The 57,671-nt window shown below is 62.1% G+C and carries 50 protein-coding genes and 2 pseudogenes (1 of these 52 running past the window's edge); 35 read left to right on the top strand and 17 right to left on the bottom strand.

What is annotated here, in order from left to right:
• The 7 genes from KHO31_RS00265 to KHO31_RS00235 form a co-directional block, all read right to left on the bottom strand.
• Positions 1-433 carry the start of an AraC family transcriptional regulator gene (locus KHO31_RS00265; protein ID WP_211622452.1) on the bottom strand. It extends 440 nt beyond the left edge of the window, so the window shows 433 of its 873 coding nt (coding positions 1-433); the start codon lies at positions 431-433; the stop codon falls past the left edge of the window.
• The gene (locus KHO31_RS00260) at positions 430-660 is read right to left on the bottom strand and encodes a DUF2795 domain-containing protein (RefSeq protein WP_201081933.1); all 231 of its coding nucleotides are present in this window, start codon (positions 658-660) and stop codon (positions 430-432) included. The genes KHO31_RS00265 and KHO31_RS00260 overlap by 4 nt, the downstream gene beginning before the upstream one ends.
• Before the next feature lie 24 nt (positions 661-684).
• Complete coding sequence (locus tag KHO31_RS00255) at positions 685-939, bottom strand: hypothetical protein (RefSeq protein ID WP_201081931.1); 255 nt, start codon at positions 937-939, stop codon at positions 685-687.
• Positions 940-1,198: 259 nt separating this feature from the next.
• Positions 1,199-2,536: a C45 family autoproteolytic acyltransferase/hydolase gene (locus tag KHO31_RS00250; protein ID WP_201081929.1), complete on the bottom strand. Its 1,338-nt coding sequence runs from the start codon at positions 2,534-2,536 to the stop codon at positions 1,199-1,201.
• Between the two features lie 215 nt (positions 2,537-2,751).
• The gene (locus tag KHO31_RS00245; protein WP_201081927.1) at positions 2,752-4,485 is read right to left on the bottom strand and encodes a ClcB-like voltage-gated chloride channel protein; all 1,734 of its coding nucleotides are present in this window, start codon (positions 4,483-4,485) and stop codon (positions 2,752-2,754) included.
• Between the two features lie 112 nt (positions 4,486-4,597).
• Positions 4,598-5,335, bottom strand: coding sequence for a glutathione S-transferase (locus tag KHO31_RS00240; protein ID WP_211622450.1), 738 nt, complete (start codon positions 5,333-5,335; stop codon positions 4,598-4,600).
• Between the two features lie 147 nt (positions 5,336-5,482).
• Positions 5,483-6,583, bottom strand: a complete 1,101-nt coding sequence (locus tag KHO31_RS00235) for a YeiH family protein (protein WP_201081923.1) — start codon at positions 6,581-6,583, stop codon at positions 5,483-5,485.
• Between the two features lie 120 nt (positions 6,584-6,703).
• Between KHO31_RS00235 and KHO31_RS00230 the strand changes: the two genes are divergently transcribed.
• The 8 genes from KHO31_RS00230 to KHO31_RS00190 all read left to right on the top strand — a co-directional run bounded on the left by KHO31_RS00230 (position 6,704) and on the right by KHO31_RS00190 (position 14,685).
• Positions 6,704-7,696: a LysR family transcriptional regulator gene (locus KHO31_RS00230; RefSeq protein ID WP_201081921.1), complete on the top strand. Its 993-nt coding sequence runs from the start codon at positions 6,704-6,706 to the stop codon at positions 7,694-7,696.
• A gap of 148 nt (positions 7,697-7,844) precedes the next feature.
• Positions 7,845-8,618 (top strand): sugar phosphate isomerase/epimerase family protein, encoded by a 774-nt coding sequence (locus tag KHO31_RS00225; RefSeq protein WP_201081919.1) that lies wholly within the window; start codon positions 7,845-7,847, stop codon positions 8,616-8,618.
• Between the two features lie 68 nt (positions 8,619-8,686).
• The gene (locus KHO31_RS00220; protein ID WP_201081917.1) at positions 8,687-9,670 is read left to right on the top strand and encodes a sugar kinase; all 984 of its coding nucleotides are present in this window, start codon (positions 8,687-8,689) and stop codon (positions 9,668-9,670) included.
• A gap of 132 nt (positions 9,671-9,802) precedes the next feature.
• Positions 9,803-11,098 carry an MFS transporter gene (locus KHO31_RS00215; protein ID WP_201086544.1) on the top strand — a complete coding sequence of 432 codons (1,296 nt, stop codon included), beginning with the start codon at positions 9,803-9,805 and terminating at the stop codon, positions 11,096-11,098.
• 4 nt (positions 11,099-11,102) lie between these two features.
• Complete coding sequence (locus KHO31_RS00210; protein ID WP_211622448.1) at positions 11,103-12,068, top strand: 2-hydroxyacid dehydrogenase; 966 nt, start codon at positions 11,103-11,105, stop codon at positions 12,066-12,068.
• Positions 12,065-13,354, top strand: coding sequence for a LacI family DNA-binding transcriptional regulator (locus tag KHO31_RS39050; RefSeq protein WP_236071030.1), 1,290 nt, complete (start codon positions 12,065-12,067; stop codon positions 13,352-13,354). The genes KHO31_RS00210 and KHO31_RS39050 overlap by 4 nt, the downstream gene beginning before the upstream one ends.
• A gap of 60 nt (positions 13,355-13,414) precedes the next feature.
• Positions 13,415-14,224, top strand: a complete 810-nt coding sequence (locus KHO31_RS00195; RefSeq protein WP_201081911.1) for a YhfC family intramembrane metalloprotease — start codon at positions 13,415-13,417, stop codon at positions 14,222-14,224.
• An 89-nt stretch (positions 14,225-14,313) separates the two neighbouring features.
• Positions 14,314-14,685: a DUF3022 domain-containing protein gene (locus KHO31_RS00190; RefSeq protein ID WP_201081909.1), complete on the top strand. Its 372-nt coding sequence runs from the start codon at positions 14,314-14,316 to the stop codon at positions 14,683-14,685.
• Between the two features lies 1 nt (position 14,686).
• Here the strand turns inward: KHO31_RS00190 and KHO31_RS00185 are convergent, their stop codons facing one another.
• Positions 14,687-15,127: a PGDYG domain-containing protein gene (locus KHO31_RS00185; RefSeq protein WP_211622446.1), complete on the bottom strand. Its 441-nt coding sequence runs from the start codon at positions 15,125-15,127 to the stop codon at positions 14,687-14,689.
• A 294-nt stretch (positions 15,128-15,421) separates the two neighbouring features.
• The gene (locus KHO31_RS00180) at positions 15,422-15,937 is read right to left on the bottom strand and encodes a Spy/CpxP family protein refolding chaperone (RefSeq protein WP_201081905.1); all 516 of its coding nucleotides are present in this window, start codon (positions 15,935-15,937) and stop codon (positions 15,422-15,424) included.
• A 187-nt stretch (positions 15,938-16,124) separates the two neighbouring features.
• On the opposite strand from KHO31_RS00180, the gene KHO31_RS00175 reads away from it, so the two are divergent.
• The 3 genes from KHO31_RS00175 to KHO31_RS00165 all read left to right on the top strand — a co-directional run bounded on the left by KHO31_RS00175 (position 16,125) and on the right by KHO31_RS00165 (position 18,874).
• Entirely contained in the window at positions 16,125-17,009 is an 885-nt protein-coding gene (locus KHO31_RS00175; RefSeq protein ID WP_201123737.1) for a LysR family transcriptional regulator, read from the top strand.
• Between the two features lie 84 nt (positions 17,010-17,093).
• Entirely contained in the window at positions 17,094-17,552 is a 459-nt protein-coding gene (locus tag KHO31_RS00170; protein ID WP_054039581.1) for an Lrp/AsnC family transcriptional regulator, read from the top strand.
• 224 nt (positions 17,553-17,776) lie between these two features.
• Positions 17,777-18,874, top strand: coding sequence for a saccharopine dehydrogenase family protein (locus tag KHO31_RS00165; RefSeq protein WP_211622444.1), 1,098 nt, complete (start codon positions 17,777-17,779; stop codon positions 18,872-18,874).
• A 211-nt stretch (positions 18,875-19,085) separates the two neighbouring features.
• On the opposite strand, the gene KHO31_RS00160 is transcribed toward KHO31_RS00165, so the two are convergent.
• The gene (locus tag KHO31_RS00160) at positions 19,086-19,703 is read right to left on the bottom strand and encodes an AAA family ATPase (protein ID WP_201081896.1); all 618 of its coding nucleotides are present in this window, start codon (positions 19,701-19,703) and stop codon (positions 19,086-19,088) included.
• Entirely contained in the window at positions 19,700-19,849 is a 150-nt protein-coding gene (gene cydX / locus KHO31_RS00155; RefSeq protein ID WP_201081894.1) for a cytochrome bd-I oxidase subunit CydX, read from the bottom strand. The genes KHO31_RS00160 and cydX overlap by 4 nt, the downstream gene beginning before the upstream one ends.
• A gap of 272 nt (positions 19,850-20,121) precedes the next feature.
• Here cydX and KHO31_RS00150 point away from each other — a divergent pair, with 272 nt between their 5' ends.
• The 12 genes and pseudogenes from KHO31_RS00150 (at position 20,122) to KHO31_RS00095 (ending at position 37,011) form a co-directional block, all read left to right on the top strand.
• Positions 20,122-20,562 (top strand): hypothetical protein, encoded by a 441-nt coding sequence (locus tag KHO31_RS00150; RefSeq protein WP_201086538.1) that lies wholly within the window; start codon positions 20,122-20,124, stop codon positions 20,560-20,562.
• Between the two features lie 221 nt (positions 20,563-20,783).
• Positions 20,784-21,761, top strand: coding sequence for a magnesium/cobalt transporter CorA (corA, locus tag KHO31_RS00145; RefSeq protein ID WP_201081890.1), 978 nt, complete (start codon positions 20,784-20,786; stop codon positions 21,759-21,761).
• A gap of 348 nt (positions 21,762-22,109) precedes the next feature.
• Positions 22,110-23,072 carry a sugar ABC transporter substrate-binding protein gene (locus KHO31_RS00140; RefSeq protein ID WP_201081888.1) on the top strand — a complete coding sequence of 321 codons (963 nt, stop codon included), beginning with the start codon at positions 22,110-22,112 and terminating at the stop codon, positions 23,070-23,072.
• Positions 23,073-23,401: 329 nt separating this feature from the next.
• Positions 23,402-23,723, top strand: a pseudogene (locus KHO31_RS00135) (ABC transporter permease); the annotation flags it as partial.
• Between the two features lie 210 nt (positions 23,724-23,933).
• Complete coding sequence (locus KHO31_RS00130; protein WP_211622442.1) at positions 23,934-24,974, top strand: LacI family DNA-binding transcriptional regulator; 1,041 nt, start codon at positions 23,934-23,936, stop codon at positions 24,972-24,974.
• 436 nt (positions 24,975-25,410) lie between these two features.
• Positions 25,411-27,171, top strand: coding sequence for a methyl-accepting chemotaxis protein (locus KHO31_RS00125; protein WP_211622440.1), 1,761 nt, complete (start codon positions 25,411-25,413; stop codon positions 27,169-27,171).
• A gap of 439 nt (positions 27,172-27,610) precedes the next feature.
• On the top strand, positions 27,611-28,372 hold the full coding sequence (locus KHO31_RS00120; RefSeq protein ID WP_201086536.1) for a hydratase: 762 nt from the start codon (positions 27,611-27,613) through the stop codon (positions 28,370-28,372).
• Between the two features lie 861 nt (positions 28,373-29,233).
• Positions 29,234-31,156 carry a PrkA family serine protein kinase gene (locus KHO31_RS00115; RefSeq protein ID WP_201081880.1) on the top strand — a complete coding sequence of 641 codons (1,923 nt, stop codon included), beginning with the start codon at positions 29,234-29,236 and terminating at the stop codon, positions 31,154-31,156.
• Between the two features lie 154 nt (positions 31,157-31,310).
• Positions 31,311-32,582 carry a YeaH/YhbH family protein gene (locus tag KHO31_RS00110; RefSeq protein WP_201081878.1) on the top strand — a complete coding sequence of 424 codons (1,272 nt, stop codon included), beginning with the start codon at positions 31,311-31,313 and terminating at the stop codon, positions 32,580-32,582.
• A complete protein-coding gene (locus KHO31_RS00105) occupies positions 32,579-34,297 on the top strand; it encodes a SpoVR family protein (RefSeq protein ID WP_201081876.1) in 1,719 nt (572 codons plus the stop codon). The genes KHO31_RS00110 and KHO31_RS00105 overlap by 4 nt, the downstream gene beginning before the upstream one ends.
• Before the next feature lie 151 nt (positions 34,298-34,448).
• Entirely contained in the window at positions 34,449-35,549 is a 1,101-nt protein-coding gene (locus KHO31_RS00100) for a GSU2403 family nucleotidyltransferase fold protein (RefSeq protein WP_236061503.1), read from the top strand.
• A 148-nt stretch (positions 35,550-35,697) separates the two neighbouring features.
• Entirely contained in the window at positions 35,698-37,011 is a 1,314-nt protein-coding gene (locus tag KHO31_RS00095) for an MFS family transporter (RefSeq protein WP_201081874.1), read from the top strand.
• 122 nt (positions 37,012-37,133) lie between these two features.
• Here the strand turns inward: KHO31_RS00095 and KHO31_RS00090 are convergent, their stop codons facing one another.
• Complete coding sequence (locus KHO31_RS00090; protein ID WP_201081872.1) at positions 37,134-37,355, bottom strand: hypothetical protein; 222 nt, start codon at positions 37,353-37,355, stop codon at positions 37,134-37,136.
• Positions 37,356-37,646: 291 nt separating this feature from the next.
• Between KHO31_RS00090 and KHO31_RS00085 the strand changes: the two genes are divergently transcribed.
• The 3 genes from KHO31_RS00085 to KHO31_RS00075 all read left to right on the top strand — a co-directional run bounded on the left by KHO31_RS00085 (position 37,647) and on the right by KHO31_RS00075 (position 40,019).
• A complete protein-coding gene (locus KHO31_RS00085) occupies positions 37,647-38,468 on the top strand; it encodes an ABC transporter substrate-binding protein (RefSeq protein ID WP_201081870.1) in 822 nt (273 codons plus the stop codon).
• A 97-nt stretch (positions 38,469-38,565) separates the two neighbouring features.
• Positions 38,566-39,291 carry an amino acid ABC transporter permease gene (locus tag KHO31_RS00080; protein WP_211622438.1) on the top strand — a complete coding sequence of 242 codons (726 nt, stop codon included), beginning with the start codon at positions 38,566-38,568 and terminating at the stop codon, positions 39,289-39,291.
• A gap of 2 nt (positions 39,292-39,293) precedes the next feature.
• Positions 39,294-40,019, top strand: coding sequence for an amino acid ABC transporter permease (locus KHO31_RS00075; RefSeq protein WP_211622436.1), 726 nt, complete (start codon positions 39,294-39,296; stop codon positions 40,017-40,019).
• 116 nt (positions 40,020-40,135) lie between these two features.
• Here the strand turns inward: KHO31_RS00075 and KHO31_RS00070 are convergent, their stop codons facing one another.
• Positions 40,136-41,095, bottom strand: coding sequence for a glycosyltransferase family 2 protein (locus tag KHO31_RS00070; protein ID WP_201081864.1), 960 nt, complete (start codon positions 41,093-41,095; stop codon positions 40,136-40,138).
• Between the two features lie 379 nt (positions 41,096-41,474).
• Here KHO31_RS00070 and KHO31_RS00065 point away from each other — a divergent pair, with 379 nt between their 5' ends.
• Positions 41,475-41,726: a DUF1488 family protein gene (locus tag KHO31_RS00065; RefSeq protein ID WP_201081860.1), complete on the top strand. Its 252-nt coding sequence runs from the start codon at positions 41,475-41,477 to the stop codon at positions 41,724-41,726.
• Positions 41,727-41,833: 107 nt separating this feature from the next.
• Here the strand turns inward: KHO31_RS00065 and KHO31_RS00060 are convergent, their stop codons facing one another.
• The gene (locus tag KHO31_RS00060; protein WP_201081858.1) at positions 41,834-42,763 is read right to left on the bottom strand and encodes a LysR family transcriptional regulator; all 930 of its coding nucleotides are present in this window, start codon (positions 42,761-42,763) and stop codon (positions 41,834-41,836) included.
• 158 nt (positions 42,764-42,921) lie between these two features.
• The gene (locus tag KHO31_RS00055) at positions 42,922-44,322 is read right to left on the bottom strand and encodes a DHA2 family efflux MFS transporter permease subunit (protein ID WP_201123743.1); all 1,401 of its coding nucleotides are present in this window, start codon (positions 44,320-44,322) and stop codon (positions 42,922-42,924) included.
• 172 nt (positions 44,323-44,494) lie between these two features.
• On the opposite strand from KHO31_RS00055, the gene KHO31_RS00050 reads away from it, so the two are divergent.
• From KHO31_RS00050 to KHO31_RS00035, 4 genes are all read left to right on the top strand, one after another.
• Positions 44,495-45,355 carry a LysR family transcriptional regulator gene (locus KHO31_RS00050; RefSeq protein WP_211622434.1) on the top strand — a complete coding sequence of 287 codons (861 nt, stop codon included), beginning with the start codon at positions 44,495-44,497 and terminating at the stop codon, positions 45,353-45,355.
• Between the two features lie 244 nt (positions 45,356-45,599).
• On the top strand, positions 45,600-47,201 hold the full coding sequence (locus tag KHO31_RS00045; protein WP_201123747.1) for a methyl-accepting chemotaxis protein: 1,602 nt from the start codon (positions 45,600-45,602) through the stop codon (positions 47,199-47,201).
• Positions 47,202-47,268: 67 nt separating this feature from the next.
• Positions 47,269-48,318 carry an NAD(P)/FAD-dependent oxidoreductase gene (locus KHO31_RS00040; protein ID WP_211622432.1) on the top strand — a complete coding sequence of 350 codons (1,050 nt, stop codon included), beginning with the start codon at positions 47,269-47,271 and terminating at the stop codon, positions 48,316-48,318.
• A 100-nt stretch (positions 48,319-48,418) separates the two neighbouring features.
• A complete protein-coding gene (locus KHO31_RS00035) occupies positions 48,419-50,389 on the top strand; it encodes a PAS domain-containing hybrid sensor histidine kinase/response regulator (protein WP_211622430.1) in 1,971 nt (656 codons plus the stop codon).
• 18 nt (positions 50,390-50,407) lie between these two features.
• Here the strand turns inward: KHO31_RS00035 and KHO31_RS00030 are convergent, their stop codons facing one another.
• Positions 50,408-51,805, bottom strand: coding sequence for an MFS transporter (locus tag KHO31_RS00030; protein ID WP_201080118.1), 1,398 nt, complete (start codon positions 51,803-51,805; stop codon positions 50,408-50,410).
• Positions 51,806-52,040: 235 nt separating this feature from the next.
• Here KHO31_RS00030 and KHO31_RS00025 point away from each other — a divergent pair, with 235 nt between their 5' ends.
• Positions 52,041-52,193, top strand: coding sequence for a hypothetical protein (locus KHO31_RS00025; RefSeq protein ID WP_201080120.1), 153 nt, complete (start codon positions 52,041-52,043; stop codon positions 52,191-52,193).
• A gap of 119 nt (positions 52,194-52,312) precedes the next feature.
• On the opposite strand, the gene KHO31_RS00020 is transcribed toward KHO31_RS00025, so the two are convergent.
• Positions 52,313-52,855, bottom strand: coding sequence for a PaaI family thioesterase (locus KHO31_RS00020; protein WP_201080122.1), 543 nt, complete (start codon positions 52,853-52,855; stop codon positions 52,313-52,315).
• A 528-nt stretch (positions 52,856-53,383) separates the two neighbouring features.
• Between KHO31_RS00020 and mprF the strand changes: the two genes are divergently transcribed.
• The 3 genes and pseudogenes from mprF to KHO31_RS00005 form a co-directional block, all read left to right on the top strand.
• Positions 53,384-55,936: a bifunctional lysylphosphatidylglycerol flippase/synthetase MprF gene (gene mprF / locus KHO31_RS00015; RefSeq protein WP_236061515.1), complete on the top strand. Its 2,553-nt coding sequence runs from the start codon at positions 53,384-53,386 to the stop codon at positions 55,934-55,936.
• Positions 55,933-57,198 carry a virulence factor family protein gene (locus KHO31_RS00010; RefSeq protein ID WP_211622428.1) on the top strand — a complete coding sequence of 422 codons (1,266 nt, stop codon included), beginning with the start codon at positions 55,933-55,935 and terminating at the stop codon, positions 57,196-57,198. Before mprF ends, KHO31_RS00010 begins: the two co-directional genes overlap by 4 nt.
• A 306-nt stretch (positions 57,199-57,504) precedes the next feature.
• Positions 57,505-57,671 (top strand): annotated as a pseudogene (locus KHO31_RS00005) (threonine ammonia-lyase, biosynthetic); the annotation flags it as partial.

Genomic DNA, 57,671 nt, shown 5'->3' with positions numbered 1-57,671 from the left:
TTGCGCGCAAGAGGCTTTCGGTGGCCGCAAAGAGACGCGGATCGTTCGACAGGCCGCCTTCGAGGAATGGCAGCGGCTTGCCGCCGAGCGCCTGCTGGAACAGCGCCGGGTCGACGTAGATCATCCGGTAGTGAAAGCCGTCGTGGGTGCCGGCCTGGCCGTCATGCGGTTCATCGGGATGCAGCACCATCGTGCCGCCCGGCAAGCTGTTACGCATGCTGCCGCGATAGCGGAAGCTCTGCACGCCTGCCAGCGTGCGGCCGATCGCATAGGTGTCGTGCCGGTGCATGGCATAGCCGGCATGATGAAAGAAGGCTTCGATTCGCTCGATGCCGCTCGCGCCGCCCGATTGGGGCGAGCGATGGATCCAGTCGGCAGCGGGCTTCGGATCGGATGAAAGCGAACCCGGCACCAACACCGGCTTTCCGCTCATGCCCCCAGACCCGGCCCGTAATTGCCGCCGATCAGGCGCGTGACCGACGTCACGTCGGCGTAATCCTGCTCCGGCAAACCGTCGAGCATCGACAACACTTCGTTGCTCGCGCCGGCTTCGCGCGCGGCGTCGACTAGTGCGTCCTTGTAGGTCGGGAAACGGACTTCTTGCAGAACGTCGGCGATCTGCAGATCGATCGATTCGCCGGGAATTGCCGATGCGGTCATGCAAGCGCTCCTATTGGGCTGTTTTCAGGTTTGCAAGTGCTCGTTCTGGCCCGTGAAGCTTCGCTCCAGATGCCGCGACTTGGGCAGCGCGATGTGTTGCCATTGTTGCGGACGATTGTCATCCGTGACAGCGACATCCGGCGCCGCGGGGGCGACGGGTGCGGCGTTGGCGCGTTCGGCAAGGCTATTGGCGGCAATGTTCTCCGTCGCGGTATGAACTGGCGCGGCAAAACACGAGGCTGACAGCGTCACCATGGTCAACAGTGTCGAGGTTTTCATCGCCCGACCTCCTAAGCTCATGCGGCGCTAACAGTTGAGCGAGCGCTGCGCCGTCCCCGCGTCGAAAGGAGGGCGCAACCTACACGCGGCGTTGCCCAATGCGGGCGGCGTGCATCTACCATCTTAGATGGCAAACCGCTGCGGCGCGCGCGCAAAAGAGACAAAACCTCATTGTAGGTTTCACATGATGGCAGGAAAAAGGCAGAGCAGTCGCGAACGGTCGTACAGCATTTATGTTGCGACGCAATAAACGCTTCGGCTAGCGCAGCACGTCGAACCGCGTCCAGGGCCACGATGGCCGGTCGCGCATATAGCCGTTGAGCCAGTTCCATTGCGGATGGCGCTTCATGAACGCCTGGGCGTCGAATGGGCGCCCGCACGGATGTCCCCAGCGGGCGGTGAACGCCATATTGCGGGCCATTTCACTGTCGACCACTTTGCCGTCGTTGGCGCCCCATGGATTGAAGGGTCCTTGATCGGAACCGCCGAAGCGGGCGTCGTCCAGTTCCAGGTGCCCGCAGATGGTGCGTGAGCACGGGTTGTCGTTGCGGTCGAGATAAACGTCGTGGTGATCGGCGATCATCTCTTTCGCGAGTTCGATGTCGATCTTGCCGTGATGCGTTTCTTCGAGCTGCATGAAGCGCAACCGGCGCGCGCCGTTCTTGCGCACGTCCGTATAGTCTTCGCCTTCGCCGATGCATTCCTGGTTGCGGATCTTCAGATCGGTCGCGGTGTTGTAACCGCTATAGAAACCGTCTTTCGTACTCTCGAAACCGGAATAGTGCAGCCCCAGTTCGTAGCGCGCGATCTCGCCGGTCTTGGTGTCCCCGAGCAGCCAGCTATTCGCATAGCCGCCGTTATTGGCGACCGCGAACATCTCGCACCATTCGCCGATGTTGTTGGCGTATTGCGACGCGCGCCGCGAGCGATAGAACTCCGGTGCACCGGCCGCGTTGTAGCCGACAAAGTTGGAGATGGTGGTTTCGGTGACCATCAGGCCGGCCTCGGTGACCCAGAAATCGGTCAGGCTGGAGATGCAGCCCGGCAGGCCCTGCATCAGGATGCGGTTGCCGCGATCCGGCACGATGTCGAACACGACGTTGAACGCGTCGCCCGCGGCGTAGCGGTCCCACGAGTTGTGCGCCATGACGATGCGGCCGTCCCGTGTGGCATTGCCGGTGGCGATGAACGCGCTGCAGTGATGGCCGCGGCGTCCGCGCCACGGTTTCAGGCCGAGTTGCGGTTTCTGGGCCGCCGCGTGGCTTGGCCACCAGCTTTGCAGCAGATCCATGTAGCCGTTCCAGGCCAGCACTTCGGCGAACGGCAGCTTCGCGCCGTCGGCGATGCCCTGGATTTCGTCGGCGAATTCAGTATCGAGTTTGTTGGCGAACTGGGACACGGCGGCGTCGACGAAGGTATCGAAGTCTTCGCCGGTATCCCATTTCGCCAGGTAGCGGGCGGTACGGATCGCATTCTGGATTTCAGTGGCGAGCAACTGGCCGTGCTGCTCACCGCGATCGTACGGCTCGCCTTCGATATGCAGAAAAATCCAGCCCGCCTGATCACGGCGTACGGCATCGAGGGACGGTTCGCTCATCTTCGCTCCGATCGAAGGGCGGGCGTCTCGGTGCGCCCGTCTTGGCGTAACGCACGCTGCTCGCAATCGCTGCAGCGGTTTCCCCATTGTAGATAATCCTCTGCGCTTTGCACGGGCCGGGAAGGCGGTGTTGGTGAGGCGCCGCGCAATGCCGCGCGGGCCCGGCCAATGACTCAGCGATTGAGCGTCCGGTGCCCCAATGCGTGAACCCCGGTCTAGCGCGTCGGATTCATGCGGAAGTAGGCATCGAGCAGCGAGGTCTTGTACACCACCCCGGCCAGCTTCGGATCCGCTGCGCTTTCGACTACCGGCAGCCGCTCGCCCTGAAATGCCATGAAGTGCTGCAACGCAACGCCGAGCGGCATATCCGGGGTGAGTACATCGAAATGCGGCTGCAGATAATCCGCGGCGGTTTTCGCGGCGGTGTCGCGCTTGTCGAGCAGATCGGAGGTGATGTCCTTGAGCGCGACCACGCCGAGAAACGCGCCGGACTCGTTGGCCACGTAAAGATACTTCACCGGGTATTCGAGGAACACGCGTGTCATGTCATGCACGGTCGCGTTCGGCGGCACGACGGTTTCAGCGGGACGGATCAGCTCGCGCATCTGTGTCGCGCGCAGGCGGGTGCGCTCCTGCTCCTCCTGGTTGCGGTGCAGCGTGATGTCGTACATCGGCTTCTTGCCGATTGCGCGCGACACGAAATACGCGACCACGCACGACAGCATCAGCGGCAGCACCACCTGATAGCTGAGCGTCATTTCGAAGATCATCAGGATCGCCATCAGCGGCGCCTGCGTGGCGCCGGCGAGAAACGCGCCCATGCCGACCATCGCGTAGGCGAACGGCGCCGAGGTGCCGTGCGGCCATAACGCGTGCATGCCTTGGCCGAACACGCAACCGACCACCGCGCCGACGAAGAGCGTCGGCGTGAACACCCCGCCGATTGCGCCTGAACCTACGGTCGCCGACGTCGCGACGATCTTGAACACCAGCACGAGGACGAGCGCGCTCCACGTCCACGGCGAATGCAAAATGGAATTGACCACGCTGTAGCCGTTGCCCCACACCTCGGGCGTCCAGACCGACAGAATGCCGACTACCAGACCGCCCAACGCCAGCCGGATGGGCAGCGGCACGGGCAGCTTGCGAAAGTTTGCTTTCGAGAAGTCCATCAGCCGAAGAAATTGCGGCGCGGCCGCACCGCATAGCAGCCCAAGCGCGACGAACAAAAGGACTTCGGCACCCGCCACCGGCGGAAACACCGGCATTTCGTATGGAGGCTTGTAGCTGGTGAACTCGCGCATCGTGATGTTGGCGACCACCGCCGAAACCACCACAGGACCGAAACTTTCCATCACGATCGAGCCGAGCACGATCTCAGTGACGAAAAACGCGCCGGCAATCGGCGCACTGTACGCGGAGGTAATCCCTGCCGCCGCACCGCAGGCTACGAGCAGGCGCAGACGCGGCGGATCGAAATGGACCCAGCGGCCGATCAGCGACGCAGCCAGCGCCGCCAGTTGCACCATCGGACCTTCGCGGCCGATCGAGCCGCCGCTCGAAATCGTGAACAGCGACGACACGCTGCGCCAGAAGCTCAGCTTGACCGGCACCACGCCGTCGCCGATGGCGACGGCTTCCATGTAGTCGACATGATTGGACTTGTCGACGTGACGCTGCGCGATCAGCAGAAAGAAGCCGGCGATCAGGCCGCCCGCGGCGGGCAGCCACACGCGTACCGTCCACGGCAGGCCGCGCGCCATTTCGACGAAACTGCCGGACTTGCCGACCACCGCCAGTTGCAGTAACGCGATGCCTTCGCGAAAGGCAATCGTCGCGAACGCGCCCGCGACGCCGACCACCACCGACCAGACCAGCATCGTATGGGCGTCGGAAAGACGGAACAGGGTTTGGGCGCGGGTGCGCAGCTTCAGCAGGAATGAAAGCACGTCGGCAGGAGAGGGCGTGATGGGTGGATGGAATGCGCGTACGGTAACAGCATCGCGCCCGCTGATGGAAGCGGGCGCGATGAGGAAGGGTCGCGAAGTAGGGCGGCGCAGATCAAGTCGCGGCCTTGTCGAGTTCCGGATAGTGCCGGAAGATGCAGGCTTCGTTATGCTCGATGCGCCGGTCGGACTGGAGATAAGCGGCGATGTTCGGCCGCTCGATCACCGCATCGTGCAACGCCGCGAGGCGCGGATAGTGTTCGCCGAAACGCTTGAGCGCGCGCGGAAACGCATACAGCAGACCGTCGATCAGCTGGAACATCGACAAGTCGACGTAAGTGAGCGCGTCGCCCACCATGAACGTATCGCCGGCCGGGTTCTGTTTCAGCACGCGCTCGAAGTACGTCATGAACTTCGGAATCCGGTTGTCGATGAAGTCGTGCGCGCGCACTTTGGCGGCATCTTTCTGGTCTTCGTAATACAGCGCACTGGCGAGCGGATGATGCGTGTCGTGCGCTTCGGTCACCATATCGGCGATCGTCAGTTGCAGCCCGTTGGCGACGTAGCGCAGATTTTCAGCCGATGGCGCGAGCTTGAGCCTCGGGCCGAGGTAGAACAGGATGTTAGCGGTCTGTGCGATCACCAGATCGCCGTCTTTCAGAAACGGCGGCGCGAACGGCGGATAGGGCTCGTCGCGGCTCTTCATTATCGCCATCATCGCGTTCGTGCCCAGGCCATCCGAGGGCTCGCCGCGCGCCACTTCCACATAGTCCGCGCCGGCTTCTTCCAGCGCCAGCCGCACGAATTCGCCGCGGCCTTGCAGGCCGTCCCAATAGTAAAGCTCCAGGCTCATCGATCGGTCCTCATTCCGGTTGCATGACCGGGTTTGCGTGAACGTGTGACGTTAGCAACCAGTATGCCGCGAGAAGCGCGCCGGATGGGTTTCCTGAACGCACAAAACCCCGCGCGCGGCGGGGCTGGTCCTGAAGGCGCGGGCGATTTAGCCGAGCAGGTGCTGGACGGTCCATGTGATACCCAGTCCGCCGGCAATCAACCACACATACAGGATGAAGCCGGTGGTCAATGCGCGAGGTCCGGCCTGACGGATCTGCGAGATGCGGGTTTCGATACCGAGCGCGGTCATGGCCATGGTGAGCGCGAAGGTGTCGAGCATATTCAGCGTGCTGGTCGCGTTTTCGGGCAAGACGTGCAGCGAGTTGATCACGACAAAGGCCAGGAAGCCGAGCGCAAACCAGGGAATGGCCAGCTTGCGCGGTGCGTGTTGCTTGCCGTCTTCGGCCGTTGCGGTAGCGGCCGCGCTGCGCGCCGAGCGGTTCACCCACATGCCGACGACCAGCAGCACCGGCACCAGCAGCATCACGCGGGTCATCTTGACGATGGTTGCGATGTGAGTCGCTTCCGGACTCACGTTGCTCGCCGCGCCGACCACCTGCGCCACTTCATGAATCGTGCCGCCGAAGAACAAGCCTGCGCCAACCGTGTCGAGATGCAACCAGCCCGCCTTGAACAGCACCGGGTAGAGGAACATCGAGAGGGTGCCGAACAGCACCACGCTGCCTACTGCCATGGCGCTCTTGTGCGGCTTCGATTGCAGCGTCGACTCGAATGCGAGCACGGCAGCCGCGCCGCAGATCGCGCTGCCCGCAGCGGTCAGCAGTGCCGTGTCCCGATCGAGCTTCATGATCTTCATACCGGCCCACGTGCCGATCACCAGCGTGCTCACGACGATCAGCACCGATTCGGCGAGACCGGGCAAGCCGACCTGAGCGATTTCCTGCAGGCTCACGCGCAACCCGAAAAACGCCACAGCGATACGCAGGAGCTTGCGCGCCGAGAAGTTGACGCCGGCCGCCCAGCTTTCGGGCATGCCGTCGCGCAGCGCGTTGCCGTAAATGGCGCCCGCCACGATGCCGACGATCAGCGGGCTCAAACCCAGGCCGGCGATGGCCGGGATCGCCGCGATGCGCGTCACCGCAGCGGCAAACAGCGCTACGAACAGAATGCCGTTGAGCTGGCCGCGGGTCGATGATCCCGACGACCCGGCGGAAGTGGCAGAAGCGGTGAGATGAGCGGTGGGCATGGCGTAGCGCCTTCCTATGACTGTTCTGATCCGATAGGGTTAAGCCTAAATTAGATATATCGATATGAAAAATCGTGATTTAGAATGTAAGGTATCAGATTAGCGGATATTTCTAGCGCCATGACCCCGGATCAACTTATAACATTCGCTGCCGTCGCCGAGCATCACAACATCAGCCGGGCGGCAGTGGCGCTGCATTTATCGCAGCCGGCCGTGTCTGGACAATTGCGGCAACTGCAGGACGAATTCGGCGAACCGCTTTACCAGCGCGACGGCCGCGGCATACGCCTGACGCCCGCCGGCGAGCAACTCGCCAGCTATGCCACCCGGCTGCGCGATACGTGGCGGCAGGCGCATGCATACCGCGACGCGTTGCGCGGCCTCGAGCAGGGCACCTTGCGCATCGGCGCAAGCACTACGCCGGCGAGCTATTTGCTGCCGTACCTGATCGCCGACTTTCATCGCCGCTATCCCGACGTGACGCTGCACACCGCCGATGGCAACACCACGGAAATCGTCGGTGCACTGGGCTCGGTGGATATCGCGATGATCGAAGGGCCGGTCGGCGTGGATCTGCCGCCGGACACCGCGGTGCATGCGTGGCGCGAGGATGAGATTGTCGCGATCATGCCGCGCACGCATCCGCTCGCGGCGGCGCTGGCGCTGGCTCAGGCGGGTGGCGGGAGCAGGGCCACCGCGTCAGGCGGGGTGGGCGAACTGGCCGGAGGGGCCGGTGCGGCGAAACCGGGCGAAGTGGGCATCAACGGCGGGCGTGCGGAGTTGGCGGCGTTCGGCCCGCATCCGCTGGTCTTGCGCGAAGCCGGTTCGGGCGTGCGCCAACTTGTCGAGCGGGCCTTTGCGCGGGCGGGCGTGCCGATGCGCGTGGCGTTGGAGATTGCCGGGGTCGAAGGCGTCAAGGAGGCGGTGCGGGCAGGAATGGGCGTCGGGTTCGTCTCGGCGATGTCGATGCGGCACGAGGACGGCGCGCTGTGCCTGTTCTCATTGAGCCCGGAGCCGCTGACGCGGCGGCTGTCGATTCTGGTCCCTCATGCGAGTGCGCCGTCTCGTGTGGTCGAGCAATTTCTCGCGTTATGCCTCGCGGATGGACCCTGATCAGGTTTTCCTGGGGATTTCCACTATGGTGCATGACGGCGCGCCCGGCGCACTATTCGGGCATCGGAAGCGCCTCGGCGCTTTTTTTCGAAACGTGTTTGGAACCGGTTCCAAATGCCGATTATGAGACTGTTTAAGTAAATTCGACATGACTGACGCAGTGGATGTGGTGATCGTCGCAAGCGCATTCGGGATGGACGCGGTGCGCACGCACGGTCATTTGAAGTGGGCCGGCGCGAGCAAGGCAGCCGGCGCCACGGGCTTCGAAGTTCGCCGCGAACTGTTCGCGGACGAAGCCGACGCCGCGCCGCAAGCGTTGCGCGCGCTCGGCGAACAGATTGCGGAACTGGGGCTGTGGTCGGTCTACTCGACGCCCGCGTCGCTCTACACGACGGACGGCAAGCTCGACGCCGACGCACTGCGCGTCTCGATCGAAGAAGCGATTGCGCTGGGCGCGCGTTTCGTGAAGTTGCAACTCGGCGGGTTTGGCTCCGTGGCGAAGGCCGCGGTGATTGCCGATTACCTGCGTTGCGCGGAGGTGCGGCTCGTCGTCGAAAACGGTCAATTGGCGCAAGGCGGCTCGCTCACGCAATTCATCGGCCTGTTCGACGCCTTGAAGCGTGAAGGCCACGCCGACCTGCTCGGCATGACCTTCGACATCGGCAACTGGGCATGGCGCGATGTCGCGCCGCTCGATGCCGCCGGGCCGCTGGCTGCACACGTCGAGTACATCCATTGCAAGACGACGGTGGGCGAGGGCGCACGACGCTTTCCCGCCGCGCCGGCCGCTGACGACGTGCAGTTCGCCGCGGTGCTCGACAAGCTGCCGCGCCACGTGCCGCGCGGCATTGAATTTCCGTTCGACGCGAACCGGATCGATGCGGACGCGGCGCACTACGTCGCGTGGCTGGCCGCCGCGTGAGCGGTGTGTAGAAGGCGGGAGCGCCATAGCCAACAACAAGCAGCAAACAGAACACGCAGGAGCGAAGCATGAGCAACACAAACGCAGCACTCGACGTCATCACCTACGGCGAAGCGATGGCCATGTTCGTGGCCACCGAAACCGGCCCGCTCGCCGGCGTCGGGCAATTCACGAGGCGCGTCGCGGGCGCCGATCTGAACGTCGCAATCGGCCTGTCGCGATTGGGTTTCAAGGTGGGTTGGATGAGCCGCGTCGGCAGTGACTCGTTCGGCCAGTTCGTGCGCGACACGCTGACGAAAGAAGGTATCGACCAGCGCTGCGTCATCACCGACGAGTGCTACCCGACCGGTTTTCAGCTGAAATCGAAGAACGACGACGGCAGCGATCCAGCAATTGAATACTTCCGCAAAGGGTCGGCGGCGAGCCACCTGTCGTTGGCCGACTACGCGGCCGATTACGTGCTGCCCGCGCGTCACCTTCATTTGACGGGCGTGGCGCCGGCAATCTCGGCGAGCTCGCGCGAACTTGCATTTCATCTGGCACGTGAAATGCGTGGCGCCGGGAAGACTATTTCGTTCGATCCGAATCTGCGTCCGACGCTGTGGCCCTCGCGTGACGCGATGGTCGAAGGGTTGAATGCGCTTGCCGCACTGGCCGACTGGGTGCTGCCCGGCATCGGCGAAGGTGAGATTCTGACCGGCTACACGCAGCCGGACGACATCGCCAAGTTTTATCTCGACCAGGGCGCGCGTGGCGTGATCATCAAGCTCGGCGCAGAAGGCGCGTACTTCCGCACTGCCGACGAAGCGGCGGTGATCGCGGGCCAACCGGTCGCGAAAGTAGTGGACACGGTTGGTGCGGGCGATGGTTTCGCGGTCGGCGTGGTGAGCGCATTGCTCGAAGGCAAGACGCTGCCGCAAGCGGTCGCGCGCGGCAACCGGATCGGCGCGTTGGCGATCCAGGTGATCGGCGATTCCGAAGGCCTGCCGAGCCGCGCCGAACTCGATGCGCTTGAATTCGCCGATGTGTCGCACGTCGCGACCGCGGCTTGAGTACGTGTGAGCCACGCGCAATGCCGCATTCATCCATGCAGCATTGCTTAGCTCGATAACAGCAAGAGCGCTCGAGACGCGCCTCATGACCCCGCCCATCATTGTTTCGGGAAGCCGCAAAAGGAGACTCCCATGACTTCATCGCTCGCGATTCGCCGTTGGTGGACGATCATGCCGATCGTATTCATCACGTACAGCCTCGCTTATCTTGATCGCGCAAACTTCGGTTTCGCATCGGCCGCCGGCATCAATCAGGACCTCGGTATCAGCAAAGGGCTGTCGTCGTTGATCGGCGCGTTGTTCTTCCTCGGCTATTTCTTCTTTCAGATTCCCGGCGCGATTTACGCAGAACGCCGCAGCGTGAAAAAGCTCGTGTTCTGGAGCCTGATCCTGTGGGGCGGATGCGCGGCGCTGACCGGCATGGTCAGCAATATTCCCTCGCTGATGGTGATCCGCTTCCTGCTCGGCGTAGTCGAAGCCGCGGTGATGCCAGCGATGCTGATTTTCATCAGCAACTGGTTCACCAAGCGCGAGCGCTCGCGGGCCAATACCTTCCTGATTCTCGGCAATCCGGTGACGGTGTTGTGGATGTCGGTGGTATCCGGCTATCTGGTGCACTCATTCGGCTGGCGCCACATGTTCATTGCTGAAGGCGCGCCCGCGATCATCTGGGCGGTGTGCTGGTGGTTCATCGTGCAGGACAAGCCGCAGCAGGTGTCGTGGCTCACGCAGCAGCAAAAGGACGACCTCGCCGAAACCTTGCGCGCCGAACAGGCCGCGATCAAGCCGATGCGCAACTACAGCGAAGCATTCCGCACGCCCGCAGTCATCAAGCTATGTGCGCAGTATTTTTGCTGGAGCATCGGCGTGTACGGTTTCGTGCTGTGGCTGCCGTCGATCCTGAAGAACGGTTCGACGCTCGGCATGGTCGAAACCGGCTGGCTCTCGGCGCTACCCTATCTGGCCGCAACGATCGCCATGCTTGCGGCTTCGTGGGCATCGGATAAACTCAACCGCCGCAAAGTGTTCGTGTGGCCGTTCCTGCTGGTCGGCGCGGTTGCGTTCGCCGCGTCGTACGCGCTCGGCTCCATGCACTTCTGGATTTCGTATGCGCTGCTGGTGGTCGCCGGCGGTGCGATGTATGCGCCGTATGGGCCGTTCTTTGCGATCGTGCCGGAACTGCTGCCGAAGAACGTCGCGGGCGGCGCGATGGCGCTGATCAACAGCATGGGGGCGCTCGGTTCGTTCGTCGGCTCGTACGTGGTCGGCTACCTGAATGGCGCGACCGGCTCGCCTGCGGCATCCTATGCGTTCATGAGCGTGGCGCTGATCGCGGCCGTGATTCTGACGCTGATCGTCAAACCACAACCGCAAGCGCAGCCATTGAACCAGGCGTCCACGCTCGCTACACCGTTGCAAGGAAAATAAGTTGATGAAGAAGATCGTCGCCTGGAAATCGCTGCCCGAGGATGTGCTCGCGTATCTGCAACAGCATACGGAAGTCGTGCAGGTCGACCCCGCGCAGCACGACACGTTCGTCGCCGCATTGAAGGACGCGGACGGCGGCATCGGTTCGAGCGTGAAAATCACGCCGGCGATGCTCGAAGGTGCAAGCCGGCTGAAGGCTTTGTCGACCATCTCGGTAGGCTTCGACCAGTTTGACGTTGCCGATCTCACGCGCCGTGGCATCGTGCTCGCGCACACGCCGGACGTGCTGACCGAGTCCACGGCGGATACGGTGTTCTCGCTGATCCTCGCGTCGGCGCGGCGCGTCGTCGAACTCGCGGAATGGGTGAAGGCGGGGCAGTGGAAGCAAAGCATCGGACCGGCCCATTTCGGCGTCGACGTGCAGGGCAAGACGCTCGGCATCGTCGGGCTGGGACGAATCGGCGGCGCGGTTGCGCGGCGCGCGGCGCTCGGTTTCAACATGAAGGTGCTGTACACGAATCGCAGCGCGAATGCGCAGGCCGAGCAGGCTTACGGCGCGCGGCGCGTGGAGCTGGCAGAGTTGCTCGCCACGGCCGACTTCGTGTGTCTGCAGGTGCCTTTGACGCCCGAGACGAAGCACATGATCGGTGCGGCCGAATTCAAATCGATGAAGAAGAGCGCGATTCTGATCAATGCATCGCGCGGCGCCACGGTCGATGAACAGGCGCTGATCGAAGCGCTGCAAAACGGCACGATCCGCGGGGCGGGTCTCGACGTGTTCGAGACCGAACCGCTGCCGGCCGATTCGCCGCTGCTGAAAATGGCGAACGTGGTTGCGCTGCCGCATATCGGTTCGGCGACGCACGAGACCCGCCACGCGATGGCGCGCAATGCGGCCGAAAACCTCGTCGCCGCGCTCGACGGGACGCTCGCGACCAACATCGTCAACCGCGAAGTGTTGAAGAAATGAGCACGACGCCGCTTGCCGCCGCGCGCCGCGCGACGATCACCGACGTCGCGCGCGAAGCCGGCACGGGCAAGACCAGCATCTCGCGCTATCTGAATGGCGAGATGAGCGTGCTGTCGCCAGAATTGCGCGCGCGCATCGAGGCCGCCATCGAGCGTCTCGACTATCAGCCGAACCAGATGGCGCGCGGTCTCAAACGTGGCCGCAATCGCCTGATCGGCATGCTGCTCGCCGACTTGACCAATCCATACAGCGTTGAAGTATTGCAAGGCGTGGAAGCCGCTTGCCACGCGCTCGGGTTGATGCCGCTGATTTGCCATGCGGCCAACGAAGTCGAAATGGAGCGGCGCTATCTGCAACTGCTGACCACGTATCGCGTGGAAGGCGTGATCGTCAACGCGCTCGGTGTGCGCGAGGAAACACTGCGGCCGGTGGGCGGCGGGGGGATTCCGGCGGTACTGGTCGATCGTTCGGTGGACGGGCTCGTCGCCGACATGGTCGGGCTCGACAACCGGGCGGCCGCCGAGCTCGGCACGCGGCATCTGCTCGACAACGGTTTCGACGATATCTGGTTTGTCGTGCAGCCCTTCGAGCAAGTCAGTTCGCGGCAACTGCGCGAGGCGGCGTTTCGCGAGGTGATGAGCGGCGAGGGCCTCGAGGGCAGCAAGGCCCATGAGGGCAGGGCTGGCGGTAAAGGCGAAGGTGGCAAGGGCGGCGCGCGTGGGCATACGCTGGTGCTGAACCTTGCGGAGCCGGCAGCCGTCGAGTGTGCCCTTGCCGAACTGGACCGCGCAATCGATGCCGCCGCAGGCACTGACGACGCCGCAGTTCCCGCAGGGCACTCCACTGGCAACGCCAGAGATAGCGCAACAGGTGATGCCGGAGATAAGGCAGCAGGCACAACCATATCTAGCAACGCCGTAGATAGCACCGCCGGCAAAGCCACAGATCACACCGTAGATAGCGCCACCGGCAAAACGGTATCTAGCGCCACGCGCAAACCCAGCCGCATCGCTTTATTCGCGGCTAACGCGCCGGTCGCGCTGTGCCTCGCCCTCCATCTGAAAGCGCGCTACGGCGCGGATTGGCAGGCGCGCGTCGCGCTGCTGTCGATCGACGATCCCGAATGGGCCGAATTGACCGGCATCACCACGATCCGCCAGCCGACCTACGAGATCGGCTACCGCGCGGTCGAATTCCTCCATGAGCGCATCGAAGGGGTTCAAACCACCGCGCGCGATTGCCTCTTGCCTGGCGAATTGATCGTCCGCGCGTCAACTTCGCGCTGATCTGCGATCATTCGGGCTGCGGCGCGCAGCGGGTGCGCGCCGGTCATCGCAAGGAAACTCATGGTTGTTGCACCGCTTACCCTCTCGAGCCTCGCCGTCGCGACCCTGCTGGTCGCCGCTTTACCGTTCCTGATCTACCGCCGTCTGCGCCGGCCGCTTGCGCTGAACCCCCGCGACGCGATCACCGGCATCGCCGTGTTCGCGCTGTTCGCGATGGTGATCGAGCGCGCGCTGAACGACTACGTGCTGCATCGGAACGAAGCGACCGCCACCTTCCTGTCCAATCCGGTGGCCTTTGTGGTGTACGGCGCACTGGCCGCGGGTATCTGCGAAGAAGTGGGGCGTTTCATCGGGATGCGCCTGCTGCTCAAACGCGCGGCAGCGAAGTCCGCGTCCGCAACGGGCAAGGGTGACGGCACGGCGCTGACCTACGGCCTCGGCCACGGCGGCGCTGAAGCCTGGCTGGTCGGCGTGCTGGTGCAGATTCAATGGATCCTGTTCGCCGTCTTCGAAAACCGCGGCGAGCTGGACGGCTACCTGAGCAATCTGCCGACCGACTCGGTGATGCGCATTCACCTGATCCTCGCCAGCTTGACGCCGCAGACGGCCGGCATTTTTGCGCTCGAACGGGTGGCCGCGCTGGTGTTCCAGATCGGCTTGTCGGTGCTGATGTGGCGCGGCCTGCGGGCCGGCTGGCGCGGCATCCTGCCGCTCGCGATAGCGCTGCACGCGCTGGTCGACGTGCCGGCCGCATTGTTCCAGGCGCAACTCGTGCCGCTTGCCGCCGTGGACGGTCTGTATGCGGTGGGCGCGGTGATCGTCGCGGGCTTGTTGTTCCGAGTGTTCCGTCGGCCGGCGGTTGTCGCGTGAGCCGGTTGCTACACAAGCCATCCGTGACGCTCTAATTTTCGGCGTGCCCTTTCGGGGCACCGTTCAGATTCATCCTTTCGGCACACCCCATGGACGAAGTTTACCAATACGACTGCGCGAATCCTGAGTTCGAGGAATTGGCGCGCGTTATCAGCGATCTGTTTCCCGAGCAGACGCAGTTTATCCAGCGTGCGGGCGAAGACGGCACGCCGCCGAATCTGGCGATTCACTGGGTTGCAATGCGTTTCGGTGCGGCCGCGCGCAGGATCGTGATGACCGTGGTGATCGCGCCGACGGCGTTGGCGCGTTATCAAGCGTTGCCGGCGCGGCTGCGTGGCCGAAGTTTTGCGGTGCTGCGGGCGTATGTCGAAGCGAGCATCGGCTCGCTTGAAGAGCAGTATGCGAACGGCGAAGCCGTACCGCGCGACGTGACGGTGGATCTCGGTGACGAGTTTGCTTGAGTTAGTGCGCCGCGAGCCGATAGACCTTCGCGAAGCGTGCGGCCTGCACCACGCCGTAGTCGCCGGGGGCGTACTGCATGATCCAGTCACCGGCCGCGCCGTGCAGCACGTCGCCGCCACTCGCTGAACGGGCCAGCGAAAACGCTTCATTCATCTGTTTGGCCAGCACGACGGCCGGACGGTTGCGGTATGCGCCCGGTTCGCCGTGAGCGAGGGTAGGGTCTTCCGGCAGATACTTGGCGTCGAAGCGTTCGCGCGAGACGACCCAGCGGTCGCCGGTCGATCCGGTGATCAACGCGTCGTCGCGGGCATAGCGGTTCGGGCCTTCCAGGCTCATCAGTTCGCCTTCGACGGCGGCGAATTCAACGCTCACGGTTTCGTTTTTGACGACGCGCCGGGCGTTTGCATCTTTACTCAGATCGAGATTTTTCAGTTCGGTCATGAAGCGAGTCGGTGTTGAGAGAGTGACAGCCGCGCCAGGACTCTGCGTCTCGGCGCCGCGTACTCGCATCATGCCAGATGCATTTGAAGATCAGTTTCTTTTGCCATTGGCGGCGGCCGTGGCCGGTTGTCTGCGCGTTGGGCAGATCGACAGAAAGCGGTGTGCAGACAAACTGCTCAGGCAAACACAGCACTGTAGGCATGCGGACACATCCCGCCGCCAAAGGCAAAAGAACTGGGCGCGTGGCGCGGAAACCCGCGCCACGCGCAATCAACCGCTCAATCTACGCTGCGATTAATTCGCAGTCGCATCGCTCGCCGGCGCCGGGGCCTTCTTGCCACCCTTGCCATGATGATGGCCGCCTTCAGGGCCGCCCTGATGGAACGTCACGTCGGCCAGCTTCTTCTGCTCCGGCGAGAAGCTGCTATACAGCGGATCGAACGCATCGACCAGTTTCTTCATGCCGTCCGCATGCGCTTGCGCGATCGTCGCGTATTGCTTCATGTCGTCGAGCGCCGACAGGTTCGTGTCGGCCCTGCGCTGCTGGAACAACTGCCCCATCGTTTGGCCGTTGTTGCGCATGACATCGGCGAACGCATTCCATTGCGATTCCTGCGCCGATGTGATCTTCAACTTCGTGTGCAGGTAGGCGATGCGGTCTTCGACATTGCGCTCGTGGCCGGCTTTTGCGGCGGGCGCTGAGGCGCCGGGCGCCGTCGCGCTCATTGGTGCCGAAGCCGGTGCGGGAGTTTGTGCGAACGCGCCGCTCATGGCGACTGCGGTGGCCAACATTACGAGTGCTTTTTTCATCGAAACTCCTGATGTCTGTTCGAATTGGGACAAGGCGAGCATGGCGAGCGGCCCAACTCGCGTCGGCATAGCAACGCAAGGCGGCCGGCTGCCCACTTCGCCGTCGCCGCTATTTGTATCACGATATCCCTACAATGCGGCTGCGGTACGACAAACGCTTACAACCGAAACGAACAGGAAATAGCGGGTGGACAAATTCGTCAGCATGGAAATCTTTGTCGCGGTAGTCGAGGCGGGCAGTCTCACGGCGGCCGCCGAGCGCTTCGACATTTCGTCGGCGATGGTGGGCAAGCACATTCGCTCGCTCGAAACACGGCTCGCGACGCGGCTTCTGACCCGCACCACGCGCCGCCAGAGTCTGACCGAAATCGGCCGCCAATATTACGAGCAGTGCAGGCGCATTCTGGCCGACGTCAAGGAGGCGGAGTCGCTCGCCGAGGCAATGGCGGCGGCGCCGCGCGGGGTGCTGAAGGTGACGGTGCCGCTGACGTACGGCGTCGAAGTCTTTGCCCCGGCGATGACCGACTACCTGAGCGCATGGCCGGAGGTGAGCCTCGAACTGGACCTGTCGAATCGTATAGTCGACCTGGTGGAAGAGGGCTTCGATGCGTCGGTGCGAATCGGCCATCTGCCGGATTCCAGTTTCGTCGCGCGGCCGCTGAAGCCTTACCGGATGCGCGCGTGCGCATCGCCGGCCTATCTGGAGCGGGCCGGCACGCCGCGCACGCCGGCCGATCTCGCGCAGCACGAGTGCCTCGGCTTTCTGCATTGGGGCCGCGAAGGCTTGTGGCGGCTAGGCGGCGAGAACGCGGACGAAAACCAGCTGCGCGCCGGGCGGTTCCGGGCGAACAACGGCCAGGCGCTCAAGGTGGCCGCATTGCGCGGCTTTGGGCTGGTGCTGCAGCCGGAGGCGCTGCTGGCGAGAGAGATCGCCAGCGGTGAACTGGTGTCGGTACTGGAAGACTATCTGCCCGAGGGTGCGCCCGTTCATCTGGTCTACCCGCGCGATCGTCGCGCCACGCCCAAGCTCACCAGCTTCATCGATTTCGTGATCGAGCGGTTCGGGGTGTGATCCTTCGGGGTTCCTCTGCCTGCCGCCCGGTGCCCAAGACGCGCGATAATCCGCATCATTGCTGACCAACTTCTTTCGCCCTCGATGAGACCTCCGCGCCTCGACCAACTCGACGACCTCGACCGCAACCTCGTTGCGCTGCTGCAAGCCAACGCCCGTGAGAGCGTCGCCAATCTTGCGCGTCAACTGGATGTGGCGCGTACCACCGTGATCGCCCGGATAGCCCGGCTCGAACGGAGCAACGTGATCGGCGGCTATAGCGTGCGGCTCGGTCAGGACGTACTCGACTCGAGCATCCAGGCGTACGTCGGCATCATCATCGCGCCGAAGTACGGGCCTGCCGTGCAGAAACGTCTCGGCAAGATGCCCGAGGTGCAACTGCTATGCGCGGTGAGCGGCGAGTTCGACTACGTGGCGTGGCTGCGTGCCGATTCGCCCGACCGCCTCAACGATCTGCTCGACGAGATCGGCGGCCTGGAAGGGGTGGAGCGAACCACGACGTCGATCATTCTTGCGCGCAAGATCGACCGCGGCATGGTGTGATCCCGGGACCTGATTTTTACGCCGTTTCGACACGTTTTCGACATATCGACTGATTGTATCGTCACAACGTCGAAGTTCATGGTCATAGCGCAGCATTTTGCGCGTATGAACTGTTTTTGCTTGTCCCTAAACTGTGTCTCAAGGGTTCAGCCCGCCGGGCGCCGCGCCTAAGCGCAGCGCACTTCCCAAGCTGGAGACAGCAGACAGAGAATAAGGAGAAGCGCATGAAAGTAGCCATCGTTGGCGCAGGTTTGATCGGTCACACTATCGCCCACATGTTGCGTGAAACCGGCGACTACGACGTCGTCGCGTTCGACCGGGATCAGCCTGCGCTCGATAAGCTCGCCGCCCAGGGCATTCCGACCCGCCGCGTCGATTCCGCCGATGCCGCCGCGCTGCGTGCCGCCATGCAGGGCTTCGACGTGCTCGTCAATGCGCTGCCGTATTACCTGGCGGTGAACGTGGCCTCGGCCGCCAAGGGCGCAGGCGTTCATTACTTCGACCTGACCGAAGACGTGCGCGCCACCAGTGCAATTCGCGCGATCGCCGAGGACGCCGATCACGCCTTCATGCCGCAGTGCGGTCTGGCGCCGGGCTTCATCGGTATCGCCGCGCATGAACTGGCGAACCGTTTCACCGAAATTCGCGACGTCAAGATGCGCGTCGGCGCGCTGCCGGAGTTCCCGACCAACGCACTGAAGTACAACCTGACGTGGAGCGTCGACGGCCTGATCAACGAGTACTGCCAGCCGTGCGAAGCGATCCGCGACAGCCGCACGCAGTGGGTGCAGCCGCTGGAAGGCCTCGAACACTTCTCGCTCGATGGTACCGAATACGAAGCCTTCAACACGTCCGGTGGCCTGGGAACCCTATGCGAAACGCTGTCGGGCCGGGTCGAATCGCTCGACTACAAGTCGGTGCGCTATCCGGGTCACCGCAACCTGATGCAGTTCCTGCTGGAAGACCTGCGTCTGTCGAGCGACCGCGACACGCTCAAGACCATCATGCGCCGTTCGGTGCCCTCGACCGCGCAAGACGTCGTGCTGGTGTTCATCACCGTGAGCGGCATGCGCGATGGGCAACTGGTGCAGGAAGTGTTCACCCGCAAGATTTTCGCGAAGACGGTGTGCGGCGTGCCGATGAGCGCGATCCAGATCACTACGGCTGGCGCGATGTGCGCGGTGCTCGATCTGTTCCGCGAGAAGAAGCTGCCGCAAAGCGGTTTCGTGCGTCAGGAGCAGGTATCGCTGAGCGACTTCCTCGCGAACCGCTTTGGCCAGTTGTATGAAGGGCAGTCGCTGAATGCGATGGCAACGGTGTAAGCCGCGACTGTCGCCTTGAGGCTCAAAACCGAGGGCCGTGCGACGATGCGGCAGTGACTGCCGCGAGCAATGAAGAAAGCCTCGTAGAAGGCTGCCTTGGAAAAGCTCAGAAACGCCCCGCATTGCGGGGCGTTTTGCGTTTCAGGCGCCCGTGCTAAACCAGCTGCGGCGGCTACTACGCCTGGCACTATGCAGGCAGCGATGCAGTTAGCTACACAGGCAGCGGCGGCATCGCAGACGGCGCATGCGGCTCGCCTACTATGCGTGCGAGCAACGCTTCGTAATCCGCGCGGGTTGGCGCGGTGTTGTCGAACATCAACAGGTCGTCGCAAATGTCGCCGCTCGGCACGAAGCGGCGCTGCCGATACTCGTCCCAATGCGCAAGTTTGTAGGCATCGTTCGGATTGCCGCGCGCGACGATGCGCTGATGCGCCGTCTCTTCCGATGTGGCGACCCACACCACCCGCAGCGTCACGTCCGCGCCGATGCCGAGCCAGACGCGATCGAAGAGGCGCCGTTCGCGCACTTCACGCGACAGCGGCCCGACGACCAGCGCGCTGATGCCGAGTTCGAGATTGTCACGGGCGGTATCGAGCAGGCCGCGATACTCGGGATCGCGCAGGTGCTGCAGGAAAAGCGGGCTGTCGCGGTCGTTCGGATCGCCGGTCAGCATGCCCATTGCAGCCGCGCTGTAACCGCCGAAGAGCATATCTTTGTCGAGCAGGCAGAAGGGCGACGCGCTCGCCTGCATGAGCGGACCGATCAGCTTCTTCGCCAGGGTGGTTTTGCCGGTGCCTGCGTGACCGCAGAAGAAAACCAGATGGGTCACGAAGGCGTGTCCTCGGGCGTGGCAGGCGGGGTACTGGCGGGCTGCGGGTCACGCGCGAATTTGCCGCTCGCGTCCAGCCACATCACATTGATGATGCCGAAGCCCAACGCCACGCCGATGCCGAGAATCCAGGTGAAGTACCACATTGCAGTCTCCTTGATCGTAGGTCCGGCGAGGCAGGCGGTGAAGCGTTACGCATAGCCGGTACAGAGAAGCAAACATGCTGGCGGATCAGGACGCACGCGGTGGATCTGAGGGTAAATCCGCAGCGCGCAGCGCCCACAGCGCAGCGCTTTGCAGCGATCATGAAGAAGAACGCGGTCGTGTGCAAGAGGGGCACGGCGTCTGACCGTTCGGCCAGGATGGCGCAACGCGCCTATAACAAGAGCAACACCACCAACAACACGGGAGACCCAGCATGCCGATGCGCCAGCACTTCCATTGCAAAGCCGCCCTGCTTGCGCTTGCTATCGCGTCGCTCGCCGGGTGCGCCTCGACACCTGCCGAACCCGTCCCGTTCAAGGAGGTGCCGCAAGCGCGCATTGTCCAGCCCGGTTACACGCAGCCCGCACCCGGACTCGTCGTGGTCGACGTACGGCGCGAACGTTCCCGCGACGTGATCGTCCGGTTCCGCGATGCCCTGGTGTACATCGACGGCGAGCAGGTCACCGATCTGATGAACGGTGAACACGTGGTCTTCTATCTGAGCCCGGGCGTGCATCGCATTGGCGTCTCCACGCAATTCGATCCGGTCGTGGAAATGCGCTTCACGGTGACGGCCGATACGCGTTATACAAACCGCGCGTCGGTCACCTTCGGCGAAGATCACAGCATCGCTTTACGCAGAGTTGCCCAATAGCCCAGGGCAGGGCCTGACAGCGCCGGATTGCGCGGAGCAACGGCGAACCGCGCCGAACAATGCCCACCGCCACTGCAAGCACCCTTTACCAATTGAATACATGACGTTCACGCATAGCCTTTAACATGGCGGCTGTCGCGTATTCGCTCATGCAGATCCGCCGCCGGGCTCACGCACAGTGCGAAGCCGGCCGGTCTGTTCCGCTTTGAAGGTAATCCAACATGCTAATCAATTGCGCCGCCTATCAGGACGGCCGGAAGCTGGCTGACATCGATATCGATAGCATCAGCGACTACGTGGCGCGGCCCGAGTGCTTCGTCTGGGTCGCGCTGAAAGACCCGGAGCCAGACGAACTGGCCGTGATGAAACACGAGTTCGGCCTGCACGAGCTTGCGATAGAAGATGCGCAAAACGGCCATCAACGTCCGAAAATCGAGGAGTACGGCGAGTCGCTCTTCGCCGTCATGCATACCGTGGAAATGGACGAAGAGGGCGAACTGCTGGTCGGCGAAGTCGACGTGTTCGTGGGGCACAACTATGTGCTGTCGGTGCGGCGCGGCACGCGCGCCGGGTTCCAGAACGTTCGCGCCCGCTGCGAACGCGAGCCGCACCTGCTCAAGGAGGGCTCGGCGTTCGTGCTGTACGCGCTGGCGGACGACATCGTGGATCGCTATTTTCCGATCGTCGAGGCAATGAGCGCCGAGATCGAAGCACTCGAAGACCGCATCTTCGAGCGCAACAATTCGACCGCGTCGCGCGCGATCATCGAGGATCTGTACTCGTTGAAACGCCGCCTCGTGATCTTGCAGCACCACATTACGCCGTTGCAGGAAGCGATCGGCAAATTGACGGGCGGCCGGATTCCGAGCGTCTGCGAAGGCATGCAGGCTTATTTTCGCGATGTCTACGACCACCTCCAGCGGATCGTCAAAACCATCGACGGCCGGCGTGAGATGGTCGTCACCGCAGTGCAGGTCAATCTGGGCATGATCTCGCTTGCCGAAAGCGAGGTCACCAAGCGACTCGGCTCGTTCGCCGCGTTGTTCGCCGTGCCGACCATGATCGCGGGCATCTACGGGATGAACTTCCAGAGCATCCCCGAGCTGCATTACAAGTTCGGCTATCCAGTCTGTCTGGCCGTGATGCTGACCGTGGACCTGGTCCTGTACTGGCGCTTCCGCAAGGCCGGCTGGCTTTAACGGGCCGTTACGCCATCGCCGCGCGTTGTTCCCGCTTGCACCACGCGCAATAAAAGTTCAGCATAGGCGGCCCGCCGGCCGCTAAGCTTGCAGCCGGCGGCAAATTTGCCACGCATGGACCACGCGAGGAACCCTTGCCGAAACGCAGCTTGCCGGTGCGCCTACCCGTCGCGCCGGGTCGAATTCATCGAACGCACAGCATTGACGCACTTCCTGCGTGCCGGTGCACCGCAACACCGCGAATCGTTGACATTCCCGACAGGGCACGCTGAGAATAGGCCCGCCAAACGTTTGCGTGCGACTAAAAATACGGCTCGAGCGCGAGCCCGACAAACTCTGGAGATATGCATGAGCCATCGCATTCGCCGCCGCATGCTGGCGGCCGCCGTTCTCGCCACCGCCACCGCCGCTTTGCCGTTTTCCTCCGCTTACGCGCAAACCACGGCCGCCCATAAGCCCAAGGTCGCGCTGGTGATGAAGTCGCTCGCGAACGAGTTCTTCCTGACCATGGAAAACGGTGCCAAGGACTACCAGAAACATAATCCGTCCCAGTTCGACCTGATCACCAACGGCATCAAGGACGAAACCGATACCGCGAACCAGATCCGGATCGTCGAACAGATGATCGTCTCGAAGGTCGATGCGATCGTGCTGGCGCCGGCTGACTCGAAGGCGCTGGTGCCTGTCGTCAAGAAAGCCGTCGACGCGGGCATCATCGTCGTGAACATCGACAACCGGCTCGACCCGGACGTGCTCAAGTCGAAAGACCTGAACGTGCCGTTCGTCGGTCCGGATAACCGCAAGGGCGCGCAGAAGGTCGGTGACTACCTGGCCAAAAAATTGAAGGCGGGCGATGAAGTCGGCATTATCGAAGGCGTGTCGACCACGACCAACGCGCAGCAGCGCACCGCGGGCTTCAAGGATGCCATGCAGACCGTCGGCGCCAAGGTCGTGTCGGTGCAATCGGGCGAATGGGAAATCGACAAGGGCAACGCGGTGGCGTCGGCGATGCTCAATGAGTATCCGAACCTGAAGGCGCTTCTCGCCGGCAACGACAACATGGCGATCGGCGCCGTCTCGGCCATACGTGCGGCAGGCAAGCAAGGCAAGGTGCTGGTGGTCGGCTACGACAACATCAACGCGATCAAGCCGATGCTCAAGGACGGCCGCGTCCTGGCCACGGCCGATCAGTACGCCGCCAAGCAGGCCGTTTTCGGCATCGACACCGCGCTGAAGGCAATCAGCGAGCACAAGAAGCAGTCGCAGTTGTCCGGCGTGGTGGAAACGCCTTGCGACCTGGTGACCAAGTAAGCGTCCGGCAGTCCGTACCGAAAGTCACGCCGCAAGAAGCACTGCTACACGCCAGGGCACGCGGGCTCGCGCTCAAGCCGTTTCATGCTGGATGCATGAAAAAAACACGCGAATCCGCGCCAATTCAATAAACGCTCAAGAAACCTGCCGCACCGCCGTTAAATCCAGAGGTAAGCGTCATGACGGTGGCTGCGCGGCGGGAGGGTGCGGGGCCGGCAGTGCTTGCGCATTCCGCGCATTGGGCCGGCATGACACGTGGCTGTCGCCGGCTAGTGCAGCCGCGAAGCGCTGTTGCATGCTCCCGGCACCCATGAAGCTGGGAGTCTGTCATGACCGATCAATCGGTGCGGGACGCATCGAGTGGCAAGCCAGACCCAGCGCAGACAGGGGCGACGGTCACGCCGCCGGCCGACCCGTCCGCGCCGCTGGCAAGTGGCAAGTGGCAAGCCGGCCGGCACGCGGCTCGGCTTTTCGAACTACCTGGGCCTCGCCGGTGCGTTGCTGGCGATGATCGTGCTGTTCTCGCTGCTGAGCTCGCACTTTCTGACGTATGACATGTTCAGCACGATCGCCAATCAGATCCCCGATCTGGTGGTGATGTCGGTGGGCATGACCTTCGTGCTGATCATCGCGGTGATCGTGGTGGCGGTGGTGCTGGATACCTATCGCAGCCGCCGCAAACGCGCATGATGGCGGCGCCGGTTGTCGGCACCCGGCGTGTCGGGAGCAGTCGAAGCAGTCGAAGCAGGTAAAGCGGTAAGGCGTAAGTATTCATGGGTTTGGTCTGTCTTCGATGAAGACGTCCGGTGGGTCGCCAGGTGGCGTGGCCGGCGGGAACAACAGGCAGGAGAGCAACAGGATATGGCGACGATCAAGGATGTAGCGGCCGTGGCGGGCGTATCGTTCACGACGGTATCGCACGTGGTGAACAACTCACGGCCGGTGTCGGCCGACGTGCGCGCGAAGGTCGAACACGCGATCCGTGAGCTTCACTATGTACCGTCGGCGGTGGCCCGCTCGCTCAAGGCGCGGGCGACCGCGACGATCGGTCTGGTGGTGCCGAACAGCTCGAACCCGTATTTCGCAGAGCTGGCACGCGGTATCGAGGATGGTTGCTCGCGCAACGGCTACTGCCTGTTCTTCTGCAATTCCGACGACGATCCGGCCAAGCAGCGTAATTATCTGCGCGTGCTGCAGGAAAAGCGGATCGACGGACTGATCGTCGCCTCTGCCGGCGACGACGCGGTGCTGGCGCAGACGCTTGCCGATGCCCGCGAGCCGCTGGTCGTCGTGGACCGTAATATCGAAGGCGTGAACGCGGATCTGGTGCAGATCGACCACGAGAAGGGCGGCTATCTCGCAACACGTCATTTGCTCGAACTGGGGCACGTGCGGATCGGCTGCATCACCGGGCCCGTGAAGACGGCGGTGAGCGCCATGCGGGTGCACGGCTTCATCCGCGCGATGACGGAGCGCGGTATCGAGATTCCGGCCGGGGCGATTGTCGAAAGCGATTTTTCGGGAACGGGCGGACATCGCGCGGCCGGACAGCTGTTCGACACCGTGAAGCCGACGGCGATTTTTGCCGGCAACGACATGATGGGCATCGGCGCCCTGCGCGCCGCGGCGGAGCGCAACATCAGCGTGCCGCGCGATTGTTCGATCATCGGTTTCGACGATATCGAACTGGGGCGATTCACTTATCCGTCGCTCTCGACCGTGGGGCAGTCGGTCCGCGCGCTCGGCGATATGGCTGCGCAGACGTTGATCGAGCGCATCGCCGGGACTTCGTCGGGTAGCCCGCGCGCGCTGGGGCGTCGGCGTGTCGTGTCGCCGCGCCTGATCGTGCGCGAATCTACCGCGACCTGGGCCGGCGCGGCCCGGTGCGATCTGGCCGCCTGATATCACGCATCGCGTTGCCGGGCGCGGGCCGAAAGGCTTCGCGTCCGGCCTTCCGTACTACGTCCAAACTTCTGCGCTTCCTCAAAGTCGAGTGGCAGCGCACCTCAGCGCGTCGGCGCCTTCCCGCCAGCCGATCCTTCCGCTTGAGCCTGTCTTTTACGTCCTCGGGTTACCTCCGGGGTCGTTCAAATTCCATTCCCTGTGCGCCAGAAATGCTGCATGACCTTCGCATGGGCACACGCTGTTAGTGGTTTGTAATTCCTTCCAATTGCTTACAACGTCTTTCTTCCTACCATATAAATCCTTCAAGTATGCAGATCGAATGCCGTAAACGAGAGTATTAGAGCGCGGCACCAAATAGCGCCATGTACGCAGACGCCACACGTTACTCCGCGCTGCGCACGCAGCCTCTCATTTGCTAAGTACAGGAACAAGCATGTTGAACAAAGGCATCACGATCAAGGCGCGGATTGGCCTCACGATGGCTTTTCTCGCCGCGTTGCTAGTCGCCATTGGCGTTTTCGGTTTGTTCGGCATGAGCCGTTCGAACGACGCTTACCAGGACACTTTCACCAATGCCATGCCGAGCGCGGTCGACATCGGCAACGCCGAGCTGTATGCAGCGCGCGAGCGGCTGGCGCTCGACCGGGCCGCGTTCATGGTCGGCACGCCGGATGCGGCGTCGGTGATCGAGCGTGCGCGTTTGATGCGCGCCACGTCCGACACGTGGTGGAAAAAGTATATGGACCTGCCGCGCGACGCTGAAGAAGACCGCCTCGCGCAGGACGTTGTCGCCAAACGTGACGCGCTGCATCAGCAATTGGACCAGTTCTCGGCAACTATTGCGGCCAACGACCAGACTAAGGTCGTCGACAACGCCAAGCGCCTGCAGGCGACGTACAACGATCTCGCCACCTCCGACGACGCGCTGCGCAAGTTCCAGTTCGTATCGGCCAAGCAGGGTTACGATTCCGCGCAAAGCAGCTTCGAAGTGTTCCGCATGGTGAGCGCCGGTGCACTGCTGGTCGGCGTGCTTGCCGCCGTCATGTCCTACCTGACGCTCAGCCGCGCGATTGGCCGCCCGCTCGACGCCGCCCTCGGTCATTTCGACGCGATCTCCGCAGGCGATCTGCGCCGCCCGGTCGTGGTCACCTCGCGCGACGAAATGGGGCAATTGCTCGACGGCATCTCCAAGATGCAGCGCAGTCTCACCGAAACGGTGCGTACGGTGCGCAGCGGAAGTGAATCGATCGCGACCGCCACGCGCCAGATCGCGGCTGGCAATATCGATTTGTCCTCGCGGACGGAAGAGCAGGCGTCGGCACTGCAGGAAACTGCGTCGAGCATGGAAGAGCTGACCGGCACGGTCAAGCAGAATGCCGACAACGCCCGCCAGGCGAGTTCGCTCGCGGCCAATGCGTCGGAGATCGCCAACAAGGGCAGTGCGGTCGTCAGCCAGGTGGTCGGCACGATGGGTGACATCAATCAGAGCTCGGCGAAGATTGCCGACATCATCTCGATCATCGAGGGGATTGCGTTCCAGACCAACATCCTGGCCCTGAATGCGGCCGTGGAAGCGGCGCGAGCCGGCGAAGAAGGGCGCGGGTTCGCGGTGGTGGCAGGCGAAGTGCGCAGCCTCGCGCAGCGTTCGTCGGCGGCGGCCAAGGAAATCAAGGAACTGATCGACACCTCGGTGGAGCGCGTGCAGTCAGGCTCGGCGCTGGTCGACGAAGCCGGCCGTACGATGACCGAGATCATCGGTGCGGTGCAGCGCGTGACCGACATCATGGGTGAGATCGCGGCGGCCTCGGAAGAGCAAAGCAGTGGCATCGACCAGGTGGCACGCGCCGTCACGCAGATGGACGAAGTCACGCAGCAAAATGCCGCGCTGGTGGAAGAAGCGGCCGCGGCAGCGTCTTCACTCGAAGATCAGGCGGGCAAGCTGCGTACCGCGGTCGCGGTATTCCAGCTCGAAGAAAGCGGCTTCAAGGCGCCAGTAAGCCCGGCACCGAAGCGCGCGGCCGCACCGGTTCGCCCGATGGCTGCACGTAAAGTGTCACAAGCCGGCGCGCAGCCCGCGACGGTCGCCAAGGCTCCTGCTGCACCTGCGGCGGCGCCAGCTGTCGCCGCGCCGACGAGAACGCCGGCCAAAGCAACGGCAAGCACGGGCAGCGATCAGGATTGGGAAACCTTCTGATCGGAAAGGTGCGACCCGCGCTGGACGGGGCGCACAGCATCTTGCACGGACGTGCAGCGTCAGCGCCGCGTTTTGAACGCGACGCCAGGGCCTGCGACCGGTCATGACACCGGCCACCACGACGCAACATTCGTTCCCGGTGATGCATCCGACAGCGCCACGCTCGTGCGGATGCGGATCGGCCGCATGACGACAAAGACCGCGATTGCGTATGCAACCGCGGTCTTTTTTCATGGTTTGCGGACTAAGTAACGTTCACGAGCGTTGTCCATTCCCTGGCGAGCGCCATGATCCGGTACATTGACGGGCGCGACTACGGCTTGCATCGCTCACATCGCCGCATCAGGCAGTCAGCGCGCGGACCGTGAGCCCGCTATCTTCAACAGCTGCAACTCAGCGCGGCAACCTACCGCTCAAGCGCCAGCCATAAAGGACCGACATGACGCCATACGACCTCGCGCACCGCCTCGTCGAAGCCCGCCGGCAGCATCGCCCTATCGATGCGCCCCCACCCGACAGCCTGCCGCCCGACGCGGCAACCGCGTATGCGATCCAGCAGGCTGTCATCTCGGGCCTCGGCGACTCGACGGGAGCGTGGAAGATCGGTGCCAGAGCGCCGGGCGCGGCCGCCGCGGGCGCGCCGATTCCGGCTTCGCTGGTGCTGCCGTCGCCCGCGCGGGTGGCCTATTCCGGCTTCTTCCGCGTGCTGGTGGAGCTGGAGATCGCCTTTCGTTTTGCCGAGGCGATCGAACCGCGCGGCCGGGCCTATGCGCGCGACGAGGTGCTCTCGAAGGTCGGCGTCGTGCTGCCGACCATCGAGATCGTCGATAGCCGTTTTGCCGGATGGCCCAATGTCGCGCCGCTCGCGCAACTGGCCGACGCACAGAACAACGGTGCATTGATCACGGGTCATCCGGTTGCCTATGCCGGCTTTGCGCGCAGCTTCGATTTCGTATCGCCCGAACTGGAGCTGAGTTTCGACGGCAACTCGCTGGTGCCGGAAGCCACCGGTAATCCGGCCGGCGATCCGCGTGAACTGCTTGTGTGGTTCGTCAACCATTGTGCGGCCATGGGCATCACCATCGAGCCGGAATGGACGCTCACCACCGGTTCGTATGTCGGTGCGCACAATGTGGACAAACCGGGCATCGTACGCGGCCACATCGACGGTCTCGGGGAAGTGGAGATTGAACTGACCTGAGCATGTCACCGTGTACTTGTAACGGTTCGGTTGTAACCGTCCACCTGTAACGGTCCATTACGAAGCTTCAAGCAAACGGCTGCCCACGGGCGGCCGTTTTACATTTGCGCATCCGCACTGGGCGCTTTGCCGTATACACCTATGAAGCGGTCCATTGCGCTGCCGTGATCCAGTTATGCGTGCGGCTAACCATGCCGCTGACGCGGTTAATACAAAAGGTCAGGCATGAGCGGCGAACCAGCGGGTGGCGAACCACCGGGTGGCGAACCACCGGGTGGCGATCCACCGGGTGGCGATCCAATGCACCCTGGGCGAAATAGCACGGAACAAAACGACCGGTGCGTTGACGAACCGCTTGATGATGCACCGGTGAACCGTGCCCCAGGTCCGCACGGTGAACGAACATGTAACACAGCGTGTGCCGCTGTAGACCAAAGGGCGATGCCGCGCGTTGATAAAAAAAGTGCCGGGGTACAGGAAAACGCATAACGTCCGCGCTTGATGCGACAAAGTGTGCGCATGCAGACAGGCTGTCCGGTGCAGCAGTGAGATCGTTCGATGAACGAGACGATTCGTGTAACGGAGCATGAAGAACAGAGGGTGCGGCCAGAACATGGCGGCAGTGGAGAGGCAGCAACGTGGGTCTGCAATCGCTGCACAATCGCTGTGATGCGAGTGCAAAATTGTAGGTGAGCGAATCTGTGTTTCCAAGTGAGGAATGTCGGGAGGCGGGTACGGCGCGATTTTCGCAACGTAGTTCGTGAAAAAAAATTTAAAAGGGTTTAGGATGAATTCGAGCGATGTCGTTTCCGAATAGCGCGCCGCGCACGACATCGGTCTAGACTTCGGCGAGGAGGTAGCATGGATATCTACAGCAGTTTCGCGACCCGCTTCGAGAAAACGCGAGAAGATGAACTCTCGCTCGAGGAGTATCTCGCGCTCTGCAAAGACAATCCCGCCGCGTACGCCACGGCCGGCGAACGCATGTTGACGGCAATCGGTGAACCAGAACAGATCGACACTCGCAACGATCCGCGCATGTCGCGCATCTTCGCGAACAAGGTCATCAAGGTATACCCCGCATTCCGTGAGTTCTACGGAATGGAAGATGTGATCGAGCAGGTGGTCGCATACTTCCGGCACTCGGCCCAGGGGCTCGAAGAAAGAAAGCAGATTCTGTATCTATTAGGGCCGGTCGGCGGCGGTAAATCGTCGATCGCGGAACGTCTGAAGCAACTCATGGAACGCGTGCCGTTCTACTCGATCAAGGGCTCGCCCGTGAATGAGTCGCCTCTCGGTCTGTTCGATTACGACGAGGACGGTCCGATCCTCGAAGAGCAGTACGGTATTCCACGCCGCTACCTGAAAAACATTCTTAGCCCGTGGGCGGTCAAGCGCCTGCACGAATACAACGGCGACATCCGCAAGTTTCGCGTGGTGCGCCGCTATCCGTCGATCCTTCGTCAGATCGGTATCGCCAAGACCGAACCGGGTGACGAAAACAATCAGGACATTTCGTCGCTGGTCGGCAAGGTCGACATCCGCAAGCTCGAACAGTACGCACAAGACGATGCGGACGCATACAGCTACTCCGGTGGCCTGTGCCTCGCGAATCAGGGCTTGCTCGAGTTCGTCGAAATGTTCAAGGCGCCGATCAAGGTCTTGCACCCGCTGCTTACCGCGACTCAGGAAGGCAACTTCAAGGGCACGGAAGGGTTCGGTGCGATTCCGTTCGACGGCGTGATCCTCGCCCACTCGAACGAGTCGGAATGGAAGGCGTTCCGCAACAATCGCAACAACGAAGCACTGCTCGACCGGATCTTCGTGGTGAAGGTGCCGTACTGCCTGCGCTACGGCGAAGAGGTCAAGATCTACGAGAAGCTGCTGCGCAATTCGTCGCTGGCCAATGCGATATGCGCGCCAGGTACGCTGAAGATGATGGCCCAGATGTCGGTGCTCACGCGCTTGCAGGAGCCGGAAAACTCCAGCCTCTTTTCGAAGATGCAGGTGTACGACGGCGAGAATCTCAAGGACACCGATCCGAAGGCCAAGTCGTATCAGGAGTACCGCGACTTCGCGGGCGTGGATGAAGGGATGACCGGCGTGTCGACCCGCTTCGCGTTCAAGATCCTGTCGCGTGTATTCAACTTCGATTCGACTGAAGTCGCGGCGAATCCGGTGCACTTGATGTACGTGCTCGAACAGCAGATCGAGCGCGAGCAGTTCCCACCGGAAACCGAGCAGAAGTATCTGTCCTTCATCAAGGACGTGCTGGCGTCGCGCTATGCCGAGTTCATCGGCAAGGAGATTCAGACCGCGTATCTGGAGTCGTATTCCGAGTACGGTCAGAATATTTTCGATCGCTACGTGACGTATGCGGATTTCTGGATTCAGGATCAGGAGTTCCGCGACCACGACACCGGCGAGAGTTTCGACCGCGCGGCATTGAATGCCGAACTGGAGAAGATCGAGAAACCTGCGGGCATTAGCAACCCGAAGGACTTCCGCAACGAGATCGTCAACTTCGTGCTGCGTGCGCGTGCTGCCAATGCGGGGAAAAATCCTGCCTGGATCAGCTACGAGAAGCTGCGCGTCGTGATCGAAAAGAAGATGTTCTCGAACACGGAGGAACTGCTGCCGGTGATCTCGTTCAACGCCAAGGGTTCGGCGGAAGAGCAACGCAAGCACGAAGACTTCGTCAACCGGATGGTGACGAAGGGCTATACGCCGAAGCAGGTGCGCTTGCTGTGTGACTGGTATCTGCGCGTGCGCAAGTCGTCATGATACGCACTGCGTGCCGCCCGCGCGGTCCGGCCGCGCGGGCACCTTGCGAGGCGCGAGTTGCATGGACATAGCGTTGCGTTTGCAGAGATGAGTGTGCAAACATGCCTATGCAACGTGCGTCTCGCGCAGCCGAAATTACAGCTGGAGACCGGGCGTGCTTCATCAAATCATCGACCGCAGGTTAGCTGGTAAGAACAAGAGCATTGCAAACCGCGAGCGCTTTCTGCGCCGCGTTAAGAACTATATTCGTCGCGCCGTCTCGGAAGCGGTTCGCGATCGCAGCATCAAGGATATTCAGAACACCCAGAGCATCACCATCCCGCGCAAGGACATTGCGGAACCGTCTTTCCGGCATGGTCCCGGCGGCAAGCGGGAAATGGTGCATCCGGGCAACTCGGACTACATCCGCGGCGACAAGATCCAGCGCCCGCAAGGGGGCGGCGGCGGAGGCGGGGGCAACCAGGCCAGCAACGAGGGCGAGGGTCAGGACGACTTCGTGTTCGAGCTTAGCCGCGAAGAATTCATGCAGTATTTCTTCGACGATCTCGAGCTCCCGCGTCTCGTCAAAACCCATCTGATGGCGGTGCCCACGTGGAAAAGCATCCGGGCCGGCTGGGCGGCCGAAGGCACGCCGAACAATATCGACGTGGTCCGCTCACTACGCAGCGCGCTTGGCCGCCGCATCGCGCTCGGTGCGCCGCTCGTCAATCAGTTGCACGAGATGGAACGGCAACTCGAAGTGATGAAGGCCGATCCGGACGACCGTCGCGACGAAATCAAACTGCTCGAAGAAGAAATCCACCATTTGCGCGGACGTATCTGGCGCATTCCGTTTATCGATCCGTTCGATCTGCGCTATGTGAACCGGGTGAAGCAGCCTACGCCGTCGAGCCAGGCGGTGATGTTCTGTCTGATGGATGTGTCCGGTTCCATGGACGAGCAGCGCAAGGACCTCGCCAAACGCTTTTTCATCCTGCTGTATCTGTTCCTCAAGCGTAACTACGAAAAGATCGAGGTGGTGTTCATTCGTCACCATACCCGTGCCGAAGAGGTCGACGAAGACACGTTCTTTCATTCGACGGAAAGCGGCGGCACGGTGGTGTCGAGTGCGCTGGAGTTGATGCAGAAGGTGATGGACGAGCGCTATTCGCCGACTGAATGGAATATTTACGGCGCTCAGGCTTCTGACGGCGACAATTGGACCGACGATTCACCCAAGTGCCGCAAGATACTTTCGGATGACATCCTGGAGAAGGTGCGCTATTTTGCGTATATCCAGGTCACGCCGGAAGAGCAGAACTTGTGGCTCGAATATGCACAGTTGGCGCTGAGCCAGCCGCACATGGCGATGAAGAAGGTCGAAACCGCGGCTGACATCTATCCGGTGTTTCGGGAGTTGTTTGAGAAGCAGGCGGCGTCTTCATGACGGCAAAACACCTGCACAACGAAGCGCGCGGCTATCAGCCGGAGCGTGGGAAAGGCGTGCCGCAGCAGCAACAGTCGGGGCATGCCGAGGCGAAGGCGGACGATACGGGAGCCGCCGCAGCCGGAGCAGTCGACGCCGCTGCAGCACGGGGACACACCGGAACGCCCACTGAGGGGCAAAGGGAAGTCCGTATGAACGTAGCCGATAGACGGCCTTTGCCGTGCCCGTCCGACTGGACCTTCGAATTGATCGAAGAGTACGACTCGCATATTGCTCGTGTTGCAGAGCAATATGAACTCGACGTGTATCCGATCCAGCTCGAACTTATCAGCGCCGAACAGATGATGGACGCTTACGCATCCGTCGGCATGCCGGTGAACTACCGTCACTGGTCGTTCGGCAAACACTTTCTCTCCACCGAAAAGAGCTACCGTCGCGGGCAGATGGGGCTGGCGTATGAGATCGTCATCAATTCGAACCCCTGCATCGCGTACCTGATGGAAGAGAACACGATGACGATGCAGGCGCTCGTCATCGCGCATGCGGCCTATGGGCACAACTCGTTCTTCAAGGGCAACTATCTGTTCAAGCTGTGGACGGATGCGCACGCGATCATCGATTACCTCGTCTACGCGAAGAATTACATCGCGGAGTGCGAGGAACGCTTCGGGCTCGACCGGGTGGAGGAGCTGCTCGACTCGTGCCACGCGTTGATGAACTACGGCGTGGACCGTTACAAGCGGCCGCAGAAACTCTCACTGGAAAAGGAGTTTGCGGCGCGCCGCGAACGCGAGGCTTATCTGCAATCGCAGGTCAACGAACTGTGGCGCACCTTGCCGACCCGGCATACGCCGCTGCCGGAGGAAATCGAGGAGCGTTATCCGCCTGAGCCGCAGGAAAACCTGTTGTATTTCGCGGAGAAGAACGCGCCGTTTCTCGAGCCGTGGGAGCGGGAAGTGATCCGTATCGTGCGGAAGGTTGGACAGTATTTCTATCCGCAACGGCAAACCCAGGTCATGAACGAAGGCTGGGCCACGTTCTGGCACTACACCTTGCTCAACACGATGTACGCCCAGGGCAAGCTGGAAGACGGCTTCATGATGGAGTTTCTCCATTCGCACAGCAATGTGGTCTACCAGCCGCCGGTCACGAAGCCTTACTACAGTGGCATCAACCCGTATGCGCTCGGTTTTTCGATGATGAGCGATATCCGCCGGATCTGTGAATCGCCGACTGAGGAGGACCGCAAGTGGTTCCCCGAACTGGCTGGCAGTCCGTGGCTACCGGCGATGCACTATGCGATGCGCAACTTTAAGGACGAGAGTTTCGTGGCGCAGTATCTGTCGCCTCATCTGATCCGCGAGATGCGTCTGTTCTCGGTGTTGGATGACGATATGCGCGATGCGCTCGAGGTGTCGGCGATTCATGACGACAGTGGCTATCAGTACGTGCGTCAGGCGTTGTCGCGGCAGTACGACATGCACCATCGGGAGCCGAATATTCAGGTGTGGGCGGTGAATACGCGTGGCGACCGGAGTTTGACGCTGCGGCATTTCATGAGTGACAACCGGCATCTGTCCGGCGATAGCGATGAAGTGCTCAAGCACATGGCGCGCTTGTGGCAGTTCGATGTTTTCCTGGAAAGCGTCGATGAGAATGGCACCGTGCGGAAGCGGTATGAGTGTAAGTATGTGCCTCCGGTGATAAGAGTTTGAGCCCGTTCGGCCTTATCACATGAAGGCTCGTTTTTTTGAGTTGTTCGAAGCCCCTGTTTGTCTGTGACGAACGGGGGCTTTTGTCATTCAAAGTCCGGCAGTTCGCTTGGCATCTATTTTTCAGTAATTTGTGGAAAAATACTGAAAAGCCATGAAGTCACTTTTTTCAGTAAAATATAAAAAACTACTGAAAAACCCTATGCCGCCTTTTCCTCTCTACGAGCAGCAAGAACAAGCCTACTGCTCCCAGTTCGCCAATATCGAACAGGCCGCTGCAACTCAGGACAAGGTCCTGATGGGAGCGCCCGGAACGGTTATCGAGCATAAACGGGGCGGGGTCATCTACTACGCCCGTCAGTACATGGGGCCGGAAGGTAAGAAACAGGAGGAGAGCCTTGGCGGTCCAAAGGGTGATCCAGAGGTGGACCGCCGTGTAGAAGACGTGCAGCACCGCATTGATCTGAGCAAGGATCTCATCTCGCGAATCCGCGACCTCGGCAAGTTGGGCTTTCAGCTGGCAGACAATAAGACTTATGCTACCGTCGGCGTTCTTTACAATTACGGCCTATTCGAGGCCGGGGCCGTGCTGGTCGGCTCGCACGCTTACGCCGTGATTCTCAACACGCTTGGCATCAAGGCCGTCTCATACGAGACCGAGGATATCGATATCGCGCGCCGGCATCAGCTCGCACTCGTCAACCTTCCCGAAGGTGGACTGCTCGCAATGCTCAAAGAGACCGGCATTAACTTCGTGCCGGTTCCTTCCATGAAACGCGGTGAGGCATCCACATCGTTTACAGAAGCAGGAAAGTCGCGCTTTCACGTCGATTTGCTGGTTCCCTCGCATGACGACTCGTTTCCCACGGTGCCTGTGGCCGAGCTCAATGCGCATGCCACGGGCTTGCCTTATCTAGCGTACCTGCTAGGCCGGTCTCAGACCGGAACGCTCGTCTCGCGGCATGGTGCTGTGCCTGTACGCGTACCTGACGCGGCCCGCTTTGCAATCCACAAACTACTCGTGTCGCGCCTGCGAACGAACACGCTCGTCAAGTCACAAAAGGACGTGCGTCAGGCGTCGGTATTACTGGCCATGCTCGGCGAACATCGCACCGGCGACATCGAAGACGCCTGCGCCGACCTTCCTCGATCGGCGCGCGCACTCGTGCGCCGCACCTTGCCGGAGGTCGAAGCGCTGATGCTCGACGCCCACGAAGCCGGCTTCGAGGAGCTCGCAACGAGCCTCGCGGCATAGTCCCCTAACAAACTCCCATCTTCTCCTTGCAATTCTGTAAAATTCGCGACACACGCGCTATGGGCGCCCCAGCGTCCCCTCGAAGCGCGTGTTGTGAAGGCGGCGCCACGACCGCTTCCTCCGTTTAAAGACAAGGAAAGACAAAAGCATGACCGACCTATCCGACCAAACCGCCGCCACGGCTTACGACGCACACGACACCCGGCGCCGCATCTTCGCGATCGTTGGCGCTTCATCGGGCAATCTAGTCGAGTGGTTCGACTTCTACGTGTACTCGTTCTGCGCGCTGTATTTCGCGCCGGCCTTCTTCCCGAACGGCAACACCACCACGCAGTTGCTCAATACCGCCGGCGTCTTCGCCGCGGGCTTCCTGATGCGCCCGATCGGTGGCTGGTTCTTCGGCCGGCTCGCCGACAAGCACGGCCGCAAGACCGCGATGATGGTGTCCGTGTTCATGATGTGCGGCGGCTCGCTCGTGATCGCAGTGCTCCCCACGTATGCGCAGATCGGCGCATTGGCGCCGGCGCTGCTGCTGGTCGCGCGCCTGTTCCAGGGCTTGTCGGTGGGCGGTGAATACGGCACCAGCGCGACTTATATGAGTGAAGTCGCACTCAAGGGCCGTCGCGGTTTCTTCGCGTCGTTCCAGTACGTCACGCTGATCGGCGGCCAGTTGTGCGCGCTGCTGGTGCTGGTGGTCCTGCAGCAAACCCTCTCTACCGAAGAACTGAAAGCATGGGGCTGGCGCGTGCCGTTCGTGATCGGTGCGCTAGCGGCACTGGTCGCGCTATATCTGCGTAAATCGCTCGAAGAAACGACCACCGCTGAAACGCGTCAACGCAAGGAAGCGGGCACGCTACGCGGCCTGTGGCAGCACAAAGGTGCATTCGCGACGGTGCTCGGCTTCACGGCCGGCGGCTCGCTGATTTTCTACACGTTCACCACGTACATGCAGAAGTACCTGGTCAACACTGCCGGCATGCATGCCAAGACGGCCAGCAACGTGATGACCGCGGCGCTGTTTGTCTACATGATCATGCAGCCGGCGTTTGGCGCTTTGTCGGACCGTATCGGCCGCCGGCGTTCGATGCTGTTCTTCGGCTTCTTCGCGACCATCGGCACCGTGCCGCTGTTGCACGCGTTGAAAGACGTGACGAGCCCGTATGCGGCATTCGGTCTCGTAGTGGTGGCGCTGGCGATCGTCAGTTTCTATACGTCGATCAGCGGTCTGATCAAGGCCGAAATGTTCCCGCCGGAAGTGCGCGCGCTCGGCGTAGGTCTGTCGTATGCGGTGGCCAATGCGATCTTCGGCGGCTCCGCGGAATACGTCGCGCTGTGGCTGAAGTCGGTGGGTAACGAGTCGATGTTCTATTGGTATGTGACCGTGCTGTGCGCGATCGCCGGCATCGTGTCGCTGCGCATGCGCGATCCTTCGAAAGAGGGGTACCTGCGTCACGAGCCTTGAGCATGGGCAACACGCTCGAACAGCGCGTCTGAGCGCTGCTTGAGAACGGCGGCCAGGGGCAACCCGGCCGCCGTTTTTTTATCGCATCAGCAAATATGGCAGGGCTGGCGCCAAGCGCTCGCTCAAGCCACCACGATCTCCGTTCCCAGCACATGAAGCAGGTCGCGCAGCGCCTCGGCTTGCGCCATCTTCGCATCGCTGCGTAAATGAATCTGCAGCGCGTGCCCTGCGATCCCATCGACGGGATGCGAAAGCCACAACTCCACCGCAAGCCCCAATCCTTCCGGCTGATTGACGACGACCGGCTCGATCACGCGCGGCTTGAAACAGGCACTCTCGGACATGGCGAATCACCTCGGGGCTGATGTCGGTTCAAAGTCCATCCTAATCACCCGCACGCGCAAGACCAAGCGACAAATACGCGTTTGCTAATGAGCGGATGCTTAGCAGAAAACGCGCTTAATACAGGCGCATTTCTTGGTTCGGTACGCGCTCTGCCGCTGCTAACGTGGCGCCCATGCGTGGCAATCGGTGGCACCTCACGGTTGCAACTGATATCGCCGACACGCATCCGTTTCTGAAACATCGCACGCATATTGCACAAGCATCGCGCACAAACAAAGAGATCCATAAAAATGAAATCGAAATTACTCGCTGCCTGGCTAATGACAATGACGGGACTCTCGATGACGGTATCGGGACTCGCCCACGCTGACCGTCTCGACGACATCAGGAAGGCGGGCGTACTGCGCGTCGCGACCTTCGACAGCAACCCGCCGTTCGGGTACGTCGACGCGACCAGCAATCACATCGTCGGTCTCGACGTCGACTACGCGAAAGCGCTCGCCGACAAGCTCGGCGTGAAACTCGAACTGCAACCGACCAATCCGGCCAACCGGATTCCGTTCCTGACTTCGAAGAAAGTGGACCTGGTGCTCGCCAACTTCACAATCACCGACGAGCGTGCCAAACAGGTCGACTTCAGCATTCCATATTTCTCATCGGGTCAGCAGTTCCTGGCGAAGAAGGGCGTGCTGAAGTCGGCGGATCAGATCAACAGCCTGCGGGTGGGTGCCGACAAGGGCACCACCAACGAGATCACGCTGCGCGAGAAATTCCCGCAAGCCACGATCGTCGCGTATGACGACACGCCTTTCGCGTTTGCGGCTTTGCGCGCGGGCAACGTGCAGGCGATCACGCAGGACGGCCCGAAGCTGGTCGGCCTGCTCGCCAACGTGCCGGACAAGCAGAACTATGAGATTCCGGCGTTCACGATTTCGAACGACTACATGGGCGTCGGCATCCCGAAGGGCGAGACGCGCCTTGTCGGCTTCGTGAACGACACGCTCAAGGGACTGGAAGCCGACGGCTCGGCCGCGAAGATCTACAGCCGCTGGTTCGGTCCGCAAACGAAGACGCCGCTCGCGCGCATCTTCAGGATCGGCGACAAGACCTGATCTCCGTGTCGCTGCAGGACCATGAAAAAACGGGCACGTCGGCAACGTGCCCGTCGGTGTTTTCGAAAGAAGCCGGTTTAAAGAAGCAGGTTCAAAGATGCAAGCGTGGCTTGCTCCAAAGTATCTGATGTGGCTGTGGCAAGGTTTCGGTGTAACCGTCGGTCTCGCGTTGACGGCGGCACTCGCGGCCACCTTGTCCGGCTTCGTGCTGGCGATCGCGCGTCATGCCCGGCACGACTGGCTGCGTCGTGCAACGGCGGCCTATGTGCTTGTGTTTCGCAACACGCCGTTGCTGGTGCAACTGTTCTTCTGGTACTTCGGCGCGGCCACGCTGATGCCTGACGCACTGATGCAATGGCTGAATACGCCGCATAGCGTGCACATCGGGGCGTACGCGTCGCGCTGGCCGTCGTTCGAATTTCTCGCCGGATGGGTCGGGCTCACGTGTTATACGGCGGCTTTCATCGCCGAGGAGTTCCAGGCAGGTTTGCGCGGCGTGCCGGCCGGTCAGCATGCTGCGGCCGCGGCCCTTGGGCTCACACCATTGCAGGCGTTCCGTTACGTCGTTTTGCCGCAAGCAGTGCGCATTTCGCTGCCGCCGCTCTTCGGCCAATACATGAATCTCGTGAAAAATTCATCGCTGACCATGGCGATCGGTCTTGCCGAACTGTCGTACGCGTCGCGTCAGGTCGAGACGGAGACCTTCAAAACGTTCGAAGCCTTTGGTGTGGCTACCGTGTTGTATATCGCCGCTGTCGCGTTGATCGAAGCTGTCTCGCATACGGTCGCGCATGCGCGTGACCGATCATTCGCGAGGCGCTGAGCATGACATGGACGCTGTTCGCCCATAACCTGCCGTATCTGCTGGTCGGCGCATTCCCGCAAGGACCGCTCGGCGGCGCGGCGCTTACGCTCGTGCTAGCACTGTGTTCCTCGCTGGCGTCGGCGGTGCTCGGTGTCGCGGGTGGCATTGCGCTGGCGATGGCAGGGCGCATCACCCGTGTGCCCTTGCTACTCGTGATCGGTTTTTTCCGCGCGATTCCGGTGTTGATGCTGATCTTCTGGACGTATTTCCTGTTGCCGGTGGTCTTTCATGTCGATGTGCCCGGACTCGCGACGGTCGTTTGCGCGCTCTCGCTGATCGGCGGCGCGTATCTCGCACATTCGGTGCACGCGGGCATTCGCGCGGTCGGCGACGGTCAGTGGCAAGCCGGGCTATCGCTCGGCCTTACGCGCATGCAAACACTGCGCTACGTGTTGCTGCCGCAGGCGATGCGCATCATGGCGCCTTCGTTCGTGAATCAATGGGTATCGCTGGTGAAGGACACCTCGCTCGCGTATATCGTCGGTGTCGGCGAATTGTCGTTCGTCGCGACGCAGGTCAGCAATCGGCTGATGGTGTATCCCGCGCAAATCTTTTTATTCGTCGGCTTCATCTATCTCGTGTTGTGCACGGCGCTTGACCGCGTCGCCACCTATGCGCTGACACAGCGCAAGCACATCGTGCGACCGCTCGCACCCACCGCCGCGGAGGCATTGTCCGGCGACTAACCGGCTAACCGGCTAGCCTTAAAGCCGCAGCGATGGTTGCCCAACGATCGGGCTCATGGAACCCGTTGCGGCGAAGGCGTGGGCGCTCGCATCAAGTTACGGCTGCGTCACGGGCGCTACCGCACGCCGACGGCCGCACGCGAGAGCATCAGTAGGTGGTAATAGAGCCGCATGCTGAAACCATAGTTGTATGCGAAGAGGTGCGTGAGCGCGATCTTCGACCCGAGCACCGCCTGACGATTCTTCGCATGGACCGAGACGACGATCGGTGCGAGCCGGCGCAGCGCCAGCTTGCGTGACGGTTCCAGTTGCGGCGGCAATTTCAGCGCCTTGACGAACGCATACGCACTGACGGTCGCGGCAACCGTCGTGCCGCGCGTGCTATGCGAGATCGAGGTCGCCGTCTTCCGATACACCGACACGTATTCGTGCAGATAGAACACCTTGCGTGCAGCGAGACAGAGTTCGGTGCCGAACACGAAATCGCAGCACATGCCGTAGTTATCCTTGTAGCCAATCCGTTTGACAAGGTCTGCGTTGGCCATCCAACCGTTGTTCGGGAACATCTGGATCAGCCCGCATCTGCCCGGCAACGCCTGTAAGCCTTCAGCGTCCTTCGTGCGGCGAAACGCAGTGTTCAGGCGCGTACTCGCGTCGAAGTCGATGGCACCGCTGTGATCGGCCTCGTACTGATCGGCGAACGCCACCTCCAGTTCCGGATGACGTGCCCATAGCGACACGAGCTTTTCGACGCCGTCGGCGGTGAGCAGGTCGTCGTCATGAATCAGCAGGATCTTGTCGCCGCTCGCGCGCTTGAACAGGCTAGCGACATTGCGCGCCTGGCCGAGCGGTGGCTGGTTTTTTGCATAGCGGACGCGCGGTTCGTTCGCATAGCGCGCCGTGATCAATTGCTGGGTGCGGGCGTCCTTCGAATCGTCGCCGATTACGATTTCCAGATTTCCATAGGTCTGCACAAGGCAGGAATCGATGCACGCCGCGATCAGGTCGGGACGGTTGCAGGTGGGCAGACAGATCGAAACTTTGGGGGAGTGAGAGGAGGGTGAGGAACTGGACATGAGCGTCGCCTTTTTTATCTGTTAAGGGGCGGCAGCCGGTTCGCGTGGCGCACACATCGCTGCATGCAGAAAAATAGTCCATCACGCCAAAAAAATAATTGGTAATAATTCGGAAAAAATGTCTGCCTTCTGAAAGGGTTTAGAAGGGAAAAATTATGCGGCTTTGCCGCCTAAACGCAGCAAAGCCGCTCGCAGACTAGCGCTTGATATTTCAACTGACTGACGGTTCGCCCTCGCCAGGTTTCTTTCCCGGCCGGTCGGCGGGAGACTGATTGCGTCCCTCATCGTTGCGCTCGGGCAGTGCCCTTTTACAATCAACACCTTGACCGCGCCCCACATTCAGCGCACCGTGGAGAAGGAAAAACCACGGGAGCGTGACATGTCCCTCAACTTCCCGAACCCAAGCCGCAGCTACGACGCCTTCCATCACTGCGTCAATTTCTGGGGCTACGACAACGCCCGCGAAATTGCTTTCACTGTCAACGATTCGGTCATTTCGAATCTGAGCCCGAGCGTCGGCTCTGACGAACCGGCAGTGCTGGCGGCCTTTGACCGTCATCGCGAGCAAATCCTCGCGCTCGCTCGCGGTCTGTATGTCGGCGGTCCGCAAAACCGGTATACGATTGCTTGAAACAGCGCGGCGCGTCCAAACGGACCTGCCATGCGCCGCCACGCCGATGCCCCAGTAGTTGCCGCTCGTTAGCTTTGGGTAGGCTATCGTGCTCACCCAGCCGAGATTCAGGCGGCCGGTTCGCGTATCGAGCCGCCAGTCAGCGAAACGATGAACTCGAAGAATGCCCGTACCTTCGCCGGTGGATGATGCCGCGAAGGATAGAGCGCATACAGCGGATAAACCTCGTCGCCCCAGTCGGGAAACAGTTCGACCAGTTTGCCGGTGGCGAGCAACGACTCGGCGCCGAGCGCGAGAATCTGCGCGACACCCTGGCCCGCGGCGCACACGCTATGTAAGGTGCCGACGTCGTTCACGGTCAGGCTGCCTTGCGGTGTAATCACGATCTTCTTGCGTCCGCGATGAAACTCCCAGCTGAACGGGTAACCCGTTAGGGGATCACGGAACTTGATGCACACGTGTTTGCCGCCTTCGAGTTCGGCCGGGCTCGCCGGATGTCCATGTTTCCTCAGATACGACGGCGCAGCCACGGTCAGAATCCGCGTGTCGATCAGCTTACGTGCAATCAGCGTTGAAACCGGCGGGTCGCCGAAACGGATCGCCAGATCGAAACCGTCGGCGACCATATCGCCTAACTGGTCACGCGTGATCAACTCGAGTTGCAGATCGGCGTGTTTATCGATGAAGCTGCCGAGCCTCGGCCCCAGTACGAGACGCGAAAAGAACGGGTCCATGTTCACGCGCAAACGTCCGCGAACCGCAGTCGCACCCTGAGCCGCCGAAGCCGCCGCTTCTTCGAGTCCACCGAGCAGCGGCACGATCTGTTCGTAAAAGCGCCGGCCTTCGTCCGTCAGCGTGACCGAGCGGGTGGTGCGGTCGAATAGGCGGATGCCAAGGCGTGTTTCGAGCCGTGCAACCGAACGGCTGACCCCGGATTGCGACATATCGAGCGCAACGCCTGCCGCCGCAAAACTGCCGCAGTCGACGATCGCGGTCAGCACGCCCATGCCGTTCAGCATGCGCTCGTCAAATGGCATGTGATATTCCTTTGTTATGCATTAATGCGTGACATGCTAACGCGAAACACCGTTTGAATTCATGCGCAGGCATCGGGAAACGCCGCCTGTCCGAGCGGATCGGGTCAAAGCGTGTGAGGGGTTTTCCGGCATCCGTTTTGCGGATTGAAACAGGCTATTCAGCGCCCCGCGCCCTGGGTCGCCTGGCCACGCACGTCGCGCGTGACGGGCGCCTCGTCGAGATGGCGAAACACCCATGCGGACACCAGCGTGATGATGCCCACGCAGATGAAGCTCAGGCGGAACCCGAGCGCAGCCGATCCCCATTGCGCCGAGAACAGATTCACCAGCCCGCCGCCGATCGAGACGCCCAGTCCGATCGCCAGCATCTGCACCATCGAAAAGAGGCTGTTGCCGCTGCCGGCATCCTCATGCGAGAGGCCTTTGAGCGTGACGCTATTCATCGCCGCGAATTGCATGGAGTTGGCGCCGCCGAACACAGCCAGAATCACGATCTCGACGATGAGCGGCGTACCACGCGTAATCAATGCGAACGCAACGATCGCCGACCCCACGATCACCGTGTTGACGAGCAGGAACGTGTCATAGCCATAGCGGCGCACGAGCGGCGCAATCCAGCGTTTGGTGAGGGTGCCGGCCAGTGCGGCGGGCAGCATCATCAGGCCGGAATGCAGCGGCGAGTAGCCGAGCTGCAATTGCAGCAGCAACGGCACCAGGAACGGTACGGCGCTCGAGCCGATGCGGCACACCAGGTTGCCGATCAGGCCGACGCTAAAATTCGGCTCGCTGAAGAGCGAGAGTTTGAAGAGCGGATTGCTACGGCGCCTCGCGTGCGGAATGTAGGCGAGCGCGCTGACCACAGCGAGCGCGAAGAGACCCGCCGACACCGCCGCGCGGTGCGTCTCGACCGGCGCGTCGACGGCCAGCGAAAACGCGATCATGCACAGCGACAGCAGCCCACAACCGACGAAGTCGAACGGCGGCGCCTCGGCTTCGCCATGCGCCGGCAAAAACCGCTGTACCGCATAGAGACCGAATGCACCGATCGGCACATTGATCAGAAAGATCCAGTGCCACGTGATGGCCTCAACGAACCAGCCGCCGAGCGTCGGACCGGCGATCGGCCCCAACTGGCCGGCAATCGAAATGAACGCGAGCGCCGACACGTATTGCTCGCTCGAGACGCTGCGCAGGACGGCGAGCCGGCCGATCGGCAGCAGCATCGAGCCACCCAGCCCTTGCAGAACCCGCGCCATGACCAGTTGGCCGAGCGTATGCGCGCTCGCACAGCAGATCGATCCGAGCACGAACACGAGGATCGCCACGAAATAGACACGCCGCGTGCCGAAGCGGTCGGCGAGCCAGCCCGAAGCGGGGGTGAGCATCGCCATCGTCAGCGTATAGGCGACCACGATCGGCTGCATCGCGAGGGGCGCGACGTGCAGGCTGTGCGCAATCGACGGCAACGCGGTGTTGACGATCGTCGTGTCGAGCGACTGCATGAAAAAGCCGGCGGCGACGATCCAGAGCAGTGCGGTCTGGGCGGAATCCTTGTTCATGGTCAATCGGGCTACGAGGGCGGTGGGGCGGACAGACCGGCGGCTCCGCCGCCCGGAGCAATCCAATCGTTGGGGGGATTCGGTCATCATATTGACATCGTCGTCAATCGGGAACCCCACTAGCGGCGCTGACTGTTATCGACTTTGCCGATAACCAGGGCGACAATGATCCATGCTCAATCCCATCTGGCTCAAGACCTTCGCAACCGTCGCAGCCTGCCATAGCTTCACCGAGGCAGGGCGGCAACTCGATCTCACGCAGTCGAGCGTCAGCGAACATATCCGTCGGCTCGAACAGAGCGTCGGGCGGCGCCTGTTCGTGCGCGACACCCATTCGCTCGCGATGACCCCGGACGGCGAGGCCATGCTCGCGCACGCCAGTGTGATCCTGCAAGCACTCGCACGGGCCGAGTCGCAGTTTCGCGCACCGCGCCTGAAAGGGCGCGTGCGGCTCGGTTCATCGGACGACGTCGCGCTCGGGCCGCTGCCTACGGTGCTGGCGGCTTTTCGCGACGCGCATCCCGATGTCGAGCTGGAAATCACGATCGGCATGACCGGCAAGCTGTATGAGTTGCTGGACGCCGGGTCGATCGATCTGCTGGTCGGCAAGCGCCGTCTGGGTGACCGGCGCGGTGTGCCGCTTTTCACGGGGCGGTTGGAGTGGCTGGCGCGCATCGGCACGCGGGTCGATCTCAGTCAGCCGTTGCCGTTGATTCTGGTCGCCGAGCCGAGCGTGACGCGCGCAGTGGTGCTCGATGCCCTCGCCGAGGCCGGTTTTAGCTGGCAGGTGGTGTGCACGAGCAGCAGCCACGCGGGCTGCATCGCGGCCGCGCGCGGCGGGCTCGGCATTACGGTTCGTCCACAGTATCTGGCGGCGCGGGGCCTCGCGCTGCCGCTCAACGCGGCCAGTCTGCCGACGCTGCCATCGGTCGAATTTATCGCGCTGGCCGCCAAACGGCTTAGCCGTCCGGCGGGCACGTTGCTGCAATTACTGCACGACAGCGATTTGCGTGGGTCGTGGATTGGCGAGTGAAGCCGTAGGCGTTTGTTGCGCGCTTGCCGCGCCTCGCGAATTTAATTTTTTACTGTCAGGGCGAATCGCTATACTTTCCATATGCGGTTGTTATGTCCATATGTGGAACATAAATCGTCAAAACAGAAAGAAATAGCCACGTGAAAGGCCGCGGGACACGCCGCCTTTCACGCGTGCGCGGGGGCCCCACGTCACGAGCCAAAGAGCCAGGCCGACCAGCGCTACAAAAGAGACAACAACCACGATGACCAAAAACCTGACCATCAATCTACGGATCGCGATCACCATCGCGTTTCTCGGCGTGCTGCTGATTGCCACCGGCGCGCTCGGCATCCTTGGGATGGACGAGAGCAACGAGGCGCAGCGCGACGCTTACACGGTGCATTTCGCGTCGGTCGTGGCGCTCGGTAAATCGGGCACGGCAATGTCCCGCGCACGCTTCGGCCTCGACTGGGCAATGAGTAATCCCCATTCGCCGCAATTGAGCGCGCAACTCGACCGCGCCCGCATGCTGCTCGCCGATTCGGACAAGTGGTGGAACAGCTTTCGCGATCTGCCGAAAACGCCTGAACTGCAACGTCTCACCGACGATCTCGACGCGAAGCGCACCGCTGTGCGGCGCGACGCGATCGACAAACTGGTCGATGCCATTCGCACGGGCGACGCAACCTGGATGGACGAAAACCGCGCGAATCATCTGATTGGTCTCTACACGGCAATGAACACGAGTCAAAGCGCGCTGGAGGACTATCTGAACCAGCAGGCGAGCGACGCGAGCGAGCGCTCAGCCACGCTGTTTCACACGCTGCTGGTTGCGTGTATCGGCAGCGTTCTGGTGGGTCTGACGGTGGCGTTCGTCAGTTGGCGCACGTTGCGTCGCGCGATCATGGGGCCGCTGAACGACGCGCTGCGCCAGTTCGATGCCATCGCCGCCGGCGAATTGACCACGCACGTGCCAATCCGCTCGAACGACGAAATGGCGACGCTGCTGCGCGGTGTTGCATCCATGCAGGACAAGCTTGGCGCTACCGTTACCACTGTCCGCGCCGGCTCGCACTCGATCGCTTCGTCGACGCAACAGATTGCTGCGGGCAATCTCGATCTGTCGCAACGCACGGAGGAGCAGGCGGCGTCGCTGGAGGAAACGGCGGCCGCGATGGAACAACTCACGTCGACCGTGCAACTGAACGCCGAGAACGCACACCATGCAAGCGAGCTGGCGCTGCGCGCTTCGGAGATGGCCGCGCGGGGACGCAGTTCGGTCGGTAGCATGGTCGAGACGATGCGTGTGATCCACGCGGGGTCGTCGAAGATGACCGGGATCATTACCGCGATTGAAGGCATCGCGTTTCAGACCAATATCCTCGCGCTGAACGCGGCCGTCGAAGCCGCGCGCGCGGGTGAAGAAGGACGCGGCTTCGCCGTGGTGGCGGGCGAGGTGCGCAGTCTCGCGCAACGTTCGGCCGCCGCAGCGAAGGAAATCGGCACGCTGATCGCGGAATCGACTTCGCGCGTCGAGAGCGGCGCCGGGCTCGTCAATGAAGCGGGCGACACGATGCAGGAAATCGAAGCGGCAATCGAGCGCGTGGCACGGATCGTCGGCGAGATTGCGGCCGCCTCGAAAGAGCAGAGCGAAGGCATCAGGCAGGTGAGCCTCGCTGTCACGCAGATGGATGAGGTCACGCAGCACAATGCCGCGCTGGTCGAAGAAAGCGCGGCGACAGCGAACTCACTGGCGGATCAGGCACGGCAATTGAGCGAATTGACCGCGGCCTTCAAAGTCGCACGCGATGCGGCAGCGCGCGAGTCCGCGCCTGCTGAACCCAAGCGTCCTTACGGCATGTAATGGCATCGTTGCCGGGCTTCCGGCGATTCTGTATGGTGGATCATCGACCTACCCGAAGAGATCCCGAATGACGGCCACCGCAGACCACCTTCCGCAACCGATTCGCTCCGATGTCCTGATTGTCGGCGCCGGCCCTGTGGGCCTCTTTGCCGCTTTCGAAGCGGGTGTGATCGGGCTGTCATGCCAGATTGTCGATGGACTCGACAAGGTAGGCGGGCAGTGTATCGAGCTCTATCCGGACAAGCCGATCTACGACATTCCCGCGATTCCCTCGTGTACCGCACGCGAGCTGGTCGAGCGTTTGATGGTGCAATGCAAGCCGTTCGATGTGCCGATCCACCTCGAGCAACGGGTCGAGTCAGTCGAGCAGCGCGACGACGGGCGCTGGACCGTGCGCACCGACCGCGGCCTGCTATTCGACGTGGCGGCAATTCTGCTTGCCGCAGGCAACGGTGCGTTCGTGCCGCAGAAGCTGGCGCTGGCCGAAGCCGTGCCGCTGGAATCGCGTCACGTGCACTACAGTGTGAAACGTCTCGCGGATTTCGCCGATAAGACGGTGGTGGTGGCCGGCGGCGGCGATTCCGCACTCGACTGGGCGCTGGCGTTGCGCAAGGTCGCGCGGCGCGTGACGCTGGTGCATCGTCGCAACGGCTTCAGCGCGACGGATTCGAGTGTCGAGTCGATGCGGCGGGCGGTGAAGGCGGGGGAGATGGACTTCATCGTCGGCGCGATTTCCGGGCTTAACGTCGAGGGCGATGCGTTGAAATCGATCGCGCTTCGGCATATTGAAGGCGAAACGCAGCTCGACACCGAGCAACTCGTCGTGCTGTACGGATTGGTCGCCGATCTTGGACCGATCGCGCGATGGGATCTGTCTATCCACGGTGGCCGCGTCGATGTGGATACGTCCAACTACGAAAGTTCGCGGCCCGGCATCTTCGCCGTCGGCGACATCGCCAACTATCCGAACAAACAGAAGCTGATCCTGTCCGGTTTTCACGAGGCGTCGCTGGCGCTGCGCAAGGCGTATACGTACGCCTATCCGGAGAAAAAGCGAGTGCACGTTCATTCCAGTTATGACGCGAAGCTGGCGGAAAAGGTCGGGGCGGCGGGGTGAAGGTCCACCGAAGTGCCGACGCGGTAAGGTTGGACAACAGCCGAATCAGGCGAGTGAGCCGGTGTATGCTGTTTGAACAGACCCATTGACCCTTCTGGCTATGAACGAACTCGACGCCCGCTCCGCAGATGACGACGGGGCTGCCAACGTATCGCACTCGCTTCGTGCGAAGCCATCCGTCGAGGTCGATTACTGGGCGCTGGTCCAGTCGATCGAAGACTACGCAATCTTCCTGCTGGATCCAACCGGGCATATTGTCAGCTGGAATGCCGGCGCGCAGAAGCTGAAGGGCTACGCGGCGCACGAGATCATCGGCGAGCACTTCTCGCGTTTCTATTGTGCAGAAGCCGTGGCGCGCGGCTGGCCAGCTTATGAGTTGCAGCAGGCAGCGTTAACCGGCCGCTTTGAAGACGAAGGTTGGCGGGTTCGCAAAGACGGCACGACCTTCTGGTGCAACGTGGTCATCACGGCGGTGCGCAACAAGGCGGGTGTGCTGACCGGTTTCGCCAAGATTACCCGCGATCTGACCGCGCAGCGCGAGTATCTGGAAGCGTTGCGGCAAAGCGAAGAGCGCTTCCGTCTGCTGGTCGATAACGTGAAAGACTACGCGATCTTCATGCTCGATCCGGACGGTTATATTGTGAGCTGGAACGCAGGCGCGGCGCGCATCAAAGGCTATTCGCGCGACGAAATCATCGGCCGGCATTTCTCGACGTTCTATCCGCGTGAAGAAGCGGCGGCCGGCAAGCCTGCACGCGAACTGGCGATCGCGCGGCAGGTTGGCCGTGTCGAAGACGAAGGCTGGCGCGTGCGCAAGGACGGCACGACCTTCTGGGCCAACGTCAACATCACCGCCGTGTATGACGAATCGAACCAGCTGCGTGGGTTCGCCAAGGTCACGCGCGATCTGACCGAGCGCCGTGAGCGTGAAGAGTTGGAGCGCTCCGGCGAGCGCATGCGCAAGTTTCTCGCAACGCTCGCCCATGAGTTGCGCAATCCGCTCGCGCCGGTGCGCAACGCGGTCGGCGTGATGCAACTGGAAGCGGGTCTGAGTCCTACTCTGGCGCGCTCACGCGATCTGATCGACCGCCAGGTCACCCATCTCACGCGTCTCGTCGACGATTTGCTCGACGTCGGCCGCATCATGTCGGACAAGGTCGAATTGCGCATTGCGCGTGTCGATCTGGCTGAAGTGGTGGCGCGCGCGATCGAAGCGGCGCGGCCGTTTACCGATTCGCGGGAGCAGAGTGTGGCGCCGCACATGCCGGCCGAGCCGCTGATCGTCGACGGAGACACGACGCGGCTCGTGCAGGTGCTGCAAAACCTGTTGCACAACGCGTCGAAGTTTTCGCCGACCGGCAGCCGCATCGAGATCTTCGGGCGCATCGATCACCAAATGGCCGTGCTGGAGGTGCGCGACCATGGCCGCGGCATTCCGGTGCGTGCGCTGGATGCGATCTTCGAGTTGTTCGCGCAGGAAAAGGATAGCCAAAGCGCGGGCGAGGGAGGCTTGGGCATCGGCCTCACGTTGTGCAGATCGCTGGTCGAAATGCATGGCGGCAGCATCATCGCGAGCAGCGAGGGAGCGGGGTGCGGCAGTTCGTTTACGTTCAGTTTGCCGCTTACCGCAGCGCCTTCCGGCGAACAGGCAGATCAGGCCGGTACGGCAGGAGGCGCAGTATCCCCGTTGCGAATTCTGCTGGTGGACGATAATCGCGACTCCGCCGACAGCCTCGCCATGCTGCTTGAACTCAAAGGCCACGAAGTCCGCATTGCCTACGACGGTCCACAGGCGCTCGAAGTCGCGCCGCGCCTCGCGCCCCACCTTGCGTTAATCGACCTTGCGATGCCCAAAATGGACGGGTACGCAACGCTCGCGGCGCTGCGCAAAATGCCCGCCTTGGCCGATACGTTGTTCGCCACCATGACCGGCTTCGGTCACGCAAGCGATCGCGAGCAGACTCGGGCGGCCGGTTTTGATGCCCACCTCGTCAAGCCGGTGGAACTCGCGCTATTCGAAGCGTTGCTCGAGCAGGCGCAAGCGCGGCGCCGGCCGCGCGGTCCCGGCTAGTCCTGAGCGGGTGGCTTTTTACCCTCGGCCGCCTCGCGAGATATCTTCACCGGCGCGATGCGGCATGCGCAAGGTGACCGGAATCGACGCGAACGAGCACAAGCCCACTACCAGAAACGCGGGCCAGAAATCCGACCACATGATGCCCGGATGTCCGTGCAGCACGCGCGAAATCTGCAGCACGATACCGCCCACCGTCACGCCCAGGCCGAGCGACATCTGCTGCACGACGCTGCCGAGACTCGTGGCGCGCCCCACATCGCGGCTGGCGATTTCCGCGTAGGTCAGCGAGTTGAGACTCGTAAATTGCAGCGCGGGGAAGAAGCCGCCGAGCAACACGACGAACCAGATGATCCAGGTCGGCGTGCCGGGAAAAAAGAGTCCGCACGCCGCGATTGATATCCCTGACAGCGCCGCGTTCACCACCAGCACCGAACGGAAGCCGAAGCGATGCAGCACGCGCGAGGCGAATGTGCGCATGAACATGCCGCCGAACGCCGACGCGCAGGTGATCAGGCCGGATTCGAATGCGCTCATGCCGTGTCCTTCCTGCAGCATCAGCGGCAGCAGAAAGGGCAGTGCGCCGAGGCCGATGCGAAACAGCGACCCGCCGAGCACGCTCGCCTGAAACGTCGGTACTTTGAAAAAGCGCAGATCGAGCAGCGGAAGTTTGACGCGCTGAGCGTACGCGACGTAGCCCACCAGCAGAACCGCGCCGCTCGCGCACATGCCGAAGGCGTTCTGATTCGACATGAGTTCGCCGCCGACAAGCGACAGTCCGAGCAGAAGCAGCACCGCGCCGGCCGCGGACAGAAAAAACCCGATCCAGTCGAGCGGTCCCGGATCCGGTTCGCGCGTGTTGGCGATATGCCGGTTGGTCAGATAGATACCGAGAATGCCGATCGGTACATTGATGAAGAAGATCAGCCGCCAGTGCAGATAAGTGGTGATGAAGCCGCCGAGCAGCGGCCCGGCGGCCGGTCCGAGCAGCGCGGGGACGCTCAGATAGTTCATCGCGCGGATGAAGTCGGACTTGTGGACCACGCGGAAGATGATGATCCGCCCGACCGGCACCATCATCGCGCCGCCGACGCCTTGCACGAAGCGGGCGAGGGTGAAGGTGGCGAGCGAGTTCGACGCGGCGCACAAGAGCGAGCCGGTCACGAAGATGCCGATTGCCGTGCGGAAAATCGTGCGTGCGCCGAAGCGATCCGCGAGCCAGCCGCATACCGGAATAAATACGCCGAGACCCAGCACGTAGCTCGTCACCGCGATTTTCAGTGTGACCGGATCGCGCCCGAAGTCGCGCGCCATGGCAGGCAAGGCGGTGACGATCACATTCGCATCGACGCTTTCCATGAACATCGCACACGCGACGATGAGTGGCGCAATCAGGGCTTTCTGGACGACGGTCATGACGGGCGGGAGGTCTGCGGCGGACGGTCGCAGGCAAAGGCGTCATTATTGCACCTGTACGGTGTGGATGGTTAATAGCGCGGCGCTCGATGCTGCCCCTTTTTGAGATTGCGCGGATCGCGGATGTGACCGTCGTGCAACATGTCCGCGACATTATTGATATTTGTTGCGGTGCGGTACGAGTGGACTATAATCGGGTTATTGCCTAGGTATAAACCCTATACAGGAGTCCACCATGAACACCGCTTCCAACGTCGCTACCGCCCGTACTGCTGCCGCCACTAACAACACGTGGCTGGGCAAGCTGCGCGCACTGGCTCTGCACGCGCTGAACCTGCATCTGCAAAACTGCGCCGTAATCGCTGAAGCGCATCGTCGCCCGCAGTAAACGTTCGAGCCAGCACGGACGCTCGCGGCAAAGCGCGGCGCCAGCCGCCGGACTGCCCGCACGTGTAGCCGGATTGTCTCCGGGGCTTCCGCGTGGCGAGCAACCGACGGTATCTATTGTTACCGGTCCGGAATCTCGAACACCAGACAGGTCGTCGTGGCATGCGCATAGAGCGTGCCGTCGGGGCCGACAAGGCGGGCTTCCGCCGTCGCCAGTTGCCGTCCACAATGAATCACCTTGCCTTCGGCGCGCACGCGTTGCACGCGCGGTGTCACCGCTTTCACGTAATTCACACTGAGCTCGGCAGTGGTATAGCCGCGGCCCGGCGGCATCATCGTGTGTACCGAGCAGCCTAGTGCGGAGTCGAGCAGGGTGGCGATCCAGCCCCCATGCACGGTCCCCAGCGGATTTAGATGCTGCGCGAGCGGGGTGCCCTGAAACACCGCGTGTCCCGCTCTGACTTCGACGATCGTAAAGTCGAGCGTGCGTGCGATCGCGGCGTAGGGCAGTTCCGCGTTCATCATTGCCTGCATGACTTCCAGTCCGGTCTTGCCCGCCACCTGTTCGGGGCTTGCGACACCGGGGCCAGGGCCTGCGTTAAGCGCCGCCAAAACTTCCTGCTCGCGTGCGAGCCAGCGTTCGAGTTGATTTTCGTTCGTCAATCCGTGTCTCCTGTCCTGAAGGAAGCGTGCTTCGGAATCGATGCATCGTCATCGATTAGAGCATCAAACCGCTTCAGGGCGCTGGAGCGCCGCCTCTGGATCGCCGGTACGCACCGCGCCCGTGTCGTTCACCGGGGGACGGATTGCCCGTGCGTTACTCGTTGGCACGATGTCGAATCTTCGTCTCGCGATCTTCAATAAACGTTTAAAATCCTGCCTCTTGTCGAGCGCAGCGGTCCTCATCAGCACGGCAAACCAATCGGCAATATCGACCGTTTTACTGGCACAAATTGCTCTGTCATGCCGCGAAGCGCGTTCAGCTTCAATTGCCGGCCAAGGTTAAAACCCGACGAATTGACTGACATTGGCTGACGCTGTCAACCTTTTCAACACTTTGCCGTTATCCATTTGTAATCGCCGTGGTAAGGCGACGCCGTGGCAGACGATCCGTCGCCACGACAGCTCTACGCAAGGCCCGCATTGACCATATTCCACCGATATAACGATAAATTCGACCGGCTAGGCACGATGTTCGACCGTGCATCGAAGGCGCTTGGCAAACGGAGCATCCTCTCGCCCGTGCTCGCACTCGTCATTTGCGGGCTGTTGCTGGTCGTCTTGCAACATCTCTCGCAAGCGGTCGACTATCGCTCGATCATGCACCAGTTGCGTCACCTGACGGCAGGCGAGTGGGCGGCGGCGCTCGGCGCGACCGCGCTCAGCTATATCGCGCTGGTCGGCCGCGACGCAGTCGGCTTGCGCTACCTGGGTGCCGCCGTGCCGCGCTCGGCGCTGTGGATCGGCGCGACCGCGGGCTCCGCGCTCGGCAATGCAACCGGCTTCGGCGCTTTGACGGGTGGCGCCGTGCGTGCGCGCGTCTACGCGGTGTCGAACGTTACGCCCGCGCAGATCGGCCGCATGACCGTGTTCACGAGCGTTTCGCTGGCGCTCGCGCTGGTGCTGATGACGGCGCTCGGCATGGTGTGGCTCGCCGACCCGCTGGCGGCGATGCTGCATCTTCCGCCGCTCACGCTGCGTTGGGGCGGTGCAGCGTTGCTCGTCGTGCTCGCACTCGCGGCTGCGGCCTGCCGTCGCGACACGCGCCCGATCCGCACGCGCTGGCAGTGGTTGTCATTCGATATCCCGGCGCGTCGCGACCTGCTCGCGCAAGTGGCCCTCGCCGTACTCGACGTGGTGGCCGCAGGCCTCGCGTTGTGGGCACTGCTGCCGCATGCGGACGTCAGTTTCGTGACCTTCATCACCGTCTATGCCGCCGCCATGCTGCTCGGCATGATCGGCCACACGCCGGGCGGTGTCGGCGTGTTCGAAGCGGCGATGGTGTTCACGCTGAACGGCAGCGTGCAAACGCATCAGATGGTCGCGGCACTGCTCGCTTATCGCGCAATTTACTTCGGCGTCCCATTGATCGTTTCGGCGGCGCTGCTCGCCGGCTTCGAAGGCCGCGCGCTAAAAAGCCGTTTGCCGCTGCGGCACGCGGCAGGCGCGTATAAACTCGCGCCGCTATTCCTGAGCCTCGTGACGTTCGTGGTCGGCGGCATGCTGGTGATTTCCAGCGCGACGCCGGCGTTCTGGCATCGCATCCGGATTCTGCGCGACGTGCTGCCGCTGTGGGTGCTCGAAAGCTCGCAGATGCTGTGCAGCGTGCTCGGCGTGCTGCTGTTGTTCGTCGCGCGTGGTTTGCTGCGGCGTCTGGATGCCGCGTGGTGGATGACCTTGCTGCTGGCGGTGCTGAGCCTCGCGCTGTCGCTGACCAAAGGTCTTGCGTTCGTGGAAGCGGGCGTGCTCGGCATACTGATCGCGCTCCTGCTGTCCACGCGCCGCCGCTTCAACCGTCATTCGTCGCTGTTCGCCGAGCGCTTTACGGCGGGCTGGCTGGTATCGGTGGCGATGGTACTCGCGCTCGCCGTCTGGGTGATGCTGTTTGCGTTCCGCGACGTGCCCTACACGCAAGATCTGTGGTGGCAATTCGCTTTCGACGAACGTGCACCGCGTGCGTTGCGCGCGACACTCGCCGCCAGTCTGTTCGCCGCGACGTTCGCGTTCTGGCAGTTGCTGCGCCCCGCGGCGGGCCGTTTCGTCATGCCCGCTCCGCAAGATCTGCACGACGCGGCCCGGATCGTGCGCGCCCAGGAGCGCAGCGACGCCGGTCTTGCGCTGATGGGCGACAAGAGCTTCCTCTTTTCCGAATCGCGCGAAGCCTTTTTGATGTACGCGAAAAATGGCCGCACGTGGGCCGCGCTGCACGATCCGGTCGGTCCGCGCGAGGAGTGGGCCGGGCTGATCAGCAAGTTCGTCGCACTCGCGCATGCGCATGGCGGCCGCGCGGCGTTCTATCAGGTGCGGGCCAACGCCTTGCCGCTCTACCTCGACGCCGGTCTCACGCTGATGAAGCTCGGCGAAGAAGCCCACGTGGTGCTCGACGATTTCGACCTGAAGGGCTCGCACCGCGCGCATCTTCGCTATGCGCTCAAGCGTGGTGATCGTGATGGCTTTAGCGTCGAAGTGATCGATCAGGCCGATGTGCCTGCGTCGCTCGAGACGCTGCGTGAAATCTCCGACGGCTGGCTCGATAGCCGCGACGCGCGCGAAAAGAGTTTTTCGGTGGCGGCGTTTACCGACGAGTACCTCGCCGCGCAATCCGTGATGCTGGTGCGCCAGAACGGCGAGCCAGCCGCTTTCGTGACTTTCATGACGACCGATATGAATACCGAAGCGACGGTCGGCGTGATGCGGCACGTGGAAAGCGCGTCGCCGTATGCGATGGAATATCTGTTCACCCAACTGGCGCTGCATCTGAAGCAGGCGGGTTTCCGCTCGCTCAGCCTCGGTATCGCGCCGCTCTCCGGCATGCAGCCGACACCGCTCGCGTCGCGTTGGCATCGGCTGGCAGGCATCGTGTGGCGCTTCGGCGGCCGCTTCTATAACTTCCGCGGACTGCGCGCTTTCAAGAGCAAGTTCCAGCCGCATTGGGAGCCGCGCTATCTCGCGGCGTCGGGTTCGGTGGGTGTGTTCTTCACACTCGCGGACCTGTCATTGCTGGCAGGAGGCCGGCGTTCATGACATTGCATCCGTTTTTCAAGCTCGCCGCTGCGGCGAGCCTCGTTGTTTGCAGCGCGACCACGTTTGCTGCGACCACTACCGTGTCTGGCGGCCGCTATGGCGACGTCACGGTGACGCAACCGGCCGGCCCCTTGCGCGGCTTTGTGGTGCTTTACTCCGCGGCCGGCGGATGGAGTGCCGCCGATCAGCAAACCGCCGATGCGCTCGCCAAGTCCGGTGCGTTGACCGTTGGCGTGGATACGGCGCGCTACGCGGCCAATCTGAGCGAGAAAAAAGAGGCCTGCCATCAACTGGTGGGCGACGCTGAATCCTTGAGCCATCAACTCGAACGGCAATCGCAATCGAGCCGCTATTTCGCGCCGATCGTCGCGGGTACGGGGCAGGGCGCGACGCTTGCGATGCATGTGCTCGAACAGGCGCCGTCGAATACGGTTGCCGGTGCGGTCTCGGTGGATTCAGAGCGCAATCTGGATGCGCGCTTTCAACCGTGCCCGCCGGACCCGACGATCATCCGCGACAAGGTGCCGGGCTTCGTCGAAAAGGCGGCGCCGGGCAACGGCGATCGCACGCGACTCGTTGCCATGGTCACGCAGCACTTGCAGACGGCGTCGACGAGCGACGACGACGTCTCCGATCTGCCGCTGATCGAGTTGCCCGCGGCGCATCCGAACGGGTTGATGGCGATCGTTATTTCCGGCGACGGTGGCTGGCGCGATCTCGACAAGACCATCTCTCTTGCCTTGCAGAAAGATGGCGTCTCGGTGATCGGCATCGACAGCCTGCGCTATTTCTGGAGCGAAAAGACCCCGGCGCAGACGAGCCGCGATCTCGCGCGCGTAATGCAGACTTACGCGGCGCGCTGGCACGCGGAGCACATTGCGCTCGTCGGCTATTCGTTCGGCGCCGACGTGATGCCGTTCGCCTATAACCGCCTGCCTGAAGCGTTGCGTGCGAAAGTGTCGCTGATTGCACTGTTAGGCTTCGCGCCCGACGTCGATTTCCAGATCCGTGTGGGCGGCTGGCTCGGTATGCCGGCGAGCGATAAGGCATTGAAGGTGCAGCCCGAATTGGTGCGTGTGCCGCCCGCGATCGTGCAGTGCTTCTATGGTGAGGACGAGAAGGACACCTTGTGTCCGGCGTTGACCAAAACCGGTGTTGAGGTGATTCGCACATCGGGCGATCATCACTTCGGCCGCGATTACAACGCGTTGGAGCGGCGCATTCTGGACGCCTTCAGGAAGCAGAGCGGCATGCGCAATTAGTCCGTCTGTATGACGCGCGTCGTAAGCAGCGGCGTGCAGTTCGCAGCCGACGGGCGCTGCCCGATGTAACGAGCAGGGATTGACAAAGCCCGTCAAGTCAACGAAGATCGAACGCATGAACTGCCTCGACATCCGTATTGCGCTGATTATTAGCACCATTCATCGAATGGTGGGTTAGCGCGCGTCTGATAGCAGTGACACGCAGTGACAAAAACCCGCCCCACGAGGCGGGTTTTTTATGTCCGCTTTCTGCCTGCCTCCTGGTGACCTCTCTGTTGATTTGCCCTTGCCGTTCAGGAGCTTGCCTTGCCGTTACACGAACTCAAACAGGTGGCCGAAGCCGCTGACAGCGTGGCGCTGCGCCACGACTACCTGAAGAAAACCCTGACCGCGCGCGTCTACGACGTGGCCCGCGAGACCGAACTCGAACGCGCGCCGAATCTGTCGGCACGCCTTTCCAATCCGGTTTATCT

It is taken from the genome of Paraburkholderia domus, from assembly GCF_905220705.1.
Lineage (GTDB): Bacteria > Pseudomonadota > Gammaproteobacteria > Burkholderiales > Burkholderiaceae > Paraburkholderia > Paraburkholderia domus.
This window is presented reverse-complemented; position numbering and strand designations above follow the sequence as displayed.

Excerpts from the sequence above, each read along its gene's own strand:
- KHO31_RS00190 (WP_201081909.1), top strand. The coding sequence starts at position 14,314 with ATGGACGAAGTTTACCAATACGACTGCGCGAATCCTGAGTTCGAGGAA.
- KHO31_RS00085 (WP_201081870.1), top strand. The coding sequence starts at position 37,647 with ATGAAATCGAAATTACTCGCTGCCTGGCTAATGACAATGACGGGACTC.
- KHO31_RS00140 (WP_201081888.1), top strand. The coding sequence starts at position 22,110 with ATGAGCCATCGCATTCGCCGCCGCATGCTGGCGGCCGCCGTTCTCGCC.
- KHO31_RS00210 (WP_211622448.1), top strand. The coding sequence starts at position 11,103 with ATGAAGAAGATCGTCGCCTGGAAATCGCTGCCCGAGGATGTGCTCGCG.
- KHO31_RS00130 (WP_211622442.1), top strand. The coding sequence starts at position 23,934 with ATGGCGACGATCAAGGATGTAGCGGCCGTGGCGGGCGTATCGTTCACG.
- KHO31_RS00105 (WP_201081876.1), top strand. The coding sequence starts at position 32,579 with ATGACGGCAAAACACCTGCACAACGAAGCGCGCGGCTATCAGCCGGAG.
- KHO31_RS00225 (WP_201081919.1), top strand. The coding sequence starts at position 7,845 with ATGACTGACGCAGTGGATGTGGTGATCGTCGCAAGCGCATTCGGGATG.
- KHO31_RS00090 (WP_201081872.1), bottom strand. The coding sequence starts at position 37,355 with ATGTCCGAGAGTGCCTGTTTCAAGCCGCGCGTGATCGAGCCGGTCGTC.
- KHO31_RS00035 (WP_211622430.1), top strand. The coding sequence starts at position 48,419 with ATGAACGAACTCGACGCCCGCTCCGCAGATGACGACGGGGCTGCCAAC.
- KHO31_RS00240 (WP_211622450.1), bottom strand. The coding sequence starts at position 5,335 with ATGAGCCTGGAGCTTTACTATTGGGACGGCCTGCAAGGCCGCGGCGAA.
- KHO31_RS00075 (WP_211622436.1), top strand. The coding sequence starts at position 39,294 with ATGACATGGACGCTGTTCGCCCATAACCTGCCGTATCTGCTGGTCGGC.
- KHO31_RS00220 (WP_201081917.1), top strand. The coding sequence starts at position 8,687 with ATGAGCAACACAAACGCAGCACTCGACGTCATCACCTACGGCGAAGCG.
- cydX (WP_201081894.1), bottom strand. The coding sequence starts at position 19,849 with ATGTGGTACTTCACCTGGATTCTCGGCATCGGCGTGGCGTTGGGCTTC.
- KHO31_RS00230 (WP_201081921.1), top strand. The coding sequence starts at position 6,704 with ATGACCCCGGATCAACTTATAACATTCGCTGCCGTCGCCGAGCATCAC.
- KHO31_RS00055 (WP_201123743.1), bottom strand. The coding sequence starts at position 44,322 with ATGAACAAGGATTCCGCCCAGACCGCACTGCTCTGGATCGTCGCCGCC.
- KHO31_RS00025 (WP_201080120.1), top strand. The coding sequence starts at position 52,041 with ATGAACACCGCTTCCAACGTCGCTACCGCCCGTACTGCTGCCGCCACT.
- KHO31_RS00070 (WP_201081864.1), bottom strand. The coding sequence starts at position 41,095 with ATGTCCAGTTCCTCACCCTCCTCTCACTCCCCCAAAGTTTCGATCTGT.
- KHO31_RS00040 (WP_211622432.1), top strand. The coding sequence starts at position 47,269 with ATGACGGCCACCGCAGACCACCTTCCGCAACCGATTCGCTCCGATGTC.
- KHO31_RS00125 (WP_211622440.1), top strand. The coding sequence starts at position 25,411 with ATGTTGAACAAAGGCATCACGATCAAGGCGCGGATTGGCCTCACGATG.
- KHO31_RS00170 (WP_054039581.1), top strand. The coding sequence starts at position 17,094 with ATGAGACCTCCGCGCCTCGACCAACTCGACGACCTCGACCGCAACCTC.
- KHO31_RS00045 (WP_201123747.1), top strand. The coding sequence starts at position 45,600 with ATGACCAAAAACCTGACCATCAATCTACGGATCGCGATCACCATCGCG.
- KHO31_RS00255 (WP_201081931.1), bottom strand. The coding sequence starts at position 939 with ATGAAAACCTCGACACTGTTGACCATGGTGACGCTGTCAGCCTCGTGT.
- KHO31_RS00050 (WP_211622434.1), top strand. The coding sequence starts at position 44,495 with ATGCTCAATCCCATCTGGCTCAAGACCTTCGCAACCGTCGCAGCCTGC.
- KHO31_RS00060 (WP_201081858.1), bottom strand. The coding sequence starts at position 42,763 with ATGCCATTTGACGAGCGCATGCTGAACGGCATGGGCGTGCTGACCGCG.
- KHO31_RS00080 (WP_211622438.1), top strand. The coding sequence starts at position 38,566 with ATGCAAGCGTGGCTTGCTCCAAAGTATCTGATGTGGCTGTGGCAAGGT.
- KHO31_RS00260 (WP_201081933.1), bottom strand. The coding sequence starts at position 660 with ATGACCGCATCGGCAATTCCCGGCGAATCGATCGATCTGCAGATCGCC.
- mprF (WP_236061515.1), top strand. The coding sequence starts at position 53,384 with ATGTTCGACCGTGCATCGAAGGCGCTTGGCAAACGGAGCATCCTCTCG.
- KHO31_RS00150 (WP_201086538.1), top strand. The coding sequence starts at position 20,122 with ATGCCGATGCGCCAGCACTTCCATTGCAAAGCCGCCCTGCTTGCGCTT.
- KHO31_RS00215 (WP_201086544.1), top strand. The coding sequence starts at position 9,803 with ATGACTTCATCGCTCGCGATTCGCCGTTGGTGGACGATCATGCCGATC.
- corA (WP_201081890.1), top strand. The coding sequence starts at position 20,784 with ATGCTAATCAATTGCGCCGCCTATCAGGACGGCCGGAAGCTGGCTGAC.
- KHO31_RS00185 (WP_211622446.1), bottom strand. The coding sequence starts at position 15,127 with ATGACCGAACTGAAAAATCTCGATCTGAGTAAAGATGCAAACGCCCGG.
- KHO31_RS00115 (WP_201081880.1), top strand. The coding sequence starts at position 29,234 with ATGGATATCTACAGCAGTTTCGCGACCCGCTTCGAGAAAACGCGAGAA.
- KHO31_RS00120 (WP_201086536.1), top strand. The coding sequence starts at position 27,611 with ATGACGCCATACGACCTCGCGCACCGCCTCGTCGAAGCCCGCCGGCAG.
- KHO31_RS00195 (WP_201081911.1), top strand. The coding sequence starts at position 13,415 with ATGGTTGTTGCACCGCTTACCCTCTCGAGCCTCGCCGTCGCGACCCTG.
- KHO31_RS00010 (WP_211622428.1), top strand. The coding sequence starts at position 55,933 with ATGACATTGCATCCGTTTTTCAAGCTCGCCGCTGCGGCGAGCCTCGTT.
- KHO31_RS39050 (WP_236071030.1), top strand. The coding sequence starts at position 12,065 with ATGAGCACGACGCCGCTTGCCGCCGCGCGCCGCGCGACGATCACCGAC.
- KHO31_RS00100 (WP_236061503.1), top strand. The coding sequence starts at position 34,449 with ATGAAGTCACTTTTTTCAGTAAAATATAAAAAACTACTGAAAAACCCT.
- KHO31_RS00180 (WP_201081905.1), bottom strand. The coding sequence starts at position 15,937 with ATGAAAAAAGCACTCGTAATGTTGGCCACCGCAGTCGCCATGAGCGGC.
- KHO31_RS00095 (WP_201081874.1), top strand. The coding sequence starts at position 35,698 with ATGACCGACCTATCCGACCAAACCGCCGCCACGGCTTACGACGCACAC.
- KHO31_RS00030 (WP_201080118.1), bottom strand. The coding sequence starts at position 51,805 with ATGACCGTCGTCCAGAAAGCCCTGATTGCGCCACTCATCGTCGCGTGT.
- KHO31_RS00165 (WP_211622444.1), top strand. The coding sequence starts at position 17,777 with ATGAAAGTAGCCATCGTTGGCGCAGGTTTGATCGGTCACACTATCGCC.
- KHO31_RS00250 (WP_201081929.1), bottom strand. The coding sequence starts at position 2,536 with ATGAGCGAACCGTCCCTCGATGCCGTACGCCGTGATCAGGCGGGCTGG.
- KHO31_RS00235 (WP_201081923.1), bottom strand. The coding sequence starts at position 6,583 with ATGCCCACCGCTCATCTCACCGCTTCTGCCACTTCCGCCGGGTCGTCG.
- KHO31_RS00065 (WP_201081860.1), top strand. The coding sequence starts at position 41,475 with ATGTCCCTCAACTTCCCGAACCCAAGCCGCAGCTACGACGCCTTCCAT.